The organism is Bradyrhizobium sp. WSM4872 (genome assembly GCF_055811715.1).
Map to the genome: position 1 here is coordinate 166518 of NZ_JBVVPT010000001.1, position 56814 is coordinate 223331.

Annotated in this window: 53 protein-coding genes, 1 tRNA gene and 1 pseudogene (2 of these 55 running past the window's edge); 26 read left to right on the forward strand and 29 right to left on the reverse strand. The window is 63.5% G+C overall.

What is annotated here, in order from left to right; translation table 11 throughout:
* Nucleotides 1–2271: the 5' portion of an autotransporter outer membrane beta-barrel domain-containing protein gene (locus AC0L3C_RS00815; protein WP_473406905.1), read on the reverse strand. 1140 nt of this gene lie to the left of the window's left edge; only the first 2271 of its 3411 coding nucleotides appear in the window; it begins with the start codon at nucleotides 2269–2271; its stop codon lies beyond the left edge, outside the window.
* Nucleotides 2272–2801: 530 nt separating this feature from the next.
* Between AC0L3C_RS00815 and AC0L3C_RS00820 the strand changes: the two genes are divergently transcribed.
* Together AC0L3C_RS00820 and AC0L3C_RS00825 are read left to right on the forward strand one after the other, a co-directional pair.
* Nucleotides 2802–3128: a hypothetical protein gene (locus tag AC0L3C_RS00820; RefSeq protein WP_275172536.1), complete on the forward strand. Its 327-nt coding sequence runs from the start codon at nucleotides 2802–2804 to the stop codon at nucleotides 3126–3128.
* 281 nt (nucleotides 3129–3409) lie between these two features.
* Nucleotides 3410–3499 (forward strand) — tRNA-Ser (locus tag AC0L3C_RS00825).
* Between the two features lie 454 nt (nucleotides 3500–3953).
* On the opposite strand, the gene AC0L3C_RS00830 is transcribed toward AC0L3C_RS00825, so the two are convergent.
* Nucleotides 3954–4964, reverse strand: a complete 1011-nt coding sequence (locus AC0L3C_RS00830; protein WP_473406906.1) for an acyltransferase family protein — start codon at nucleotides 4962–4964, stop codon at nucleotides 3954–3956.
* Between the two features lie 784 nt (nucleotides 4965–5748).
* Here AC0L3C_RS00830 and AC0L3C_RS00835 point away from each other — a divergent pair.
* On the forward strand, nucleotides 5749–6084 hold the full coding sequence (locus tag AC0L3C_RS00835; RefSeq protein WP_473406908.1) for a hypothetical protein: 336 nt from the start codon (nucleotides 5749–5751) through the stop codon (nucleotides 6082–6084).
* 569 nt (nucleotides 6085–6653) lie between these two features.
* Here AC0L3C_RS00835 and AC0L3C_RS00840 read toward each other — a convergent pair.
* Complete coding sequence (locus AC0L3C_RS00840) at nucleotides 6654–6902, reverse strand: hypothetical protein (RefSeq protein WP_473406909.1); 249 nt, start codon at nucleotides 6900–6902, stop codon at nucleotides 6654–6656.
* Nucleotides 6903–6916: 14 nt separating this feature from the next.
* Nucleotides 6917–7096, reverse strand: a complete 180-nt coding sequence (locus AC0L3C_RS00845) for a hypothetical protein (protein ID WP_456764339.1) — start codon at nucleotides 7094–7096, stop codon at nucleotides 6917–6919.
* A 525-nt stretch (nucleotides 7097–7621) separates the two neighbouring features.
* On the opposite strand from AC0L3C_RS00845, the gene AC0L3C_RS00850 reads away from it, so the two are divergent.
* A complete protein-coding gene (locus tag AC0L3C_RS00850) occupies nucleotides 7622–8365 on the forward strand; it encodes a DUF7168 domain-containing protein (RefSeq protein WP_473406910.1) in 744 nt (247 codons plus the stop codon).
* Nucleotides 8366–8406: 41 nt separating this feature from the next.
* Here the strand turns inward: AC0L3C_RS00850 and AC0L3C_RS00855 are convergent, their stop codons facing one another.
* Complete coding sequence (locus tag AC0L3C_RS00855; RefSeq protein WP_473261216.1) at nucleotides 8407–8613, reverse strand: hypothetical protein; 207 nt, start codon at nucleotides 8611–8613, stop codon at nucleotides 8407–8409.
* A 327-nt stretch (nucleotides 8614–8940) separates the two neighbouring features.
* Here AC0L3C_RS00855 and AC0L3C_RS00860 point away from each other — a divergent pair, with 327 nt between their 5' ends.
* From AC0L3C_RS00860 to AC0L3C_RS00875, 4 genes are all read left to right on the forward strand, one after another.
* Entirely contained in the window at nucleotides 8941–9237 is a 297-nt protein-coding gene (locus tag AC0L3C_RS00860) for a hypothetical protein (protein ID WP_473406911.1), read from the forward strand.
* Nucleotides 9238–9323: 86 nt separating this feature from the next.
* Complete coding sequence (locus AC0L3C_RS00865) at nucleotides 9324–11459, forward strand: VTT domain-containing protein (protein WP_473406912.1); 2136 nt, start codon at nucleotides 9324–9326, stop codon at nucleotides 11457–11459.
* Entirely contained in the window at nucleotides 11459–12154 is a 696-nt protein-coding gene (locus AC0L3C_RS00870; protein WP_473261224.1) for an endonuclease/exonuclease/phosphatase family protein, read from the forward strand. Before AC0L3C_RS00865 ends, AC0L3C_RS00870 begins: the two co-directional genes overlap by 1 nt.
* 129 nt (nucleotides 12155–12283) lie before the next feature.
* Complete coding sequence (locus tag AC0L3C_RS00875) at nucleotides 12284–12475, forward strand: hypothetical protein (protein ID WP_007591059.1); 192 nt, start codon at nucleotides 12284–12286, stop codon at nucleotides 12473–12475.
* A 50-nt stretch (nucleotides 12476–12525) separates the two neighbouring features.
* Here AC0L3C_RS00875 and AC0L3C_RS00880 read toward each other — a convergent pair whose 3' ends face one another.
* The gene (locus AC0L3C_RS00880) at nucleotides 12526–12750 is read right to left on the reverse strand and encodes a hypothetical protein (protein WP_473261226.1); all 225 of its coding nucleotides are present in this window, start codon (nucleotides 12748–12750) and stop codon (nucleotides 12526–12528) included.
* 249 nt (nucleotides 12751–12999) lie between these two features.
* On the opposite strand from AC0L3C_RS00880, the gene AC0L3C_RS00885 reads away from it, so the two are divergent.
* The 3 genes from AC0L3C_RS00885 (at nucleotide 13000) to AC0L3C_RS00895 (ending at nucleotide 15297) form a co-directional block, all read left to right on the forward strand.
* Nucleotides 13000–13317, forward strand: a complete 318-nt coding sequence (locus AC0L3C_RS00885) for a DUF1476 domain-containing protein (RefSeq protein ID WP_473283075.1) — start codon at nucleotides 13000–13002, stop codon at nucleotides 13315–13317.
* Between the two features lie 41 nt (nucleotides 13318–13358).
* Nucleotides 13359–13673, forward strand: a complete 315-nt coding sequence (locus tag AC0L3C_RS00890) for a hypothetical protein (RefSeq protein WP_473406914.1) — start codon at nucleotides 13359–13361, stop codon at nucleotides 13671–13673.
* A 688-nt stretch (nucleotides 13674–14361) separates the two neighbouring features.
* Entirely contained in the window at nucleotides 14362–15297 is a 936-nt protein-coding gene (locus AC0L3C_RS00895) for a septal ring lytic transglycosylase RlpA family protein (protein ID WP_473261233.1), read from the forward strand.
* Here the strand turns inward: AC0L3C_RS00895 and AC0L3C_RS00900 are convergent.
* Complete coding sequence (locus AC0L3C_RS00900) at nucleotides 15291–16247, reverse strand: alpha/beta fold hydrolase (protein ID WP_473261235.1); 957 nt, start codon at nucleotides 16245–16247, stop codon at nucleotides 15291–15293. The two genes, AC0L3C_RS00895 and AC0L3C_RS00900, sit on opposite strands and share 7 nt — an antisense overlap.
* A gap of 151 nt (nucleotides 16248–16398) precedes the next feature.
* Between AC0L3C_RS00900 and AC0L3C_RS00905 the strand changes: the two genes are divergently transcribed.
* From AC0L3C_RS00905 to AC0L3C_RS00945, 9 genes are all read left to right on the forward strand, one after another.
* On the forward strand, nucleotides 16399–17661 hold the full coding sequence (locus tag AC0L3C_RS00905) for a D-alanyl-D-alanine carboxypeptidase family protein (protein WP_473283079.1): 1263 nt from the start codon (nucleotides 16399–16401) through the stop codon (nucleotides 17659–17661).
* A 2-nt stretch (nucleotides 17662–17663) separates the two neighbouring features.
* Complete coding sequence (gene tmk, locus AC0L3C_RS00910) at nucleotides 17664–18350, forward strand: dTMP kinase (protein WP_473261239.1); 687 nt, start codon at nucleotides 17664–17666, stop codon at nucleotides 18348–18350.
* The gene (locus AC0L3C_RS00915; protein WP_473406915.1) at nucleotides 18347–19393 is read left to right on the forward strand and encodes a DNA polymerase III subunit delta'; all 1047 of its coding nucleotides are present in this window, start codon (nucleotides 18347–18349) and stop codon (nucleotides 19391–19393) included. Before tmk ends, AC0L3C_RS00915 begins: the two co-directional genes overlap by 4 nt.
* A gap of 110 nt (nucleotides 19394–19503) precedes the next feature.
* On the forward strand, nucleotides 19504–21549 hold the full coding sequence (gene metG / locus AC0L3C_RS00920) for a methionine--tRNA ligase (protein ID WP_473406916.1): 2046 nt from the start codon (nucleotides 19504–19506) through the stop codon (nucleotides 21547–21549).
* 12 nt (nucleotides 21550–21561) lie between these two features.
* Entirely contained in the window at nucleotides 21562–22338 is a 777-nt protein-coding gene (locus AC0L3C_RS00925) for a TatD family hydrolase (protein WP_473261245.1), read from the forward strand.
* Nucleotides 22339–22351: 13 nt separating this feature from the next.
* Nucleotides 22352–23149, forward strand: coding sequence for an MBL fold metallo-hydrolase (locus AC0L3C_RS00930; protein WP_473406917.1), 798 nt, complete (start codon nucleotides 22352–22354; stop codon nucleotides 23147–23149).
* A gap of 166 nt (nucleotides 23150–23315) precedes the next feature.
* Nucleotides 23316–23909: a TRAP transporter small permease gene (locus AC0L3C_RS00935; RefSeq protein WP_473261247.1), complete on the forward strand. Its 594-nt coding sequence runs from the start codon at nucleotides 23316–23318 to the stop codon at nucleotides 23907–23909.
* Nucleotides 23910–23911: 2 nt separating this feature from the next.
* Nucleotides 23912–25225, forward strand: a complete 1314-nt coding sequence (locus AC0L3C_RS00940) for a TRAP transporter large permease (RefSeq protein WP_473406918.1) — start codon at nucleotides 23912–23914, stop codon at nucleotides 25223–25225.
* Nucleotides 25226–25262: 37 nt separating this feature from the next.
* The gene (locus tag AC0L3C_RS00945) at nucleotides 25263–26240 is read left to right on the forward strand and encodes a TRAP transporter substrate-binding protein (protein ID WP_473406919.1); all 978 of its coding nucleotides are present in this window, start codon (nucleotides 25263–25265) and stop codon (nucleotides 26238–26240) included.
* A gap of 193 nt (nucleotides 26241–26433) precedes the next feature.
* Here the strand turns inward: AC0L3C_RS00945 and AC0L3C_RS00950 are convergent, their stop codons facing one another.
* A complete protein-coding gene (locus AC0L3C_RS00950; RefSeq protein WP_473283089.1) occupies nucleotides 26434–27339 on the reverse strand; it encodes an AraC family transcriptional regulator in 906 nt (301 codons plus the stop codon).
* A gap of 138 nt (nucleotides 27340–27477) precedes the next feature.
* Between AC0L3C_RS00950 and AC0L3C_RS00955 the strand changes: the two genes are divergently transcribed.
* Complete coding sequence (locus AC0L3C_RS00955) at nucleotides 27478–28044, forward strand: hypothetical protein (protein ID WP_473261255.1); 567 nt, start codon at nucleotides 27478–27480, stop codon at nucleotides 28042–28044.
* Nucleotides 28045–28165: 121 nt separating this feature from the next.
* On the opposite strand, the gene AC0L3C_RS00960 is transcribed toward AC0L3C_RS00955, so the two are convergent.
* The 5 genes from AC0L3C_RS00960 to AC0L3C_RS00980 all read right to left on the reverse strand — a co-directional run bounded on the left by AC0L3C_RS00960 (nucleotide 28166) and on the right by AC0L3C_RS00980 (nucleotide 35418).
* Nucleotides 28166–29647, reverse strand: a complete 1482-nt coding sequence (locus tag AC0L3C_RS00960) for an NCS1 family nucleobase:cation symporter-1 (RefSeq protein ID WP_473283091.1) — start codon at nucleotides 29645–29647, stop codon at nucleotides 28166–28168.
* A 316-nt stretch (nucleotides 29648–29963) separates the two neighbouring features.
* Entirely contained in the window at nucleotides 29964–30656 is a 693-nt protein-coding gene (locus tag AC0L3C_RS00965) for a TetR family transcriptional regulator C-terminal domain-containing protein (protein WP_473406920.1), read from the reverse strand.
* A 164-nt stretch (nucleotides 30657–30820) separates the two neighbouring features.
* A complete protein-coding gene (locus AC0L3C_RS00970) occupies nucleotides 30821–32470 on the reverse strand; it encodes an acyl-CoA synthetase (protein ID WP_473406921.1) in 1650 nt (549 codons plus the stop codon).
* 23 nt (nucleotides 32471–32493) lie between these two features.
* Nucleotides 32494–34383: a TRAP transporter large permease gene (locus AC0L3C_RS00975; protein ID WP_473406922.1), complete on the reverse strand. Its 1890-nt coding sequence runs from the start codon at nucleotides 34381–34383 to the stop codon at nucleotides 32494–32496.
* A 15-nt stretch (nucleotides 34384–34398) separates the two neighbouring features.
* Nucleotides 34399–35418, reverse strand: a complete 1020-nt coding sequence (locus AC0L3C_RS00980) for a TRAP transporter substrate-binding protein (RefSeq protein WP_473261265.1) — start codon at nucleotides 35416–35418, stop codon at nucleotides 34399–34401.
* 455 nt (nucleotides 35419–35873) lie between these two features.
* On the opposite strand from AC0L3C_RS00980, the gene AC0L3C_RS00985 reads away from it, so the two are divergent.
* On the forward strand, nucleotides 35874–37070 hold the full coding sequence (locus AC0L3C_RS00985; RefSeq protein WP_473406923.1) for a M24 family metallopeptidase: 1197 nt from the start codon (nucleotides 35874–35876) through the stop codon (nucleotides 37068–37070).
* Between the two features lie 89 nt (nucleotides 37071–37159).
* On the opposite strand, the gene mdoH is transcribed toward AC0L3C_RS00985, so the two are convergent.
* From mdoH to AC0L3C_RS01040, 11 genes and pseudogenes are all read right to left on the reverse strand, one after another.
* The gene (gene mdoH, locus AC0L3C_RS00990; RefSeq protein WP_473406924.1) at nucleotides 37160–39304 is read right to left on the reverse strand and encodes a glucans biosynthesis glucosyltransferase MdoH; all 2145 of its coding nucleotides are present in this window, start codon (nucleotides 39302–39304) and stop codon (nucleotides 37160–37162) included.
* Nucleotides 39292–40800, reverse strand: coding sequence for a glucan biosynthesis protein G (locus tag AC0L3C_RS00995; RefSeq protein WP_473261644.1), 1509 nt, complete (start codon nucleotides 40798–40800; stop codon nucleotides 39292–39294). The genes mdoH and AC0L3C_RS00995 overlap by 13 nt, the downstream gene beginning before the upstream one ends.
* Before the next feature lie 238 nt (nucleotides 40801–41038).
* Nucleotides 41039–41866: a hypothetical protein gene (locus AC0L3C_RS01000; protein WP_473261271.1), complete on the reverse strand. Its 828-nt coding sequence runs from the start codon at nucleotides 41864–41866 to the stop codon at nucleotides 41039–41041.
* Nucleotides 41867–41927: 61 nt separating this feature from the next.
* Nucleotides 41928–43241: a siderophore utilization protein FsrB gene (fsrB, locus tag AC0L3C_RS01005; RefSeq protein ID WP_473261273.1), complete on the reverse strand. Its 1314-nt coding sequence runs from the start codon at nucleotides 43239–43241 to the stop codon at nucleotides 41928–41930.
* Between the two features lie 3 nt (nucleotides 43242–43244).
* Entirely contained in the window at nucleotides 43245–43379 is a 135-nt protein-coding gene (locus AC0L3C_RS01010) for a hypothetical protein (protein ID WP_473261275.1), read from the reverse strand.
* A 38-nt stretch (nucleotides 43380–43417) separates the two neighbouring features.
* Nucleotides 43418–43888, reverse strand: a pseudogene (locus tag AC0L3C_RS01015) (TonB-dependent siderophore receptor); the annotation flags it as partial.
* A 360-nt stretch (nucleotides 43889–44248) separates the two neighbouring features.
* Nucleotides 44249–44914: a methionine ABC transporter permease gene (locus AC0L3C_RS01020; protein WP_106943594.1), complete on the reverse strand. Its 666-nt coding sequence runs from the start codon at nucleotides 44912–44914 to the stop codon at nucleotides 44249–44251.
* Nucleotides 44904–46085: a methionine ABC transporter ATP-binding protein gene (locus AC0L3C_RS01025; protein ID WP_473406925.1), complete on the reverse strand. Its 1182-nt coding sequence runs from the start codon at nucleotides 46083–46085 to the stop codon at nucleotides 44904–44906. The genes AC0L3C_RS01020 and AC0L3C_RS01025 overlap by 11 nt, the downstream gene beginning before the upstream one ends.
* 232 nt (nucleotides 46086–46317) lie before the next feature.
* Nucleotides 46318–47790 carry a DASS family sodium-coupled anion symporter gene (locus AC0L3C_RS01030; RefSeq protein WP_473406926.1) on the reverse strand — a complete coding sequence of 491 codons (1473 nt, stop codon included), beginning with the start codon at nucleotides 47788–47790 and terminating at the stop codon, nucleotides 46318–46320.
* Nucleotides 47791–47904: 114 nt separating this feature from the next.
* Nucleotides 47905–48711 (reverse strand): enoyl-CoA hydratase/isomerase family protein, encoded by an 807-nt coding sequence (locus AC0L3C_RS01035; RefSeq protein ID WP_473261281.1) that lies wholly within the window; start codon nucleotides 48709–48711, stop codon nucleotides 47905–47907.
* A 33-nt stretch (nucleotides 48712–48744) separates the two neighbouring features.
* Nucleotides 48745–49503, reverse strand: coding sequence for a hypothetical protein (locus AC0L3C_RS01040; protein ID WP_473406927.1), 759 nt, complete (start codon nucleotides 49501–49503; stop codon nucleotides 48745–48747).
* 62 nt (nucleotides 49504–49565) lie between these two features.
* Between AC0L3C_RS01040 and nthA the strand changes: the two genes are divergently transcribed.
* The 3 genes from nthA to AC0L3C_RS01055 are packed head-to-tail and all read left to right on the forward strand — an operon-like array spanning nucleotide 49566 to nucleotide 51225.
* Entirely contained in the window at nucleotides 49566–50192 is a 627-nt protein-coding gene (gene nthA / locus AC0L3C_RS01045) for a nitrile hydratase subunit alpha (RefSeq protein ID WP_473261285.1), read from the forward strand.
* Nucleotides 50189–50848: a nitrile hydratase subunit beta gene (gene nthB / locus AC0L3C_RS01050; protein WP_473261287.1), complete on the forward strand. Its 660-nt coding sequence runs from the start codon at nucleotides 50189–50191 to the stop codon at nucleotides 50846–50848. The genes nthA and nthB overlap by 4 nt, the downstream gene beginning before the upstream one ends.
* Nucleotides 50848–51225 (forward strand): nitrile hydratase accessory protein, encoded by a 378-nt coding sequence (locus tag AC0L3C_RS01055; protein WP_473406928.1) that lies wholly within the window; start codon nucleotides 50848–50850, stop codon nucleotides 51223–51225. Before nthB ends, AC0L3C_RS01055 begins: the two co-directional genes overlap by 1 nt.
* A gap of 149 nt (nucleotides 51226–51374) precedes the next feature.
* Here AC0L3C_RS01055 and queC read toward each other — a convergent pair whose 3' ends face one another.
* Nucleotides 51375–52088: a 7-cyano-7-deazaguanine synthase QueC gene (gene queC, locus AC0L3C_RS01060; RefSeq protein WP_473284328.1), complete on the reverse strand. Its 714-nt coding sequence runs from the start codon at nucleotides 52086–52088 to the stop codon at nucleotides 51375–51377.
* A gap of 139 nt (nucleotides 52089–52227) precedes the next feature.
* Between queC and mazG the strand changes: the two genes are divergently transcribed.
* Nucleotides 52228–53088 (forward strand): nucleoside triphosphate pyrophosphohydrolase, encoded by an 861-nt coding sequence (gene mazG / locus AC0L3C_RS01065; protein WP_473406930.1) that lies wholly within the window; start codon nucleotides 52228–52230, stop codon nucleotides 53086–53088.
* A 190-nt stretch (nucleotides 53089–53278) separates the two neighbouring features.
* Here the strand turns inward: mazG and hflX are convergent, their stop codons facing one another.
* The 4 genes from hflX to AC0L3C_RS01085 form a co-directional block, all read right to left on the reverse strand.
* A complete protein-coding gene (gene hflX / locus AC0L3C_RS01070) occupies nucleotides 53279–54661 on the reverse strand; it encodes a GTPase HflX (protein ID WP_473406931.1) in 1383 nt (460 codons plus the stop codon).
* Between the two features lie 11 nt (nucleotides 54662–54672).
* Entirely contained in the window at nucleotides 54673–54921 is a 249-nt protein-coding gene (hfq, locus tag AC0L3C_RS01075; RefSeq protein WP_007591126.1) for an RNA chaperone Hfq, read from the reverse strand.
* Between the two features lie 237 nt (nucleotides 54922–55158).
* Complete coding sequence (gene ntrX / locus AC0L3C_RS01080) at nucleotides 55159–56529, reverse strand: nitrogen assimilation response regulator NtrX (protein WP_007591127.1); 1371 nt, start codon at nucleotides 56527–56529, stop codon at nucleotides 55159–55161.
* Nucleotides 56530–56546: 17 nt separating this feature from the next.
* A protein-coding gene (locus tag AC0L3C_RS01085) for a sensor histidine kinase (protein ID WP_473406932.1) crosses the window boundary here: on the reverse strand, nucleotides 56547–56814 show its end. The gene runs 2126 nt beyond the window's last position; only the last 268 of its 2394 coding nucleotides appear in the window; its start codon lies off the right edge, out of view — the gene reads right to left on this strand; it ends in the stop codon at nucleotides 56547–56549.

Consider the following 56814-nt stretch of genomic DNA (forward strand, 5'->3'; position numbering starts at 1 on the left):
GAAAGCGGAATCGACCGCTCCCGCCGTCGCGACCTGGTTGCGGGTGCCGTTGATCAGGAACGGCGAGACGAGCGCCTGATCAAGCACGAGATAGACGTTGTTGGCGTCGTATTCGACGTGCGGCCGCGTGACGCCGAAATTGCCCGAGATCGCCAGCGCGCCGAAGCTGCCGCTGAGCGTGCCTGCTGCGTTCAGGACGGTGTAGTGCGTGCCCGGCGTGTAGGTCCCGCCGGTGCCGATGGCGCGGAGCGTGCCGGCGAGCGTCGCGTTACCGGTCACGTTGGTGCGATCCGCCGTGGCCGGCGAGACCTCGACCACGTAATTGCCGCCGCCGGCGAAGGTCAGATTACCGCTCACCGTGAGCGTGCCGATCGAGTTGCCGGGCGCGAGCGAGCCGCCGGCATTGATGATGGTGGACGACACCGTGCCGATGCCGCCCAGCGTGCCGCCGGCATTCACCGTGACGCCGCCGGTCGAGCTGATGTCGCCGTTGACCGACAAGGTGCCGCCGTTGACCGTCACGAATGCGGTTGTCGTCGACGTTCCGGTCAGCGCCCAATTCGAGGAGCCTGTCTTGTCGATCAGCCCCCAGCCGGCGTCGATCTGGCTCGCATCGAATGTGTTGGAGCCGGTGCCGGAGAAACGGATCGTATCGGAGCCGCTGCCGACGACTTGGCCGGTGAGAGTGGCGTTGGGTCCTTGCATCTCCAACGTGCTGCCGGCGCTATCGAACCGGACCCCCTCGGAAAAACTCGCGATCGTGCCGGCATTGACGATCGTGGTCGCGCCGGTGGCACGGACACCGCCGAATCCGCTGATGGTGCCGAAATTGTTGATCAAGTTGTTCGTGCCGCTGACCGTGATGCCCTCGAACTGAGACCCGGCGACGGTCGCGCCCGCCGCGATGTTGATGGTGGCGCCGCCGCTGCCGGATGCGGTCGCCGCGATGCCTGGGGCGAGAAAGCCGGCGGCGCTGCCGCGGACGGTGCCGGCGTTCACGTTCACGGTGATGCGGCCGTCTACCGCGTTTGCGACAATGCCGCCGCCGAAGGGGCCGTTGATCGTGCTTGAGGCCGTGATGTTGATGTTGCCGGTTCCCGCGGTGACGGCGTTGATGCCTGTGAATGTAGCATCGACCGTGCCGCTGCTCGTGACGGTGATGTCGCGAGAATTGGCGGCGTTGAAGATCACGGCATTGATGCCGAGGGCGCCGCCCGTGATCGCGCCAGCCTGGTGCACGGTCACGGCACCGGTGCCGTTCGTGCTGGCGTCGATGCCGCTCGCCGCCGGATCGGTGAGTGTGATCGCGCTGCCGGACGCCGTGTTGACGATGACGGAGCCCGATCCCGTGGCGCCGCTGCTCGCGTTGATACCGAAGTTTGTCGCGAAGATCGTGCCACCGGTCTGGTTGACTGTGACGTCGCCGCTGCCGGCGGTCGCTATCGCGAGGATGCCGGTGCCGAACGACGTGGCGGCGCTGGCGCCGCCGATGGTCGCATTCGACGTCACGGTCATGGTCCCGGTGCCGAAGACGTCGAGACCTCTGGCCGCGGTGGCGCCGCTGGCGTTGACGATGGCGCCGTTGCCGGTCAGTGCGACGGAGACGTCCCCGCCGCTGATCAGGGCGCCATCGCCGAAGGACGACAGCGTCGTCAGCGAGCCTCCGTTCAGGGTCATGTTTATCGAGCTGGCAGCAATGAGCTGCATGGCCGTCGATCCCTGGAAGTTCGGGGTGACGGGGGTTCCGCTCGTCCCCATCGTGATGGTGCCGGGCCCGTTGGTGTTCATGTTGAGGCCGATGCCGGAGCCGGCCGTATTGCTGGCGCTGCCGTTGCCCGAATAGACGATGTTCCCGGTGCTGGTGCTGATGTCGAGCGCGTGCACCGCCTGGGTGGTGGTCACCGCGCCGTTGTTGACGACGTTGATGCCGGCACCGTTCGCGCTGATCGCAAGGCCATAACCGCTGACCGTCTGGCCCGTATTGATCGTGGCGCTCACGGCCCCCGCGCTGAAGGCCTGCGAGCGATCGACTGACGACGCCGTTGCGGCGTCGGTATTCGTGGTGTTGGTGGTGACGGTGCTGTTGCAGGTGACCGTGTTGGGACCAGCGGTGACGGCGCAGGCGGCGAGCGCGCTGCCGGGATGCCCGGCAATGACGGCAATGAATGCGCCCGTGAAGGCCGTGCTGGCGAGCAGGGCGCGCCTGTGGCCGAGGGCGAGCTTCCCGCTCAAGGCGCGCTGGTGGCGCCGTGACACTGGTCGATGATGCATCCTTCCATCCCCTGCCGGCGGGTTCGCTTAGGTCACGGGCAGTGATTCCCAACCATGAATTATGGCAAATCCGGCTGCGGGCGTCAGCAGGACGCGATGCAATCAGCGCGCGAGAAATGCACAAGATGCGGTCACACCCCGGGCCTGTTGGCGGATTTTCCGGAGAGTGTGATCCGGCGGCAACGCCAACCCGCACCGACAGCGGCGGGCCGCGCCAGCGGCCGGGCGCGAGCGGCACCGGAAGGCGCCTGGTCGAGCGTTGGGGATCCGCCGGGCGCCATGATCGTCGATCGCGAGCCGCGACCATTGGTCGATGGATCGACAGGCGCGCCCGAATGGTCAACGAGTCCTTAGCAGCGGGCGCAAGCCGGCCGTTTGCATTAAGGATGCCCCGACGAACTTCGGCAGCTCAGAATTTTGCGGCGTATACTGCCAGCTACCTTCGCAAATCCGTTTCGGGCAATTGGGGCACCACAACAATGTCTCGCACTCTCGCTGTCGTTTTCTCAACAGTCGTCGCTGCGATTTCAATGACCGGTGCGGCTTCCGCCGGCTGCTACAATTGCTACACGCCGCCGCCGTGCACGACCTGCTACCAGCAGCAATACGTGCAGCCGCAATACCGAACTGTCGACGAGACTGTGATGGTGTCGCCGGGCTCCGTCGTGGCGCACCGCGCGCCGGCGCAGTACCGCACCGTGATGGTGCCGCAGACCGTGATGGTGGCGCCGCCGAGCGTCCAGTACGAGCGCATTCCGCCCCAATACGCCACGCGCCAGCGCGTCGAGATGGTCCAGCCGGGGTATTCGTATTACGCCCCGGTGCAGATGGGGTGTGCGTCCTGCGGCGGCTACTGAGCTAGAGCAACAACGCAGAATTCAAGCGGCGCTCCCTCGGGGGCGCCGCTTTTCTTTGCAGCCGGCAAATGATGCCCGGAAACGGAAGCGACTCCAAACCGGGCCTCGCAACCGGCGACGCCTTGGGAGATGTCGCCAGTGTCCGGGATTGCCGAGAGGGCATAGGGCAAGGGAACAGGCTGACGCTCGCCTGACAGATCCGATGCCGGAGAAGGGGACGGGCGCCAACTTCGCGTTGCCATGCGCCGTCGACTACGTTAAGCGACAGCCACTCCGGGTTTGGAAGGGTGGCCGAGTGGTTTAAGGCACCGGTCTTGAAAACCGGCGTGCCCGCAAGGGTACCGTGGGTTCGAATCCCACCCCTTCCGCCAGTACATTGTTTCCCTCTGTATCCCGCTGGCGCCCGGCCTTCAGAAGCCGGTTCAAACCGCGAGCACCACTACCATCTCCAACATCATCGCACTTCCCACGCGCACCGTGGTTCGCCCGGCCTTGCCTCCTGAGAACGTGGCCGAGGTGAAGGCGCTTCCGTACAGCGTCACCCGCGGGGCCCACTCCAGGAAGCCCCGCCGCTCCAAGAACGGCACTCCGGAGGAGCGAGCGGGGAAGCAGCCGGTCCAAGTGCTCTATGCCGGCCGGATGTACCTCACGCCCGCGCGGGGCGGGGACCCGACGTTCGTCCGTATCGTCGAGCATCGCGACGCTGTGAGACGATATGACCGCGCCGTCAGTAAGTCCTCCGCAAATAATCGATTTAGTAGGTCGAGGCGGTCGCGAGCCACTGCGCGTAGTGGGTGTCGAAAGCGAGGCAACGCGCCAACCAAACTACGCAAGCTGCTCGGTCAAAACCCGCGGTTTGCTCAACCGCTCGCTCAGACGGATCATCGGGCGCTCGATTGCTATCCATGTGAAATATGAAAGAAGGCAGCAGGCGAGCAGAGTCGCGAAGCGCCAGATTTCGCAGCTCCACGCCGGCAAAGCGAAAGGTAACCACTGGCCGCCGACTATGGAGGCCGTCAGGAACACGATGTAGTGCAACAGGTAGATCGAGTAGGACGCGTCGCCTGCAGCAACTAGCCAGCTGAGCGGGCGTCGGCGCCAGGGCAGTTCGAGGGTGGCCAAACCGGCAAGGATCAGCGCCATCGAGAGCGGCACCGAAAATATGAAATCGTGACTGCGCGTCCAGATCAGCAGAGCAACGCCTGCGATCAGCGGCAGCGTGCTTCCGGCGCGGACGACCACGCCGCGGGCGAGGAAAACGACGACACCGGCTAGGAAGTCCGCCTGCGTCGTCGAGACCAAATGAAACGACCACGGATTGCCAAGGTACCAGCCTGTCGCGGCGAGCGTTGCGAGCGCGGCCGCCAGTCCGCCGACGCCCGCAATTGGGACGACTGCAGCAGCCAGCGCATAGAACACGATCTCGCGCTCGAGTGTCCAGCTCGGGTCGTAGGCCGATGCGCCGGCCTGTGGCAGCAGCGTCATCGAATACAGAACGTGCGATGCGGCTTGGGGCGCGTATTTGCCCCAGGCAATCAACCCCAGCACGGCCGCAATGGCGATCCAGTACATCGGATAGAGACGGAAGGCGCGCTTCAGTGCGAAGCTCGCGACCGTGAACGAGGGTTTTGCGACGACTAGGCAAATCACGTAGCCAGAGATCGCGAAGAACAGGTTCACCCCGAGGAAGCCCCACTGCTTGAGCCATGGGATGGGCATCCACGCGGTTTCCGGAAACGCTCCGCGCACCGCGACGTAGGAATGGAAATAAGCCACGGACAGCGCGGCGAGCGCCCGAGCGGCCTGTAGTCCCTCAAGCTTGTGCTCTTTCCCCATGATGACTGGCTACAGATGTCGGTGCGATCGATCAAGCCTCCTACGTCTTTCCAGGGCTTCGCTCCTTCTTGACGAACCGAGCTTGAACGCGGCGCGTGACAAGGCGTTGAGATAGCGCCGCCCACTTGCAAACAGGAACCGGCCGAAGTCTGATCGGCCGCATGGGTCGCCATCAGCACGACGTCGACGAGCTCGCGTACATGGAGCGTCTGCGTCGCGACCTGGCGGAGGAGAGCAGGGTGCCCGGCGAGGCCGATGCACTGCTTGAGATGGCCGAAAACTACGGTCGTGAGGCTGCGAAATTCGCCGTGGATAGGACCGTAGATCGCTCGCGACGCGCTCGAAACAGTCGAGCAATTTCAAGACGATTGATCGGGCGCCCCTTCCGCCACCTCCTCGTCCGACGGTGTCCTGATACGTCTTTTTGTGTCGAAGAAGCGCTTGATCTAAAACGGCTGGGTTCGTTGCTTGCGCTTGGTGGCAGCGCGGGCTCCGGGCAGCGTGCCCACGTGGTCTGGTGCCGCTCTCGGCGCCAGAACGGGCGGCCACTCCATTCCCATGTTCGCAAGCGGCACCAGTTCGGCGCCGAGTGGACATGCCATGGTCGGCGAGAAAGGTCCCGAGCTGGTCAACCTTCCGTGCGGCGCGCGCGCAGGTTTTCAACGCCGGTCAAACGCGGGGAATGCGAGGGGATCAGAGCGGCCCTGCAGTGTTCATGCAGGACGTGAGCTGGGAGTAGCTGCCGAACTTGTGGACTGGCCGCCCCGCCGCTACGATTTGCAGCATGGGAAGGACCAAAAAGCTGATCGATTGCTGCGACTGCGACCACCCGGTGTCAGCGAGTGCGTCGGCCTGTCCAAATTGCGGCTCGAAGGTGCCGTTCGGCCCTCCCATTCTTCACCGCAAAAGGCCCCCGATCTATAACGTCGAGGCGCGCAACGACCGCAACATGGTCGTCTTTGCCGGGACGCTGGGAGGCTTAGGCGCAGCCTATGGATTTGCGACAAGTGCGGGGCCGCTTGGTGCTGCGCTGCTGGTCACGTCGTACGGCATGCTGGGTGTCTTGGTGGGCGTCCCGCTTGCGGCGTTGTTCTACATCACGCGCCGGCTGTGGCGGTAGGGGACCCTGGAATATGGGAAGTCTACGTACCGCCTAGCGTCGCTCCCGGCGCTCTGATCCGCAGCCGGGAGCATGGGGCTGGTAAGGAACCGGTGCCATTTCCTCTTCCGGGTGACAATCCGGGCCGCTTGGAATTCCGGTAGTCTTACGGAATCCTTATTCGGAACACGGTGTTCTACTGTGAGAACACCGGCGAGATTTAAGTACCAGTTTCTAATTTGCCCGGGATGGCCGCAGTGGGGGCTGGAACCACCCTGCGGCCTTTCGCTTTAGCGAAACCCATTTTTAAGTTGAGCCGTACCGTCTCTGGGGCGAAGCCGGCGGAGAATTTGTGAGCATTCAAATCATTATAGCCGCCATGTTGGAGCGCGAGCTAGCGGCGCGCGGCGTGCAATCGTTGGGACTTTCCGATTGCATGGAGATCGTCGAGAACCTGCTCCGGCGCCTGAAAGATTTGGACCGGGAGTTAGCTGCGCGAGGCGCCAACCCAGCGGTAGTCTCATGGAGAGACGGCCCCGGCTCAGAGGGGCCGGGGACTGGTTAGACCGAGGCCGCTAGGCGAGAGCCTTTTAGATCGTCTTCCGGTGTCCAATGGTCGGCGCGTATTTGTCCGCTCCAGGCTCAAGATGCTGAGGCCAGTCAATTGCCGTGCTAAACAAATCGCGCCGCTCGATTTCGCGTGCAAGAGCCTCCGCGCGCAGCCTCGCTGGCAATCCGACAAAACGCGTGCCGGCTAGCCTATCTGCTTGCACCTCTTGACGGATGAACTCGTGCATCCGCAGAATGAACTGGTCAGATAGGCCTTCGAACTCGCTCATGCCAGCCAATCGCGTCAGCCAAAGATATAGGCAACCAAAAAGGTGGCTGGCTGCCAAGCGATGAACCCAATCGCCTCCAGCGAAACAGCTGTGGCCAGGACGGCTACAGCGCTGAAGGTGAGGGGAATGGCGATATCGAAAAAGTTGTGGGGCTCGTCTGCATCTGCAGTCTGAAATGCGGTCCTAGTGGACATTCGAATATTCCTCTGCTCGAGGTCATATCGAATTGGACGCTCTCAGCAAAACGTTCGCCGGAGTTAACCTGACCGCTAAACCTTAACAGCGAAGGCTAGTCCCTTCAGGAATGTGTCGCGGCACAAAACCCATCGACGGCCTTGATCACTGCGTCTTTCAATGCACCAGTCTGCCGCGACTAACCTCAGCAAGCGCAGGGATCAAAGCCCGCTGACTGCAAGCTCGAAATACTGTGAACACGACGCAGCCGCCAAAGCCAAGGCGCAACCTCGTTCGGCTTGTGGTGGTCTGCTTCCGAACGGTGATCTGTCAGTTGCGGTAGAATTTGAGCGAGAGCGTCGATTGGAGTGAAGCCTCGTCTCTGCATGTTACGATCAAGTGCGGCGAGGTCGTGCACCGCACGGTAGAAGGAGAGCGAGGTCCGTTCGAAAAAGCGTCGAAGATCAATACAGTTGACAAGACACCCCTTCCGCCAGTCTATCCGACCGGGTTCTATACGTCGGGTTTACCCGGACAGGTAATCAGTGCATCAGACCTCCAATCCAGCCGCACTCGACAAGCTGAAACTCCGCATTCAGGCGTTGCGGGCCAAGACGATCGCCAATGGCTGCACCGAGGACGAGGCGCTGTCTGCCGCCGCCAAGGTTGCCGAGCTGCTGGATCGCCACGATTTGTCGCTCTCGGACGTGGAACTGCGGGCTTCGCCATGCGAACGGAGGGTCTACGAGACTTTTCGCAAGAAGCGCATTCCGCTGGACGACTGCATCGGCGCGATCGCTCGTTTCTGCGATTGTCGGGTCTGGCGCGAGAAGAGCCCGGCCGGCGAAAACCGCTATGTGTTCTTCGGTCTCGGCGCGGATATCGAGGTCGCGCATTATCTGGCCGAATTGATCGACGGCGCCGTGCGCACTGAGCTCGGCCGCTTCAAGACCTCGGTCGACTACTCTGGGTTCCGGCACCAGGAGCGGCACCTGGCCAATGCCTCCTTCGCGCTCGGCATGGTGGCGTCGATCGCGGACAGGCTGGTGGCGATCAAGGCCAGTCGCGATCAGGTCAACGAAAGCTCCGGTCGCGGGCTCGTGGTTCTCAAGACCTCGGTGGTCGATGCAGAATTTGACAAGCTCGACCTGAAGATGCGGACCCAGCGCAGCGCCAGCCGGATGGTGTCGATGACGGCCTATGAAGCCGGCGGCGCCGCCGGAGCGTCGCTCGCCATCAATCCCGGGCTTGGCGAGTCGCAGGCGGGGACAGCTTGCAAACGGAGTTGAACGCGTCGGGCGAGGCCGTGCAGCGTCACCGTCATCGCAGTTCAGTCGATGGACTTCTCGAGCTTCTGGGCTGCCCGGAAGTCGTCCATATGCTGCAGGTTCGGCCCGTACGCAGCCTCCTTGGTCAGCAAATGGTAGATCCGGGCCACGATGGTTTGCAGATGTTTCATGCGTCCGCGCGGCATCGCCCGGGCCTTGCAAAGGGCCCGGACCGCGTGCGCTCGGAAATAATCAAAAGCGTCTGACATCGCGGACTCAACGTCGCGCGCAATGATTGGTTCTTGGATTGGTCCTTGGATTGATTCTTGGATTAGTTCTTGTTCGCGTGTCCCAAAACGCCGCCAGGAACGCTGTCGAATGGGAGAACTTAGCCCGGCACGAAGCTATGGGATGGGCAACGCATGTTCTTCTTTTTCTCGAACCGGCTGGGATGCCTCGGCTCGCTGCTGGTCTCCGGATTGATCACTCTCGCGCTGCTTTTTATGTTGGGGATCGTTCGGTTTTAAACGCTCGCGCGTTCAGGAACCTCGCCCTCGCTGGCCTGTTGTTCGCTGGTCCAGCAACGGAGGGCGCCCTTGGAAAGCACGATCATCGGAGAATTCGACACGCGGCGCGGCGCCGAGCTTGCGGTTGAGCATGTCGTGCAGGAATGCGGCGTGCCGCGAAGCGACGTCTTCGTCCAGGCCGTCGGTGGCGCGAACACATCGGGGACACGCCCGGCCGGTCCTGACGCCAAGGCCGCGCCTGCGCCGGAGGGGCATCAGAAGCTGGAAGGCCCGATCGAGGTCTCCGTGGATTTCCACGGCGACGCGCCCGAGAAGATCGCGGACGCCTTGAAAGGCGCAGGTGCAAAGGCGGTCCGAACCAAGTAGCGGCGAGGGGAGACTGTGGGCGCCGGAATCCGCACACGCTGAACAGTGACTCCCGGGGCTGAGTTGGGGAACCCCTTGCGCGTTCAATGCGTTTCAACGCGAACGCAATTTGCGAGGTCTCCCTGCTTCAGAGCTCATCGACCCTGATCCCCGGCGACACCGTCTGGCGGCGCTGCGAGGCGCGGCGCGTGGCGGTTCTGAACGATGCCGCCGCTTATTTCGCGGCCCTGCGGCAGGCCCTGCTGCAGGCGCAGGATCTCGTTTATATCGTCGGGTGGGATATCCATAGCGAGACCAGGCTGGTCGGCGAGTCCGGACGAGCGGAGGATGGCTTGCCGGAACAGCTCGGCCCATTGCTGCGCGCGCTGGTCCAACGACGTCCCACCTTGCGGATCAACATTCTCGTCTGGGACTTCGTCTCGTTCTACGCCTCCGAGAGGGAATGGAATTCCGCGGCCAAGTTTACCGCCGACACAGATGGCCGCGTCCGGTTTCACCTGGATGCCACGCTTCCATTCGGGTCCGCCCAACACCAGAAGATCGTCTGTGTCGACGGCTCACTGGCGTTCGTCGGCGGGCTCGATCTGACGATCAGGCGCTGGGACACCAGTGATCATCGCGCCGCTCACGCCTCGCGCTGTGATCCCCAGGGCAAGCCATATCTGCCGTTTCATGATGTTCAATGCCTGGTCGACGGCGACGCGGCGGCGTGGCTGTTCGACCTCGTGGAGCAACGCTGGCGCGCGGCAGGCCGACAGCCTGATGATCGGCGCGTACGGAAGGGCATTCGGTGGCCGGAGACGGTGCCGGTGCAGGCCGAGCACTTGCCCGTGGGTATCGCCAGGACCGAGGTCGTCTTTCCCGCAGGTGCTGGCACTCATGAGGTCGAACGCTCGTTGATCGCAGCAATCCGGTCCGCGACGAGCTTCGTGTACATCGAGAACCAGTTCACCAGCGCCACCAAGATCGCGCGCGAATTGGCGGAGCAGATGCTGCGCGTGCCTTCGCTTCGGGTTGTGGTCGTCACGCCGAAACTGCATTCCTCGTGGCTGGAATCCCAGGCCATGCAGAACGGCCGGGGCGCTTTCATCGACTGCTTCAGTTCGGCCGGCGTCGCCGATCGCATTCGCTTCGTCTACCCGGTGTCGCGGACGGGGGATACGGAATCGGCCGTGATGGTGCACAGCAAGCTCATGGTCGTCGACGATCGGATCTTGCGGATCGGTTCGGCCAATCTGAACAATCGATCGATGGGCGCCGACAGCGAGTGTGACCTGATCTTTGAAGCCGCCTCAGACGAGCATCGAAATTTCATCGCCTCGGTCCGCCGTCGCCTCATCGGCCATTTCTGCGGTCTCGATGAACAGGCCGTCGCGCAAAACGAGGATCGTCTTTTTGCGCTCCTGGACGACGTCTCTAAGGCCAGGGGGACGAAGGCCCTGCGGGACGTGGAATCCTCGGTGCTGACCAGCACTCTGGCCACAATGGTTCAGCCCGTGGCGGATCCTGAGCGGCCTCTTCATCTGGAGCGGGCGGCATCTCGCATGTGGAACACGAAGACGATCATCGGGATGGTATCGATAGCCGTGGCGCTTTTTGGACTGGCGATGGCCTGGTCATACACGTCCTTGAGCGATTTTGCCGACGCGGGCCGAATGTCGACGTTGCTGTCTGCCTACTCGCAGTCCGTCTGGGGGCCGCCATTCGCGATTGCAGCTTTCGTCGTCGGCGGGTTGGTCGTGTTTCCGGTTCTCGTGCTCATTGCGGCAACTGCTGCCGCACTGGGGCCGTGGCTGGGCTTCGTCACCGCCATGACGGGCGTCGTGCTCAGCGCCTTTGTCCTCTTTGCAATTGGTCGGGCACTCGGCCGCGAACGCCTCCAGCGTTTGCTCGGACGACGTATCGCGCGCATCCAGGAGCGTGTTGTCGGCAAGGGCATTCTGGCTGTCGTCATCATCCGGATGATTCCGATCGCGCCGTTCTCGGTGGTGAATGTCGTGGCTGGCGCGAGCACGCTGCCGCTGCGTGACTTCCTGGTCGGAACGCTGCTCGGCATGACGCCCGGCATTCTCGCCATGGCCGTTTTGGGTGCTCAGATCGCAGATCTCGCCAGGAATGCGTCTTGGCTCAACATATTGCTGCTCGCACTGGCGTTCCTGGGCTGGCTCGCGATCTGCGCAGGCGCGCAATTCGTCGCGACGTGGCTCGCCGGGAGGCGCTGATGCGCTTCATGACATGGAATGTGCATGGCACCTTCAATCTCAATCCGAAATTCGATCTCGAGGGTATCTGTTCCATCATTCGCAAATGGGCTCCCGATGTCGTCGCGCTTCAGGAGGTGGATTCGCGATCCCGATCGGACGATCCGTTTGCGAAGCTGGCGAGTGTCGTCGGCGATCACCGTGTTCACGCCAAGTCGATCGTCACGGCCGATGGTGAATACGGCCAGACGCTCCTGAGCCGCTTCCCATTCTCCGGCCCCCCCGAGATCGTCGACGTATCGTATCGTGAGCGCGAGCCGCGCCGAGCGATCGCCGCGGGACTGCTGACGCCGGTCGGCGATGTCCGTGTGGTGGCCACGCATCTCGGCTTGAGCATCCACGAGCGTCACGCGCAAGCTCGGGCGCTGGTGAGCCTGGTGAAACCTGCAAGGACCGTCGTCCTCGGGGATTTCAACGACTGGTTCTGGATCAAATCGGTGCGGCGCGTGCTCGCGCAGGTCTGCCCGAACCGTACGCGGCTGCGAACTTTCCCGTCGCATCTGCCGCTGCTGCGGCTTGACCGGATTTATGCGACGTCCGACAGCCCGATCGGGAAGGTTTGGACCGACGAAGGGGCGAGGGCCTATTCAGACCATTTACCTGTTATTGCCGACATCGAGATCCCAGCCGAGTCGAACGCACCGTCAGCGCGATGAAAAAGTGCTATCTGCAGAAGCACTTGGCTACTGTGCATGGGGTTGTTTTCGCACATTTGTACAGTCGGCCCAACGTGCCGCCCGGCGGGACCAAGGGGAACCCTTTCCTGACCTCCGCGTTGTCTGGCCATGACGGAAGACATTTCCTACCGGCGCAAGCCCTTGACCCCCGAACAGCGGCAGGCGCGCGATGCGACACGCCGTATCGAAGCCGAAAAAGCCATGCGCGATCATGAGGCGGCGCAGAAGGCGTTTTATGCCAATAAGGAACGGCTGAGGGCCGAACGGTTGGCACGTGAACAGACGGAAGCGAAGGGCTGACCGCACGCGGTCGCCCCCCTCAAAGATGTCCTTGCCCGCGAGCGCTGTCCTTAGTGCCGGTGAGGGACGCGCGTCACGCTCAACGCCTGCTTCAGCGCCTGAACGGCAGTTGCGAAAGGTCTGCGAGGCGATTGCGCCTCAATCGCTTCGGCTGCGACGCGACAATCGTCAGCGACCTTGAGCAACCCGCTTCGCGCGAGGTCCATGGTGGAGAGGGCTGCCTGCTCCAGGCAGACCCGTTCAAGCCGTCGAAACTCCCGCAGTTCTTTGTTCATGCGTCAGCTCTCGATGTCCCCCGGCCATGCGGCGCTGAGTCTGCTTAATGAACGGTAAACATCCCTGCCTAGCAGAACTGGCTGGCGTGGAGCTGGTCTGTGTCCTGCGCACGCCCGGTCGGCACGCCCAGCGGGCTTGACGGCATTTGGCTTCCGCCGGAAGCTTCACATGATCCTGATTTGAACCGCGGAGACGTTCGCTTCCAGCCAGTCCGATCCCGATCAGCGAAAACGACAATGGAGCTGACCATGACCACGTTCGACAAGCGCGAGCAGGGCTTCGAGGCCAAATTCGTCCACGACGAGGAGCTCATGTTCAAGGCCACGGCCCGGTCCAACAAACTGCTCGGGCTCTGGGCCGCAACCCAGCTCGGCCTCAGCGGCGATGCCGCAGCCGGCTACGCGACGGCGCTGGTGACGGACCATCTCGAGAATCAGTCGATGGACGAGATCCTCGACAAGGTGGCAGGCGATCTTGCCGCCAAAGGCGTCGCGCGCGACCAGGTCGCAGCCAAGCTTCAGGAATGCATGCACCACGTGTTACAGCAGCTCGAAGCGGATAAGTGAAACAAAGCCGGCCCTCGACGGCTGGGATCGGGAGGCGGGTGGTGGCTTGCGGACTATCCTGCGGAGTATCTTGCAGCAGCCTCGGCAAATGGCCCGGCGTGATCGCGCTCGCTGCTGCGATCCTGGTCGGCTGCAGCGCCGCTGAGGTATCGGCCACGCCGCTGACGCCATTTCGCTACGAGGCGCAGGCGCAGCGTCATTGCCCGCACGACCGGGTGGTCTGGCTCGATTTCAGAAAAGGCATCTACTACGGCAAAGGCCAGAAACGGTACGGCCAGAGTTTTGACGGCAGCTTCGTCTGCCTGAGCGAAGCCCGTGACAGCCTCTATCGGCGCTCGCTGCTTGGACTGCGGTAAGCGTATTTGTCGGGAAGTGCCGGCTGCTCAGGCGAAGGCCAATGCCACGAGGCTGGAGCACAGCAGGACCAAACCGCCGGCGGTCAATGCCAGGAAGCCGCCGGATACGAGGTCATGGGATACGAGGTCATGGTTGCGCATGGGACACCTGCCGCTCTCGTCTTCGATGCTCGATCGGATCGATTAAAAATGTCCGAACGCGCCGTCTTGAAAGGGTGATGCTTGCCGTCCGCGCGAGTGCCTCAGGCCCTCGTGCGGTAACCTTCAAACGCATGGGCCAGGAAGATCCCCGCGCTTACCAAACCCATCAGTGCCGAAACCGTCTCGATCATCGTCTCATTCCATTCCGCCCTGCACGCGAGAAAACGCGGGCGGCCTTGCACAGTCAAAAGAATTCCAGTGAGCGGCGCGACAATGGGGGTGGAGTGAGGATTTGGCGCAACAGAATGTCCGGCCGTGGCACGGAGCAGGGCGCCCGCGCCCCGTAGTTCAACGGGGCGAACGCATACGCCCCGTTTACCATCCCGGCGTGAACGCTGTGCGCTCCCCATTTCCGCCGTGTTCGGGTTGCGTTATCGTTACCACTTCCGATGCGGTGGTGGGCCGCCTCGGAGCAAAGGACCGGATAGCGCTGCCCCGTAGCCAAAGCGGGTTAGGTACGCCTCCGGCAAAGTGGTATTTGGGGCGAATGGGGATCCGACGTTCAGATTCGGTTTTGCGGGCCGCGCGCGCTGCTGCGGCGGTCGCGACCTGCCTTGCGCTCGCCAATTGCGCGTCCTCCAACAAATTCGCCAGCCGGGTCGATCCGAAATACGGCGTGTCCTCGAGCCCCCGGGTCGTGGCTTTGGGTGATCCGGTCCCGAAGGGCGGCGGCGCCTACCGCGTCGGCAAGCCCTATGTGGTAGGTGGCCGGACCTATGTGCCCGAAGAGGACGTCAACTACCGTGCCGAGGGCATGGCGTCCTGGTACGGCGACGACTTCCACGGCCGCTTGACCGCCAATGGCGAAGTGTTCGACATGGGCTCGCTGACCGCGGCGCATCCGACCCTGCCGATGCCGTCCTATGCGCGGGTGACCAACGTCTCGAACGGCAAGTCGCTGATCGTCCGCGTTAATGACCGCGGGCCCTATCATGGCAACCGGCTCATCGACGTCTCGAACAAGGCCGCCGAACTGCTGGAATTCAAAGGCAATGGCATCGCCAAGGTTCGTGTCGAATATGTCGGCCGGGCGCCGCTGGAAGGCTCCGACGACCGCCAGTTGATGGCCACCTTGCGCACCGGGACCCCGGCGCCGTCACCCTCGATGGTCCGGGTCGCCTCCGCGAGACCCTTCGTGCCGGAGCTGCCGTCGTCGAACCGCGGCGCCATGCGCGGCGAAGTTCCGACGCCGGAGGGACGGCCCTATAATCTCGGCAACACCTCCGCCGACATGGCTTCACTCAGTGCGACCTCGGAAATGTCGGCCTCGAGCCGCAACCGGGGCCGGGCGCTTCAGAACGCCCACGCCGTGTCCTATGACGGGGACGGCCGCTATGCGACCGAGAGCGCACCGTCCGGCGCCTACGCCTCGGACGGCGCTGCCGAGGCCCGGGGCATCCTGAGCGGCCGCGGCCTCTACTGAGCCGCGCTTTCCTTCAGGAAGGTCACCAGCGCCGCATTCACCTCGTCCGGCCGCTCCTGCTGGACCCAATGGCCGGCGCTCTCGATGATCAGCTTTCGCTTCAAATTGGGCAGCACGCGCACGAGCTCGTTGACGCGCTTGGCTCCGATCAGGCCGGTGATGACGGCGTCTTTCGAACCGGCAATGAAGAGCGAGGGCTGGTGGATTTGCGCGTCCTGCCACGGCGCCGTCAGCTCCCAATTGCGATCGAGGTTGCGATACCAGTTCAGCCCGCCGCGAAAACCGGATTTGCGGAAGGTTTCGGTGAAGTAGGCAAGGTCAGTCTCGGTGAGCCAGGCCGGCAAAGGCTCCTCCGGGTTGCCGTGGCCGAGGAATCCCTTGCCCTCCTGCACGAACATGGCCGCAGAGGGATCGGCAAGGCCGCGCCCGCCGAGCACGATGCGCATGGTGCGCGCGACGTCACGCTCGAACTCGGCTTCGGCAACGCCGGGCGCCTGGAAATACTGCCAATAGAAATTGGTGATGCCGCCCTGGCGCAGAAGGTCGAGCGGCTTGCCGCGACCGCGGAACGGCGGCGGCACGCTTAGGCCGGCGACCGCCGTGAAGATGTCAGGCCGGAACAGCGCCGCGTGCCAGGCCACCGGTGCACCCCAGTCGTGGCCGACCACCATGGCCTTGGTCTCGCCAAGCGCCTGCACGAGGCCGACGATATCGCCGACTGTGTCGAAGATCGAATAGGCCGTCGCTTCGGGCGGCGCTGAACTCTGGCCATAGCCGCGCATGTCGGGGGCGACGACGCGAAACCCGGCCTGCGCCAGCGCCGGGATCTGGTGGCGCCAGGAGTAGGAGAGTTCCGGCCAGCCGTGGCACAGCACCACCAGCGGCCCCTGACCGGCTTCGCGGATGAACAGGTCGATCCCGTTGGCCTTGATCACGCGGGTGGAGGACATCGCTTTTCCGCCTTGTTTCAGGGGTTTGGTCAGAAAATCTGAGGTGCCACGATAGGGGCCGGACGAGAATCGTGCAATCTCGGGACAAGCGGCCACCCCGTGTTGTTCGCACCGGCTCCAACTGTTAGAACGCCGCTCTCAGGGCTTGGCCATGGAATTTCATCTTTCCTCGTTTGGGCGCACCCGGCTCACCGCCGGAGCGCTGGCGCGCGGGCTGATCGCGACGGCTCTGGTGGCGACCATCGGCTGGGGCGGAGCGCTCTACGCGGCCAACCAGAGCGTCCAGGGCGCCAAGAAAACAGATGATTCCGGCTTCGACGGCGACGCCCCGACCGCGATCCTGATCGAGGCCTCCAGCGGCAGCGTGCTGTTCGAGAAGAACGCCGACGAGCTGCGCGCGCCCTCCAGCATGATGAAGCTGATGACTGCGGAGGTCGTCTTCAACGCCATCAAGAAGGGCGACATCAAGCTGACCGACGAATACCGGATCAGCGAGAACGCCTGGCGCAGGGGCGGCGCGCCCTCCGGCGGCTCAACCATGTTCGCCGCGATTAACAGCAAGGTCACAGTCGACGACCTCCTGCACGGGGCGATCATCCAGAGCGGCAACGACGCCTGCATTGCGCTCGCCGAAGCCATGGCGGGCAACGAGCGGATTTTCGCCGCCGACTTCATGACCAAGCGCGCCCGTGAGCTTGGCCTGACGAAATCGACCTTCGGCAATTCCAACGGTCTGCCCGACCCCGCCAACAAGATGACGGTGCGCGAGCTCGGCATCCTTGCCCGGCACATCATTCTCGACTTCCCCGAATTCTACAAACTGTTCGGCGAGAAGGAATACACCTGGAACAAGATCCGCCAGCCCAACCGGAATCCGCTGCTCAATTCCATGGAAGGCGCCGACGGTCTGAAGACCGGCTACACCAAGGAAGGTGGCTACGGCATGGTCGGCTCAGCGGTGCAGAACGGCACGCGGCTGATCGTCGTCATCAACGGGCTGGAAGACCCCGAAGATCGCGCGACCGAAGCCAAGAAGATGCTGGAATGGGGTTTTCGCAATTTCGAGACCCGCACGCTGATCGCGGCCGATCAGCCCGTCGGCTACGCCAAGGTGTTCGGCGGCGAGAGCCGCTCGGTGAAACTGGTGGCCAAGACGCCCGTGAAAGTGATGGTGCACAAGAACGGCAGCGACAAGCTGATCGCGCGCGTCGTCTATAGCGGTCCGGTGCGCGCGCCGGTCGAGGCCGGCCAGAAGGTCGGGCTGGTCAGGGTCTGGCGCAGCGGCAACATCGCGGTGGAGACGCCGGTCTATGCCGCTGACGCGATCGGCACCGGCTCGACCGTGCGCCGTGCGATCGACGGCGCCAGCGAGCTCGTGATCGGCATGTTCCGTGCGGGCGCCGAGAAGCTCTGATCATGAGTGAAAGTGCGGTCAAGTGGCCGTCCGGACGCGGGCGTTTCGTCACCTTTGAAGGCGGCGAGGGCACGGGCAAGTCGACCCAGATCAAGAAGCTCGCTGATCGCCTCAAGGCGGCGAGGATGCGTATCCTCGTCACGCGCGAACCGGGCGGCTCGCCGGGCGCCGAGATCATGCGGCATCTGGTGCTGTCAGGCATGGGCAAGCTGCTCGGACCCGAAGCCGAGACGCTGCTGTTCGCGGCGGCCCGCGATGACCATGTCCGCACCCTGATCCAGCCCGCGCTCAACCAGGGCACCTGGGTGCTGTGCGACCGCTTCGCCGACTCGACGCGGGCCTATCAGGGCAGCCTCGGCCAGGTGCCGGCGGCGCTGATCAACGCGATGCAGCGGGTCACGATCGGCGATCTCAAGCCGGACCTCACCATCATCCTCGACCTGCCGGTCGAGATCGGCTTGCAGCGCGCGGCCGCACGCCGCGGCAGCGGCACGCCAGACAGGTTCGAGGCCGAGAAGCTCGGTTTCCACCAGGGCCTGCGCGAGGCCTATCGCAAGATCGCGGCGGACGATCCTGCGCGTTGCGTGCTGATCGACGCCAATTCCGATCCCGACACGGTTGCCGGACGCATCTGGACCGCGCTGCGTGATCGCCTGCTTCCGACGCCGGCATCGGTGGTGTCCATATGAGCCCGCGTCAGACCGAGCGCGAAACCGCCATGTCTCATCCGCGCGAGACGGGCGTTCTGTTCGGCCATCGCGAGGCCGAGACCGCGCTGCTCGCCGCCTATCGCAGTGGGCGCATCCCGCATGCCTGGCTGATTGGCGGGCCGCAAGGCATCGGCAAGGCGACGCTGGCATATCGGATGGCGCGCTTCGTGCTCGCTCACAGCCAGCCGCTGGCACCCTCGGTGCAGCGCGCCGAAGACCTCGCCATCAATCCTGATGACACCGTGGCGCGGCAGGTTGCGGCGAGCTCGCATGGTGGCCTGCTGACGCTGGAGCGCACCGCCAACGACCGCGGCGTCATGCGCACCGTCATCACCGTGGACGAGACGCGCGAGACGATCGGCTTCTTCGGCTCGACCGCAGCGGCCGAAGGCTGGCGCGTCTGCATCGTCGACACTGTCGACGAGCTCAATCCGAATGCCGCCAACGCGCTGCTGAAAATTCTCGAGGAACCACCGCAGCAATCGCTGTTCCTGCTGGTGAGCCACGCGCCGGCGCGCGTGCTCGCCACGATTCAGTCGCGCTGCCGCAAGCTGCGCCTGCGCGCGCTCGCAACCGACGACGTGATTGCTGCAGCCGCAACCGCCGCCGATCTCGACCCGAATGATCCGGCGTTGCGCGAGGCGGCGGAGGCGTCCGAGGGCAGCGTCGCGCGGGCGCTGACGCTGCTCGGCGGTGACGCCCTGAAGCTCCAGCAGCGCACGGCCGCGCTGCTGGCGCGACTGCCGCAGGTCGATCCGCGCGAATTGCACACGCTCGGCGAATCGCTCGGCACCAGTGACCGCGTTGCCCTTGCCGCCTTCATCGACGGCATCGATCGCTGGATCGCGGAACGCCTGCACACCGACGAGGCCGACGCCAACCAGAACCTGCCGCGCCTTGCGCGCCTAGCTGAGGTATGGGAAAAGATCGTCCGCGCCGCGCGCGACACCGAAACCTACAATCTGGAGCGAAAGCCCTTGGTTTTCTCGGTGTTCGGCTGGCTGGCGGACGCAACACGCTAGAGCATGATCCGGAAAAGTGTGCAGCGGTTTTCCCGATGGGATCATGCTCAAGACAATAAACTAACGCAAGTTCGTTTCCAAATTTCGAGAAGCCGGTAAAGGAATTCGTCGTGGCAGCGCGAGCTAAGAAAACCGCCAAGGGCAAGAGCAGCAAGAAGAAGGCTGCCACAAAAGCCGTCAAGAAAGCCACGAAGAAGGCCGTGAAGGCGCGCGCGCGCAAAGCTCCCAAGAGCGTCAAGAAAGCCACCAAGACCAAAAAGACGGCTGCCAAAAAAAACGGGAAGAAGAGCACCGCGAAGACGGCAAAGAAGGCAGCGAAGAAGCAGGTCGTTGCCAAGAAGACGGTGAAGACAGCGACCAAAAAGCCAGCCAAGGCTTCGGCGAAGAACGAGACTTCGGCAAAAAACAAGGCTACGGCGAAGAACAAGACCCCGGCGAAGAAGATAGCCAAGACGGCGAGGGTGGCTGCGCCTGCCGTGACCACCACATTAGCTCCTGTCGCCACGCCGCCGAAGGCTGTGAAGCCCAATGCATCGAAGCCCAAGGCCCCGCCCGCACCGAAGTCCGTCGCAGCGCCGCAGGCCACCACGCCCGTGGCCGTGGCCGTGCCCGCGCGGGACAACGTCTTCTACATCACGACCGCGATCGCCTATCCCAATGGCAGTCCTCACATCGGCCACGCCTATGAGGCGATCGCGACCGATACGTTGGCGCGTTTCGCGCGACTCGACGGCAAGGATGTGTTCTTCCTGACCGGCACCGACGAGCACGGCCAGAAGATGGTTCAGACCGCGGCCAGCGAAAAAATGTCCGTCTCGGAGCTCGCGGCCCGCAATGCCGGCCGTTTCAAGCAAATGGACGAGCGCCTCAACGTGTCGTTCGACCGCTTCATCCGCACCACCGAGGAGCAGCATCATCGCTCCAGCCAGGAGATCTGGCGGCGCATGGAGGCGAACGGCGATATCTATGCCGACATCTATGCCGGCTGGTATTCCGTGCGCGACGAAGCCTATTACGCCGAGGACGAGACGCGCCTGAACGACGACGGCGTGCGGCTCGGACCGCAGGGCACGCCGGTCGAATGGGTCGAGGAGAAGAGCTACTTCTTCCGCCTGTCGGCCTATCAGGACAGGCTGCTCAAGCTCTACGAGACGCAGCCCAATTTCATCGGCCCCGACTCCCGCAAGAACGAGGTGGTGAGCTTCGTCCGAGGCGGCCTGCGCGATCTTTCGATTTCGCGCACGACGTTCGACTGGGGCGTCAAGGTGCCCGGGGACGAAGAGCACGTGATGTATGTCTGGGTCGACGCGCTCACCAACTACATCACCGGCGTCGGCTTCCCCGACGAGAGCGACAACAACTGGCGTTATTGGCCTGCCGACGTGCACATCATCGGCAAGGACATCATCCGCTTCCATGCGGTGTACTGGCCGGCTTTCCTGCTGTCGGCCGGGATCCCGCTACCGAAGCGGGTCTATGCCCATGGCTTCCTGTTCAGCAGGGGCGAGAAGATGTCGAAGTCGGTCGGCAACGTGGTCGATCCCTTCAACCTCGCCGACCAATACGGCGTCGACCAGATGCGCTATTTCTTTCTGCGCGAGGTCCCGTTCGGCCAGGACGGCAACTATAATCACGAGGCCATCGTCGCGCGCATCAATGCCGATCTCGCCAACGATCTCGGCAATCTCGCGCAACGCTCGCTGTCGATGATCGCCAAGCAGCTCGGCGGCGTGCTCCCGGAGCCCGGCGAATTCAGCGACAACGACAAGGCGATCCTGTCGCAAGCTGACGGCATGCTCGCGGCGTCTCGCGAAGCGATGGCGACGCAGCAAATCCATCACTGGCTCAACGCCGTGTGGGCTGTGGTCGCGGAAGCCAACCGTTATTTCGCGGGCGAAGCGCCGTGGGCGCTCGCCAAGACCGATCCTGTCAGGCAGAGGACGGTGCTCTACGTCACCGCCGAAGTCGTGCGCCAGATCGCGATCCTGGCCCAGCCTGCGATGCCGACGGCCTCGGGATTGCTGCTGGACAGCCTCGGGATCCCCGAAGGGGAGCGCAGCTTCGCCGCGCTCGGCGGCGCAACGCGCATCGCGCCCGGTACGACGCTGCCGGCGCCGACGCCCGCTTTCCCGCGCTACATCGAGCCGGCGGCGTAAGGCGCTCGCACCATGCTGGTCGACAGCCACTGCCACCTGGATTTTCCGGACTTTGCGGAGGATCTCGACGGGATCGTGTCGCGGGCGCGAGCGGCCGGCATCGGCCGCATGGTCACGATTTCGACGCGGGTGAAAAGGCTGAACCAGCTCTTGGCCATCGCCGAGCGCTACGACGACGTCTATTGCTCGGTCGGCACCCATCCGCATAACGCGGATGAGGAAGACGGCATCGCACCGGACGAGCTGATCGCGCTGACGCAGCATCCCAAGGTCGTCGCGCTCGGCGAAGCCGGGCTCGATTATTTCTACGACAACGGCTCGCCGGAGGCGCAGGCGAGGGGCTTTCGCGCCCACATCGCCGCCGCCCGCCTCACCGGCTTGCCGCTGGTGATCCACACCCGCGAGGCGGACCAGGATTGCGGCCGCATCCTTGAAGAGGAAGCCGCCAAAGGATCGTTTCGCGCCGTGTTGCATTGTTACACCGGCGGGCGCGAGCTGGCGCTGAAGGCGGTCTCGCTCGGGCTCTATATCGGCTTCACGGGCATCCTGACCTTCAAGAAGTCCGAGGCCCTGCGCGCGCTTGCGGCCGAACTGCCGTCCGACCGTATTTTGGTTGAAACAGACTCGCCCTACCTTGCGCCGGGCAAGTTCCGGGGCAAGCGCAACGAACCGGCCTATGTGGTCGAGGTCGCAAAAGTGCTCGCCGAAACACGCGGCGTGTCGTTTGACGAGATCTCGCGCCAGACAAGCGAAAACTTCTTTCGCCTGTTCTCCAGGGTGAAAGCTTAGAACTGGGAGCCGCATGACGCTGACGCTGACGATCCTGGGCTGCGGCTCCTCCGCCGGCGTGCCGCGCCCGGCACTCGGCTGGGGTGCCTGCGATCCCAACAATCCCAAGAACCGCCGTCGCCGCTGTTCGCTGCTGGTCGAGCAGACATCGGGCGAGGGCACCACGCGTATCGTGATCGACACCTCGCCGGACCTGCGCGAGCAATTGCTCTCGACCAATGTCGACCACATCGATGCAGTATTCCTGACCCACGAGCACGCCGATCAGACCCACGGCATGGACGATCTGCGTTCGGTCGTGATGCACATGCGCCGGCGGATTCCGACCTATCTCAATCAGTCGACTGCGAACGACATCATGTCGCGGTTTTCCTATTGCTTCGTCTCGCCGGCGGGCAGCGACTACCCGCCGATCCTGTCGGCGCAGTCGATCGAGGCCGGTGAAAGCCAGACCATCCAGGGAAAGGGCGGCGCGGTGACGATGACCGCCTTCCTGGTGCAGCACGGCAACATTCCCGCGCTAGGCTATCGCATCGGCGATGCCGCCTACACACCCGATCTCAACGACATCCCGCGCGAGAGCTGGGGCGCCTTGGAAAATCTGGATCTCTGGATCGTCGATGGCCTGCGCTACACCAGCCATGTCAGCCATTTCAGCATCAACGACGCGTTGTCCTGGATCGAGCGCTTCAAGCCGAAGCGCGCCGTCATCACCAACATGACGGCCGACGTCGATTATGAGGTGATCCGGCAGTCGCTGCCGGCGGGCGTGGTGCCCGCGTATGACGGGCTGCGGCTGGAGACCCGCTGAACCTGCGGTGGAAATTCCGGCGAGAGCCGGCATACTCCTTGCTTGCGCTGGGCCCATCATGTTGATCTAACGTCTGAAAGACAGGCGCTGGGGCAGGGGCGATATTCATGCAGGACCGGCGCGCGACGTGCGATCGCCGGGACCGTCTGAATCGCCTCATGTGAGGATGGGGATCGCGTTGGCAGGGGACGATGTCACGAGCCGGGGACCGGTGCGACGCGCGCTGGATCTCCTTTATCTCGGTGCGGGTTACGCCGCCGGGGCCTTCATGGTTGCGATCTTTGCAATCATGATGATCATGTCGATCGGGCGCCAGTTTGCGGTCAACATTCCCGCCGGCGATGATTTCGCCTCCTGGTGCATGGCCGCGATGGCATTCCTCGGCCTCGCTCACACCTTTAAGCGCGGCGAGATGATCCGCGTCGGCCTGCTGCTGGAGCGTCTGCATGGGCGCTCCAAACAGGTTGCGGAGGTCGTGGCCCTCGGTATTGCCGCCGCTTTCATCCTCTATTTCACCCGGCATGCCGTGCAGATGACCTACGATTCCTGGCGCTTCAACGACGTGGCGCAGGGCGTCGTCGCGCTTCCGCTCTGGATTCCGCAGCTCGGGTTTTCCGGCGGACTCGTGATCCTGTCGATCGCGCTCATTGATGAAATGGTCAGTGTCATCAGCGGCAACCGGCCGAGCTACGAGAAGGGCTCGCCGAACGAGACCCCGGACGAATTCATCGAGCGGATCTCACAAGGCGGCGGAGGTTGACGATGGCCAATCTCGGCATGATCGAACTGTCGTTTATTCTGCTCGGCGTCATGATCGTGCTGCTGGGAAGTGGCATCTGGATCGCGGTGTCGCTGGGGCTCGTCGGCTTCGTGGCGATGGCGCTGACCACCAGCCTGCCGCTCGGCTCGGTGCTTGCGACCACGACATGGAGCGCAAGCTCGTCATGGACGCTGGCGGCGCTGCCGCTCTTCATCTGGATGGGCGAGATTCTCTTCCGCACCAAATTGTCCGAGGAAATGTTCCGGGGCCTGTCGCCCTGGGTGCAGTGGCTCCCGGGGCGTCTCACTCATGTCAACGTGATCGGCTGCGGCATCTTCGCGGCGGTGTCGGGCTCGTCGGCGGCGACCTGTGCGACGATCGGCAAGATCGCGCTGCCTGAACTGGACAAGCGGGGCTACGATAAGGTCTTGAGCCTGGGCTCGCTCGCGGGCTCCGGCACGCTCGGACTGCTGATCCCTCCGTCGATCCCGATGGTGGTCTATGCGGTCACCGCGAACGTCTCCGTGCTTCAGGTGTTCCTCGGCGGCTTCCTGCCCGGCGTGCTCGTGATGGTGCTCTATTCCGGCTACATCATCATCTGGTCGCTGCTCAATCCGAAGAAGATTCCGCCGCGCGATCCTCCGATGCCGTTTCGCCGGAAGCTGCAAGAATCCGCCAAGCTCGCCCCATGCCTGCTTCTGATCCTGGCGGTCTTCCTCTCGCTCGTGCTCGGGTTTGCGACCGCAACCGAATGCGCAGCCTGGGGCGTTTCGGGCGCGCTGCTGCTGGCGTGGTGGAGCCGCACGCTCACACGCAAGAACTTCCTCGAAAGCATCATGAGCGCGACGCGCCTGACCTGCATGATCATGCTGATCCTGGCAGGCGCTGCCTACACGACCGCAGCGATGGCCTATACGGGAATTCCGGCGGCACTCGCCACCTGGGTCCAGGGCCAGCAGCTCACCCCGGGCATGCTCGCGCTGTATCTGAGCATCATGTATATCATCCTGGGATGCCTGATCGACGGCATCTCGATGATCGTCCTGACCGCCGTGATCGTGCTGCCGATGGTCAAGCAGGCCGGCCTGGACCTGGTCTGGTTCGGCGTCTATCTCATCATCCACGTCGAGATGGCGCAGATCACGCCGCCGGTCGGTTTCAATCTGTTCGTGCTCCAGAACATGAGCGGCCGCGATACCTTGACCGTCGCGCGGGCGGCGTTCCCGTTCTTCGTCCTGCTGCTCGCGGCCGTGTTCATCATCACGGAATATCCGCAGATCGTGATGTTCTTGCCCAAGCTCGCTTTCCCGGACTGAGCGTACCGTTTTGAAATTGACTGTGAGGAGAAGCCCCATGATCTCTCGTTTAATCCGCGCATCCCTGATCGCCGGCGCCGTGCTGGCTGCGACACCCGCTTTGGCTCAGACCAAATGGAATCTGCCGGCGGCATATCCGGCCGACAATCCGCACTCCGAGAATCTCGTCGCGTTCGCCATGGACGTCGAAGCCGCGACATCAGGCAAGCTTCAGATCACGGTTCATCCCGGCGCCTCGCTGTTCAAGGCGCCCGACATCAAGCGCGCGGTGATGACCGGGCAGGCGCAGATGGGCGAAGTCTTGCTGTCGATCCACGAGAACGAGGATCCGGTATTCGGGGTCGACGTCGTGCCGTTTCTGGCGACCAGCTTTCCGGACGCCATGAAGCTGTATCAGGCGTCGAAGCCGTTGATTGCCAAGAAGCTCGATGCGCAGGGGCTCAAGCTGCTGTTCGTCGTGCCGTGGGCACCGCAGGGCGTCTATGTCAATAAGCCGCTTGCAACGATCGAAGACATGAAGGGCCTGAAATGGCGGGCCTATAATGTTGGTACTGCGCGCATCGGCGAACTGGTCGGCGCGCAGTCGGTCACCATCCAGGCCGCCGAGTTGCCGCAGGCGCTTGCCACCGGCGTCGTGAACTCCTTCATGTCGTCAGGCGGCACGGGCTACGATGCGAAGGCATGGGAGTCGCTGAAGTACTTCTATGACGTGCAAGCCTGGATCCCGAAGGACTACACCTTCGTCAACAAGGCGGCGTTCGAGGCGCTCGACAAGCCGACCCAGGAGGCCATCCTCAAAGCCGCCGCGACCGCGGAAACCCGCGGCTGGAAGGCCTGGCAGGACAAAAGCACCTGGTACATCGATCAGCTCAAGGCCAAAGGCATGACGGTCGAGCCGCCGAGCCCGGCCCTAAAGGCGGGCTTCCAGAAGATCGGCGAACAGCTCACCGCCGACTGGCTCAAGAAGGCGGGAGCCGACGGCCAGGCTCTGGTTGACGCCTATAAGAAGATGTGAGGGCGGCAATACCTTCCGTTCGCCTTCGCGAGGCGGGCGGAAGGTCTCTCCCGTATCAGCGGCAATTGACCACCAGGCAGGATCACGAGGCGTAACGCAGCACGGCCTTGCCGGTGGGAGCGCACGGAGCGCCGAGCCGAAAGCCTCGCGCCGGCGACACGGCTGCTGCGTTTCAGAACATGGTCATCCGGGATTAAGCTTTGCGGACCAGTCGCCAGCGTCCTGGCGTGGCACCCGTTGCCGCCGAGAACACTCTGGTAAAATGACTTTGGTCCGCGAAGCCGCATTTGACGGCAATTTCCGTGAGCGACAGCGGCGAGCTTGCCAGCAGGCTCTTGCTTTGCTCGATCCGCTGATTGATCAACCATCGATGCGGCGGTGTTCCTGTGCTGACTCTGAAAGCGCGGGCGAAGTGGGCGGCTGACACGCCACACTCAGCGGCAATTCGGGCCAACGCGATCTCGCCATCGAGATTTGCGCGAAGGAGCGCCTTCGCCGTCCGCAGTTGCCATGGCGCCAATCCGCTGCGGTGAGAGCGATTGCGAGGTTGGCCGATGGCATAGGTCTTGAGAAAATGAGTGTTGATCGCCATCGCGACGTGGCCCACGAAAAGCTCGTTGGCCTCATGCGGTCTTTCGAGCGCCGGCAGAAGGCAAGCACCCAGATGAGCCATGACTGGATCCATGAAGTTCGCGCCCGCGCCAACGTCATATTCAACGCGACCAAGATCAAGCTGGTTCGCCAATTCATTTAGCGTGCCGTGCGGCAGATACAGGTAGAGAAAGTCAAAGGGATCGCGGAAGTGAACGACCGTTTCACATCGCAGATCGTAGATGCTGGTCTCGTCCTTCAAGGCGCCCTTGGGTGCGTATCGACCATCCAGCCACGACTCGGCTCTCTGATGCTGCAGCCGAAGGCAGAGTGCGAAGGCCTCGTCCGGAGGCGACGGCAGCGTCGGATCGCCGACCGGTCCGGAATATGCCATCCGCACCGCGGCGAACGTTCCCTTTTGGAGCGACTTGACGAGGCTCGAGCTCGGCTCGCTGATCATTGGAAATAGCTGCGCAAGCCGGTCGCCGTAGAGGCCATCATCGCTCATGATGTGTCTCCACTGCGCGGCCGATCACGACCGACCCACTCTGCGTTCGGTTTTGAGGCCCTTGCCTGATTCCTTCCAGGCCGGTTTCGATCAATCGCGGCTCAGGACGTTCAAGCACCTTGGGTCGGATGACCTTAGATGGAGGCAACACTTCAGCTTTCACGTTGGTTGCCTCCGGGAGCATTGATGTATTTTAAGACGATCAAACCGCACGTCATGTCAGGGTCAGCACAGACCAATCTGTCTTTCCTGGAAGATATCGTCCGCGCGGCCCGTTCTCGGTTCGCTGCGCTTGTGGACAAACTCGCCGGATTGCAGGCCAGGCAATCATCGAAGCCCTCGATCGAGCGGAGTTCACATGACGACAATCCGGGCAGCCGCGCGCTCGGTCTGGCGACCGTGACCGATGATCTGCTCGCGATCGTCACCGTGATGGATCGGATGGCAGGCGAGCTCCTGCTGGAATCCGAGCAATTATGGGCCTCGGTCGGATTTGTTTCCGGGAACGTCCACAAGATCGCCTTTGGACGATGGCGTTTGCTCGGTAGCCGGAAGCGGAACGACCTGTTCGCCGCCGCGGTCGACGACAGGCTCAGGCGCACGCCGCGCTTGGTGATCTCGCTGCTGGAGGTTGCTACCATCCTGGAGGAAGCGGTTGCAGACCTGCATCCAGTCCAGACCGGGGAAGGGGCTCGCAGCAGGTAACGATATCGCCACCGATCATCGCGACGTCGTATCTGGCTAGCATGCGCGTTCGACCGAACGCGCATGCCAACAATATTGCGCGGCCGCCGCCCACATGGCGGTGGACCCGCAACTTCGAACGTCATTCGCCCGCCCCGACAATGACGGAAACCGGCCTTTGCTCCTTCGAGAGGGCTCGGTAGATCAATCCGCCGGCAGTGGCCCCGATGAGCCATCCCCAGTCGCCGACGTTGAAGATCAGCCCATAAGCACCTGCCAGCGAGAGTCCGATCGACAGAGTGCCGGATACCGCAAGTGCAATCAGCGCCTTGTAGTTCCAGCCGCCGTCGTAATGAAATTCACCGGCTGGTGACATCGTATAGAGGTCCTCCAGCACGACGATCTGCTTTTTCACGAGATAGTAGTCGGCGATCATGATGCCGAACATGGGCCCGAGCGCGGAGCCGAAGATGCTGACGAACAGCGTGATGGCCGATGGGCTGGCCACGAACAGCCAGGGGCAGACGAGGACCGACAGGATCGACGTGATCAGGCCTCCCAGCCTGAAATTGATGCGCTGCGGATTCAGGTTGGAGATATCGTAAGCCGGCGATACGAAGTTCGCGACGATGTTGATGCCCATCGTCGCGACGATGAACGTGATCGATCCGATAATGACGACGAACGGATTGCCGATCTTCTCCACGATCAGCACTGGATCCATGATCGCCTCCCCAAACACCTTCAGCGTACCGGCCGTCACGATCACCGTAATGATCGAGAAGACCAGGAAGTTGACGGGAAGCCCGAGCAGATTGCCCGTTTTCATGGCTCGCTCATCCTTGCCGAACCGGGCGAAGTCGCCAAAATTGAGCAGGAGCGCCGAGAAGTAGGCCACGATCAGCATCGCGGCATTCGCCATCACGCCGATCGTCGCCGCGGTTGTGGCGGCCGGCGGGCTGAGTTGAAGAGACAGGCTCGAGAAACCGGCCTGCCATAACATCCAGATCGCCAACGCGAACATGACGACGTAGACTACGGGTCCGCAGAAATCGATGAAGCGGCGGATGCGCTCCATCCCGCTCAGGAAGATGAGAAGTTGGAACAGCCACATGAAAAGGAAGCTGAACCATGCGAGCGTCGACAGGCCGGCGATGCTGTTGTGGGTGAGATCGGCGGCCGAGGGCATCAGAGTCACGATCAGGACTTGCACCGCCTTCGAGGCGAAGTAGGTCTGCACGCCGTACCAGACAATGCCGACGACGCCCCGCACCATGGCGGCGAGATTGGCGCCCATCACCCCGAACGAGATGCGGGCCACCACCGGGAACGGAATGCCGTAGCGTAGCGAGGGCCGTCCGATCAGGTTCATCAGGAAGTAGACCGCCGTGATACCAACCAACATGGAGATCAGCACCTGCCAGCCTGTCAGGCCGAGAAAGAACAGGCTCGCCGCGAAGGTGTAGCCGCCCACGGAATGGACGTCCGACATCCACATCGCAAACAGGCTGAAGACACCCCAGGTTCGGCCCTCAGGCGCGGTTGGAGCAAGGTCGTGATTGTAAAGCTTTGGGTGGGCGCCGGTGATGATCAGCGTGGGAACGTCGCCGCTGTTGGATGACATGTCCTCTACCTCGGATTTGCTGGCGCAGGGCAACGGCGTTGGAGGCCGCGGTCCCTGCGATTGGTGCTCGCACTTTGCGGTAGGTCGGGTCGAAGCAAGCGACATGCCATTTTATAACGATCGATAAAATGATTTTACGATCGATAAAATCATTTTACAAACACGCATTTTCGATCCGGCGTCCACTATCGGCGCAAAGTGCATCGCTGCGACCGGACATCAGTGCAGTTCTGGCTAGGATGTCCCGCGCGTGAGCGAAATGGCGGAGATGGGGAAAATAGGTGCGCTGGCTAAAAACGAGCCGCCGAACAACAGGCTAGGCGCCAGCTTCGGCAGGGCCTGAAAGGCCAAGTCCGCCGAGAACGAGCTGGACGATCGTCGCCTTGGCCGCAGTGTAGTCGGCCTCTTCGAGCTGTCTCTTGCCCTTCATGATGGTCATCTGGCTGGAATAATCCGCATAGGCCTGGGTCATCGCCCAGATGCAGAAGAAAAGATCGACAGCGCTGATCGGCCGAATCGCCCCGCTCGCGGTCCATTGGTCGAGCGTCTTGACCTTGTCGAGCAGCAACGGGGTCGAGACTTTTTCGATGAAGCTGCCGATGAATTGAGCGCCGCTGATGATTTCGTTGGCATAGATGCGCGACAGATGCGGGTGATCTCGCGAGAAGTCGATCTTCCTGCTGATGTAGCGCACCAGGATGATCTCGACATCGGACGTCATGTCGAGACTGTCCATGTCTCGTGCCCACATGTTCATCGCACGTTCCAGCACCGCGCGATACAGATCCTCCTTGTCTTCGAAATAATAGTAAATGTGGGGTTTCGCGATCGATGCCTTTTTAGCGATCAGTGCCGTCGTCGCTCCGCGAAAGCCGAAATGCCCAAAGACGAACTCTGCCGCATCGAGGATTTTTCCTTCGACGTCCGGGCCCGGCGCTGCCTTGCGGCCGCCTTTTGGCGCCCGGCGGATGCGAAAGTGCTTCAACTTGTCGGCGGGCATGGCTGCCATAGAGCCTCGATAGGGAGCTTGCCTTCACCAGCGAAGGCTGAGCGGGATGGGTCGCCGGATTGCTGTCGGCGATTCCGGCTGGACGTTGCCTTGCCCGTCCAGCTTTATCAAGCAATTAGGAAGGCAGGGACGTCTTAATGCGTTGGCAGACCCAAGGCATCGGCTCAGGCCGAGATCGCCTTCGCCGATCCCGCTTCGTTGCGCAGCAGGAATTTCTGGATCTTTCCCGTCGACGTTTTCGGGATCGGCCCGAACACGACGGCCTTCGGCGTCTTGAAGCCGCTCATGTGCGAGCGGCAGAAGGCGATGATGTCGGCTTCGCTCGCGCTCGCGCCGTCCTTCAGCTCAACGAAGGCGCAGGGCACTTCGCCCCATTTCGGATCGGGCTTTGCGACCACGGCGGCGAACAGCACGGCCGGGTGCTTGTAGAGGACGTCCTCGACCTCGACCGAGGAAATGTTCTCGCCACCGGAGATGATGATGTCCTTGGAGCGATCCTTGATGATGACGTAACCATGCGCGTCGAGCACGCCGAGATCGCCGGTGTGAAACCAGCCGCCTTCGAAGGCTTCCTTCGTCGCCTTGTCGTTCTTGAGATAGCCCTTCATCACGATGTTGCCGCGGAACATGACCTCGCCGATGGTCTCGCCGTCGCGCGGCACCTGCCTCATGGTCTGCGGATCGATGACGGTGACGCCTTCCTCGAGCGGGTAGGGCACGCCCTGCCGCCGCTTCAAGCTGGCGCGCTCGGCTGCGGGCAGATCGTCCCAGCCTGGCTGCTCAGCGCAGACGGAGGCGGGGCCGTAGACCTCGGTCAGGCCGTAGACATGCGTCAGCTTGATCCCGATGCTCTCGGCGCCCTCGAGCACCGCGACCGGCGGCGCGGCACCGGCGATCAGCCCGACGACCCGGCGCGCGGCACCACCCTTCGGTGCATCGGGTGCGTTGATCAGCGTGTTGTAGACGATCGGCGCGCCGCACATGTGGGTGACGCCGTGCTGCTTGATCAGCTCGAAGATCTTGGTCGGCTCGACCTTGCGCAGGCAGACATTGATGCCGGCGGCCGCCGCAATGGTCCAGGGAAAGCACCAGCCGTTGCAGTGGAACATCGGCAGCGTCCAGAGATAGACCGGATGCTGGCCGAGTTGGCCCGCGAGGATGTTGCTGACGGCATTCAGATAGGCGCCGCGATGATGGGTGACGACGCCCTTGGGATTTCCCGTGGTGCCCGAGGTGTAGCTCAGCGCGATCGCGTCCCATTCGTCGCCCGGCAGGATCGCCGCGAAATCAGGATCGCCTTGCGCGAGCGCGGTCTCGTACTCGATCTCGCCGATGCGCCGGCCGCCCTTGAAGGCGTCGTCGTCGACGTCGATCACGAACGGTTTTGGGCCACTCATCTGCGCGAGCGCGTCGGTGATGACGCCGGAAAACTCGGGATCGACCAGAATGATCTTCGCGCCGCCATGGTCGAGCTGAAATGCGATCGAAGGCGCATCGAGCCGGATGTTCAGTGCATTGAGCACGGCGCCGGTCATGGGGACGGCGAAATGCACCTCGTTCATCGCCGGAATGTTCGGCAGCATCGCCGCGACGGTGTCGCCGATGCCGATGCCCTTGCCGGCAAGATATGAGGCAAAGCGCTTGCAGCGCTCATGCGTCTCGCGCCAGGTGAAGCTGCGCCCCTCGTAGACCGTGCTGACGTGATCGGGATAGACCGCGGCGCTGCGTGCGAGGAAGCTCAACGGGCTCAGCGGCACGTAGTTGGCGGGCGTCTTCTCGAGGCCGATATTGTATTGGTTCTGCCGCTCGCTCATCGACACCTCCCTTACGCGCCGGCCTACAGGAATCCGATCGAGATCCACGGAAAGACGGCGACGACGATCAATCCTACCAGCAGCGCCAGCAGATAGCCCCAGATCGGCCTGATGCCTTCGGCCGGATCGACGCGTCCGATGGCGCAGGCGGCATAATAGCCGACCCCGAAGGGTGGGGCGAATAGCCCGATACCCATCGCGAGAATGATCACCATGGCATAGTGCACCTCGTGCACGCCGACCGCACGCGCGATCGGAAACAACAGCGGACCGAACAGCACGATCGCCGGAATGCCCTCCAGCACGCTGCCGAGGACGGTGAAGGCCAGGATCGAGACGGCGATGAAGGTCGCCGCGCCGCCCGGCAATCCGGTCATGGCGGACGCCAGTGAGCGCGAGAAGCCTGATTGCGTCAGGCCCCAGGCCATGCCGGTGGCCGTGCCGATGATCAGCAGGATCGCGCCCGACAGCGCAGCGGTCTCGACCAGCATCGGGAACAGCCGCCGCCAGTCGAAGCGGCGGTAGACGAGGAGGCCGACCAGGGCGCCATAGACGATGCCGATGGTGGAGACTTCGGTGGCGGTCGCGATGCCTTCGACCACGGCGTAGCGAATCACGAAGGGCAGCGCGAGCGCGGGCAGGGCGATGACGAAGGTCTTGCCGATCTCGCCGCCTGTGGCGCGTCGGACATGGCTCATGTCCTCGTGGCGGTAGCGCCACCACACCAGCATGCACAGCGTGATCGCGAGCACCACGCCGGGCAGGAGGCCGCCGGTGAACAGCGCGGCGATCGAGACGCCGGTGACCGATCCGATCGTGATCAGCACGAGGCTCGGCGGAATGGTTTCGGTCTGCGCGCCGGTGGCCGCAAGAAGCGCGACGAGATCGCCGGGCTTGGCGCCGCGCTGCTTCATCTCCGGGAACAGCACGGGCGCGACCGCCGCCATGTCGGCCGCCTTGGCGCCTGAGATGCCGGAGACCAGGTACATGGCGCCGACAAGGACGTAATGCAGCCCGCCGCGGACATGGCCGAGCAGGCTCGCCAGGAACGCCACCATGGCCCGTGCCATGCCGGTCATTTCAATCAGGAGCCCCAAAAATACGAACAGCGGCACCGAGAGCAAAATGAGATGGCTCATGCCCTCGTCCATCCGTCCGACCAGCACCATGACCGGCGTGCGCGTGGTCAGTGCCAGATAGCCGAAGATGGCGAGCCCGAAGCCGAACGCGATGGGAACGCCGGCAAAGACGCAGAAGCCGGCGACGCCCACGAAGAAGATGACGAGGTTGAGGTTGCCAAGCGGCCGCAGATATGGCTGCGCCAGCCAGAACAAGCCGACGACGACGGCGACCGACACCACGGCCGTCAGCACCATGCGGTAATCGGCTGCGCGCAGCAGCCGCAACAGCGCGAACACCGCCATCAGGCAGATGCCGGCCGGCAGCGCCGCGGCGCGCCACATATTGGAGATCTGCAGCGCCGGCGTGGTGATGAAGCTTTCCTCGTAGGCGTAGTCCCAGGACGGCCAGACGATCAGCGCCAGGAAGGCCAGCGCCGCGCAGGTCGCGACGAGATCGAGCCAGGCCCGCGTGGCCGGCTTGGCGCTGCCGACGACCGCAGTCATGCGCATGTGCTCGGAGCGGCGGAACGCGACCGCCGCGCCGAGCATGGCAAGCCACAGGAACAGGATCGAGGCGAGCTCGTCCGACCAGATCAACGGCCGGTGCAGGCCGTAGCGCGCGACCACGCCGGCAAACAGGATCGCGATCTCGGCGACCACCAAAATGGCCGCCGGGATTTCGACGAGGAGGCCGAGTGCGTGCTCCGTCGAGGCCAGCAACGAAGGTCGGCGAGGGGACTGCACAGCCGCCTCGCCCGCCACTCCGCTCACGTCGACCTCGATATGAGCCATGACGGCTCCAACGCGTTACGACAGCTTGCCGACGGCTTTTTCGAGCAGGTCCCAGGCCTGGTCGCCATATTTGCCCTTCCACTCGGCATAGAAGCCGGCGGACCGCAGCTTGTCGCGGAACGGCGCGACGGTTGGCTGGTTGAAGGTCAGGCCCTTGCCCGCGAGTTCCTGCTGGAGATTGGCATTGAGCTTGGCGGTGTCCTCGCGTTCCTTGATCGCTGCGGCATTGATGTTCTTGGCGACGATGGTGCGCACATCCTCGGGCAGGCTGCTCCACGCTTTGCGGTTGGCCAGGAACCAGAAGCCGTCCCACATGTGGTTGGTCAGCGAGCAGTATTTCTGCACCTCGTAGAGCTTGGCGGTCGAGATGATCGCCAGCGGGTTTTCCTGGCCCTCGACGATCCTGGTCTGCAGCGCGGAATAGACCTCGGCGAAATTGATCGAGGCGGGCGCCGCATCGAACGCCTTGAACATCGAGGTCCACAGCGGCGACACCGGCACGCGGATCTTGAAGCCCTTGAGATCGTCCGGGCCGGTGATCGGCTTGCTCGACGACGTGGTCTGGCGGAAGCCGTTGTCCCAGATCTTGTCCATGACCTCGAGCCCGGCCTTCTTGATCTCGCCGCGGACAAAGGCGCCGAGATCGCCGTCCATGGCCTTCCAGACCGTGCCGTAGTCCGGGAACGCGAAGCCGATGCCGTTGATGGACGCCGCCGGTACCAGGGTCGACAGGATCAGGCCGGACAGCGTGAAGAACTCGACGCCGCCGGACCGGATCTGGCTCAGCATGTCTGTGTCAGACCCGAGCTGGTTATTCGGGAAGATCTGGAGGTCGAACTTGCCACCGGTCTCGGCCTTGATCGCCGCCGCCATCTCCTTGGCGCGCACGTTCAGCGGATGGGTGTCCGGCAGGTTGTTGGCGTATTTGTAGGTGAACTCGGCGCTCTGGGCGCGGGCCACATGGGGCGCACTGAGGCCGCCCAGGACCGCGGTCGCGGCGGAGGCCTTGAGAAGCGTGCGGCGGGAAAAGCTCATGGGTCTGCTTCCTCGGAAAGTTTGTTGTTGTTCTGAGATGCAGACCTATACGGACGGAAAGTCAGAAGGTCATCTGCGATCTCGCGAAGCTTCGCTTATTGCAGCCGGACATCGTCGCGGCAATATCGGCTTTCGGAGGCATGGGTCGGATTCAAAAACGCGAAAACAACCCCATGCACAGTAGCCGTCAAAAGTTGGGCGACGTGCCACGGCCGGGCCGAGAAAGAACTGGGAACGAAGGTACAGTGAGAGGAATTCCAGCTAAATATTTGATCTGATTGTATATAAATATATTCCATAATATACCTTATGCGAATTATGGATATGGCTTTGCAGATCAGGCCAGATCATTCCGCAGCTACCCAGAACCCCTCTCTCGGCTCACACTTGGTGCCAAGCAAGCCCGGGCAAACCGACGCAGCGGTTGATGCTCACGTCACCATGGGAGGTTCGTCATGCAGGAGAACGTCGCCCGCGCAGACCGCTCGCACGCCATTCCATTCGATGCCGCCAAGCTCGACCGCCTGATGGAGGCTGCCGGCCTCGACGTCCTGGTCGCGACCTCCAAGCACAATGTGCAGTACCTGCTCGGTGCCGAGCGCGCGATCTTCTTCGATTACATGGATGCGCTGGGCGTCAGCCGCTATCTGCCCGTTCTGGTCTATCCCAAGGGCGCACCGGAGCACGCGGTCTATGTCGGGCACCGGCTGGAGACCCACCAGCGCGCTGTTGCGCCGCCATGGGTAGCGCAGGTCCGGACCGAGTCCAACGGCTCGGTCGACGCCATCACGCGGGCCGTAAGCCTGATCCGCGGCGCCGGCGTGCCCCTGAAGCGGGTCGGGGTCGAGATGGCGTTCCTGCCGATGGATGCGGGTCGGGCGCTCAGTGACGCCCTGCCCGGTGCCGAGCTCAAGGACGCGCTGCTGGTGCTGGAACGGCTGCGGGCGGTGAAGTCGGTGGACGAGCTGGCGAAACTCAAGACGGCGTCCGAACTGGTGATCGCCTCGATGCTGGCGGTGATCGCCGGGCACGGGCCGGGCACGACCAAGCAGCAATTGTCGGACGCCTTGCGGATCGCCGAAGCCAATCGCGGGCTGACCTTCGAATACTGCCTGCTGGCCTGCGGCAGCAGCCACAACCGGGCGCCGTCGGCGCAGCGCTGGGAGCAAGGTGAGGTGCTGTCGCTCGACTCCGGCGGCAATTATCACGGCTATATCGGCGACCTCGCGCGCATGGCCGTGCTCGGCGATCCCGATGCCGAGCTGAAGGACTGTCTGGCCGAGATCGAGGCGGTCCAGCGCGCTGCCTTCGCCGCGGTCCGGCCCGGCGCCATGGGCGGCGACATCTACGTCGCGGCCGAGCGGCAGCTCGCAAAGATCAGCCAGCGCGACTGCACGGAGTTTTTGGCCCATGGCATGGGCCTCGTCAGCCACGAGGCCCCTCGCCTGACCGCCAAGGGCCCGATCCCCTACGACGACACCGACGCCCGCCTGCCGCTCGAAACAGGCATGGTGGTGTCGATCGAGACCACGATGAAGCATCCGAAACGCGGATTCATCAAGCTCGAGGATACGGTCGCGGTGACGGCGACGGGGTATGAGATCTTTGGCGAGGGTGGTCGCGGGTGGAATTTGGGGGGCAGTGCGCTGTAGGCCGGCACCACCCGTGGCGCTTAAAGCAACATTCGCCCTCTGCCCGAGCACCACCGGATCGTCAACGCCCTCACCTACACCGCCATGACCTAGGCTTCCGCGGAAGCGGTAGCTCGCGGCATTCGCATGACTTGCTCGAGGGCGTGTCGGTGCTTCAGCACGGCAAGGGTCTCGCGCGCGCTGAGGCTGGAGACGACTTCCTCGAAATCGTCGCTCTGCTCGATCTTGGCCCGGCCGATCGCGAGATCTATGTCGATCTGGCCCGATTTGCGAGGCGGCGTTTCGAGGGACTGCATGTGCGGTCCCAGCAACGCGGGGTTCTGTCTCAATTCGATCAGAGCCGCGCGTGACTCGATCCGATCCAGGCTGGCAAGCTCTCTCGCCCTCTGCAGCAGTGCCGGCGCGCGATTGTCCTCCGGGGTCGCAAACAGGCGCGCCATTCGCGGTGCCGTCGATGTGATGAGACCGATCGGAATGGCGCAAACCAAGCCGATGATCACCGGCGACATCCAGAGCAGCAGCGGAAGCGACACGGCATAGGCGCTTGCCGCCATGGCCAGCCCGCAGAGGGTCGGCACCGTGAATTTGCGATAGACTTCATCGCGCGTGATCCTGCCATCGCTTCGCCGTTGCACTTGCCAGCCCGCATCACGCCCCAGCAGGATCTCCGCCACGGCGGTGGATTGAAAGATCATCATGGATGGGGCGATCAAGGCGGCAAGCAGGCTCTCGGCGACCACCGCCAGCAGCACGCGAAATCCGCCGCCGAATGCCTGCCGTTCCGCACGCCTGGTGAGCAGAACGAGGTAGGCCAGCAATTTGGGCACGATGAGCAGCCCCATTGTCGCGGCAAAGACCCAGGCCGCGAGCACGGGGTCCTGTGCGGGCCACGTTGGAAACAACGAGAAGCCCTTGGGAAAGTACTCCGGCTTGACGAAATAGGCCTGCAAGGAGATCAGGATTCCGAACAATAGAAACAGCAGCCACAGGGGCGCGGTGAGATAGGAGCCGATCCCAGTCAACAGGTGAAGCCTGGAGACCCAATGCAGACCTCGCGCCGGCAAAACGGCAAGATGCTGGAGATTGCCCTGACACCAGCGACGGTCACGCGCCGCGAAATCCAGCAGCGACGGTGGCACCTCCTCGAAACTCCCGCCGAGACCTGGAGCCATGAAAATCCCCCACCCCGCCCGCCGCATCAGAGCGGCTTCGACAAAATCGTGGCTGAGGATATGGCCACCAAAAGGCTTTCTCCCGCGCAATTCGGGCAAGCCCGCCTCTTGCGCAAAAGCCTGTACCCGGATGATGGCATTATGTCCCCAGTAGTTGCCCTCAGAGGCGTGCCACCAGGCGTTCCCGGCCGCGATCAGCGGGCCGTACAAACGACCCGAGAACTGCTGAAGCCGGCTGATCAGGGTTCGCGCATTGACGACGATCGGAAGCGTCTGAATCAGGGCGGCCTGCGGATTCGTCTCCATCGCGCCCACCAGCCGAACGATGGTCTCTCCGCTCATCAGACTGTCCGCGTCGAGGATGATCATGTAGTCGTAGGCGCCACCGAACCGCCTCACCCATTCGGCGATGTTGCCGGACTTTCGGGCGGTGTTGTCGGATCGGTGACGATAGTAGAGATGGCCCGAACCGCAGTTGCGCTGCAGGTCCAGAAACGCAAGCTCCTCGGCAATCCAGATGTCCGGATCTGTCGTGTCACTGAGCAGAAACCAATCGAACAACGCGGCCTGTCCGGTTTCGCCGACCGACTCGTACATGGCGCGGAGTCGCGCCATGAGATGGTGTTGATCCTCGTTATAGGTCGGCAACAGCATCGCCGTTCGGCCGGTGATCCCTGGCAGCGGACCGTGGCTGTCAATTGGCAGCACATCCGGTCGGCCCCGCAGGAGCACAAGAAAACCGGCGACTGAAGACACGAACGAAAACGCGATCCAGGCGAGCAGCACGAGAAACAGCCCGAACACCATGCCTTCAAGGACCGTGACGCCACCAACCTTGAGAACATCGTACATCTCAACAGCGCCCGCAGCGGTAATCGCGGCCGTTCCGGCGAGAATGAACAGGCGCCGCGCTGCAACGGCAGGGGTGGTCCGCAGTCGCGCCGGATAGGCACGATTTGTCCCGTCCAATCGACAGGGCAGCATCGGGAGAGGCGTTTCGTCGGGAAGATACCGAAAGCCGAGCTCAGGCGAAAGCGCAGGCGACGACGTCAGGGCGCCCATCGGTAAACCCAGACTTCGGAGATGGGTTGATCGCCCTGCATCAAGACCGCCCTCAACTCGATAGGCGCATCCTTCACGGCGCATTGAAAACTCAGGCGCCAGCCGCCGGTTTCCGGGTTCGGCTGTGTGACGACGTTCTTGATCTCGGATTTGTCGGCGCTGACGGCGCCCCTCACCTTGTCAGGATCGACCTCCTTCAGCTTGTCACCTAGGAGCTCGAGCACGAACAATTTGCTGTCGTCGCCCCGCGCGCCAACGCCTGTGCGGGTGAACCGGGCCAGTGAATTGGGCTTCGGCGCGTCCGGACCCCAGTGCAGACGATAGGTGTAGTTGTTTTCGCTCTTGGCCTGGAGAGCTGTTTTCGAGCGCCAGAAGGCGGCGATGTTGTCGTGAACTTCCTCCTTGGTCGGGATCTCAAAGAGGACCACACTGCCCTCTCCCCAATCTCCGATCGGTTCGACCCAGAGGCTCGGGCGACGCTCAAAGCGCGATTCAATGTCCTCGTAGGCAAAGAAGTTTCGTTCCCGCTGCATCAGGCCGAAGCCGCGAGGATTGAGATCATTGAATGTGCTGGCCTGCAGATCGTGTGGATTGTTGAGAGGACGCCAGAGTTGCTCGCCCTTTCCATTGAACATTGCGAGCCCATCGGAGTCGTGCACGGCAGGGCGGAAATCGTCGACATCGTGTCGGTCGTTCGGACCGAAAAAGAACATGCTCGTCATGGGCGCCAAGCCGGCATGTTGCAGCTCGATCCGCGGATAGAGCGACATCTCCACGTCGAAGACCGTCGAAGCGCCCGGCCTGATCGTGAAGCGATAGCTTGCCGTAGCGCTCTTGCTGTCAAGCAGCGCATGGACCACGACAGATGTGGCCCCCGGCGCGGGCTTCTCCAGCCAGAAGGCCTTGAAGAACGGAAATTCCTCCCCCTTGCTCTCACCGGTATCGATCGACAGACCGCGCGCGGACAGGCCATAGGTCTCGCCTTTGGCGACCGCACGGAAGTAGCTGGCGCCGAGAAACGCGCAAACCTCGTCGTAATAGTCGGGGCGATTGATCGGGGCGTGAATGCGAAAGCCGGCAAATCCGAGATCGGCGTCCGGTACCTGGCCGATATTGTCGCCGAACGCAAAATCGTCGCGCCGGTACCTGATCGGTACGGCTCGTCCGCCGGAGACCTCGTAGATGTCGACCCTGTTCTTATAGAAAAAGCCGCGGTGGAAAAACTGGACCTCGAAGGGCAGCTTCTCGTTGCGCCAAATTGCGCGCTCCGGCAGAAAGCGAATTGACCGGTACTGATCGTAGGTGAGATCACTAAGCGCGTCCGGGACCTTTTCCTCTGGCGGCGCAAAGGGCTTACTCGCCAAATTGCGGGCAAGGTCGCGGACATAAGAGGGACCAAACGGCAACTCCGCCGCTGATCCCGCAGAGACTGCGCCAGGTAGCAATGTCGCCAATGGCGTCAATGCCGAGGCTTCCAGGAATTGCCGGCGATTCAACTGTGCTACCCGCTTGGTTTCAACCGCAATGCAACCCCCTCGTCGCGGACGAGTTCCACGGACCTCGCCAAATCCGAGGATGATGTTGCCGACGATCTCGTCGATGCGGCTTGGGGCGATTTCGCACTGCTCGGGCCTCGGTTGCATCTGCAGGACGAGCTGCAATTTCCGATTGCGCATTCTCGAGCGATGGCGCCCCGCGCCACGCTGCGGCCCCGAAGGCAACTGGATAATCGCTCTAGCGCAGCGGCAGCAGCTCCAGCTGGCTCTGCGCCTTCTTGACGGCTGCCGCGAACCAACTCTGGCTTGGCGCTTCCTTGGCGAAGCACTTGGTGTAGGCGTCCATCGCGTTGTCTTCGCGCGTGATGTCGCCGCGGGGGTCCTTCTTATCGATGGGTTTGGCCATCATCTGCTTCCAGACCTTCTCGCAAGCCGGGATCTCACCCGTCTTCACCGCATCGCTTGCGGCGAGAAAGAAGACCTTCTCGCCCTGGATCGCGACGACGTCGATTTCATGCGGAGGCCCCTTCAGGTCACCGTTGCCGCGCACGCCCAGTACAGCAACCGCCGCGCTCGCTCCCGCGGGCTTCGTGATCGGCAGCTCGGCGTATTTGGCGAAGGCGGAGTCCTGGATCGCTTGATAGTAGAAGCGGTCCGACTTGAATGCCGCGCCGATCTCCTGCGGCATGCCGTCCTCGCGGTGCTCGCGGAGCCAGTGCTTGAGCAACGCGGTGGTGGTCACGATGGCCTGCATCTTGTCGCCTTCGGACGCGAAGCCGAGGCCGTCGAGATGGCCGAAGCCGGAGTCGCCCTTGAACAGCGTGTCCGCGTTCGAGTTGCCGTCTGAGGACAGTCCCTTGATCGCGACGGGGCCCACCAGACCGCGCAACACAGTCGTCAGCTCCTTGAGCGCCGCATCGTGCTGCTTGCTGGTCTCGTCGTTTTCCGGAGCCTTCGCGAACTTTGCGATGTAGCGATCGCGCAGGTCGAGATAGTGCTGCTCGAGCGTCGCCGCATAAGCGGGCGTAGCCAAGGCGAGCAGGCAGAGCAAGGCGAGCGATCTCATGTGATTTCCGACAGGGCTGGGTCTGATCTCCAGTCTTTGTGCCGGTGCCGGCCGGGAAGGTTCATCCGCGAGGGGCCGCGCCCTGCTTCGCCGGCGTCAGTTGCTGCCGGTTCAGCCGCATCGCCGCCGTCTCCCGCACGCGGACACGGGCCCGGCGCTTGCGCCACCAGATCACGATTCCGGTGACCGAGAGTGCCGCCACCACCAGCCCCATGATCGAGATCAGGATGCGGCCGAACAGTCCCACGATGCGGCCCGAATGCAATGGGAATTGCGCCTGCACGAAGATATCGGCGGCGGTGCCGACCCAGGGCAACCGTTCGCCGATCGGACGGCCGTCCTCGCTGTCGTAATAGAGCTGCGCCGGGCCGACCCCGCCGGCGCCGTGATCATCGCCGGGATGGAAGAACGCGGCGGCATAGACACCATGGGCCGGGCCGTAATTGACCGAGCCGACCGGGACAGGCCACCCTCGCCCCTTGCCGTCGGCCGCCGCGCGCGCGGCGATGTCGGCGAAGCTGACCTTGGGCTCGATGGGGTCGTCGAGATCGCGATACGGCCGTTGCTCATAGGGTGTCGGCGTGTAGTTCGACACCACCTTCATCAGCGGCGAGAACACCTCGAAATAGAGATTCAGCGAGAACGCCGTGAAGGCGATGATGAATAGCACAGCCCAGGTCCACAGGCTGAAAGCGCGATGGATGTCGAAATTGATCCGGTAGGCGCTGCCCGAGGTCTTGATGGTCCACGCCGGCGCCCAGCGCGCCCAGAAGCCGCGTTCGAGCTGGCGCGTGACTTGGGGCGCCCGCGCCGCCTTGGCACGCCGGCGCGAGGGCAGCGTCAGGTAGAAGCCGACGAAGCAATCGACGGTCCAGATGATCGCGATGATTCCGAGCAGGCGCATGCCCCAGCGGTCGCTGCCCCAGAATTCCGGGATGTGCATGGTGTAGTGCAGCTTGTAGAGGAACGAGACGAAGTTTTCGCGCGTCACCGGCCACACCGCGCCCCAATAACGGCGGCCGAGCTCGGCGCCGGTGTTGGGATCGAGGAAGATCTGATTGTAGTCGAGCGCGTAGCGCTTGCCGGTCGCGGGATCGATCCTGGGCATGACGAAGAACCACAGCGAGTGGCCCGCCTCCGGCGTCATGAAGAGGTAGACCACGCGCGCGCGGGGATCGCGCTGCTCGATCATCTTGGCGAGATCGATCGAGGGAATGGCCGGGCCCTTGCTGCTGACGTCGAACAGATGGCTGTTCAGGACCTCGTCGATCTCGTGGTCCCAGGAGATGATCGCCCCGGTGATGCCGGAGAAGAACAGGAATCCCGCCGTCAGCAGTCCCGCCCAGCGATGCAGCTTGCCGAATATCGCTCTCATCGTTCAGATCTCGCCAAGTACACGAGCAAAGTGTGTGAGTGCCGAAGCTTCCGCAACGTCATGCCCGGGCTTGTCCCGGGCATCCACGTTCTTAGTGCCGCGTGAAAGATCGTAGATGGCCGGGACAAGCCCGGCCATGACGACCTCTCGTGGACCCTCATCGTCGTCATTCCAACTCACCACCGATACGTCAGCTTGCCGATGGCCTTGCGTCCCTCCGCGTAGAAGCAGCCCGACAGGCTGTAGCAGGCGGCGACATAGCGGGTGTCGGCGAGGTTGGTGACGTTCAGCGACAGGCGCCAATTGTCCCTGGTGTAGGCGAGCAGCGCGTCCAGCACGGTCGACGATCCCACCTTGAACGTGTTGGCGTCATCGCCCCAGGTCGCGCCGACATAGCGGAGACCGCCACCGAACTGCAGGCCGGCGAGCGGCCCGGTCTGAAGCGTGTAATCGTTCCACAGCGAGGCGCGGTTGAGCGGCACCGTGACCGGCGCCTTGCCGACATTCACCGGATCCTGCGTGACCACAGCATCGACATAGGCATAGGCCGCGCGCAGGTTCCAGCCATCGGCGAGCGACATCGAGCCTTCGAGTTCGAGGCCACGCGATTTCACCTGAGCGGTCTGTTCGGCAATGTTGAGCCGGGGCTTCGACGGTGACGGCGGGGATCTGTGTCTGCGCCTCCACGGCACCGAAGGGAGTGGAGAGAGCAAATGTGCTAGCCGCTCCGAGGAAAAGCACCTGCATCTGTCGACGACGCGTGTCGGCACGCGAAGCAAGTTGGAAGTCGGTCACGTTTGTCGAGGCCCCACGCACTGCCGGCTTCGCCGGTACCGTTTTTGATGCCTCGCCCTAACGCAGGCGATTTCGGAGTGCGATAGGAACTGCGTTAGAATTTCTCCAGACGCGTGCGCAACGCGTGCGACGAATGCGCTCAGTCGTGTTTGGAAGTTTGGAATGTTTCCAGACCGACAAGAACCTGCTTGTTCGAAATGTCTAAAACCGCGTCAGCGATGTCGCAGCCGGCGATTGACCCGGCGCGCGAGATAATCGCCGGCGCTCTGCACGAGCTGCACCAGGGCGATCAGCACGACGACGACGGCCAGCATCATCTCCGGCATGAAGCGTTGATAGCCGTAGCGGATGCCGAGATCGCCCAGGCCCCCGCCTCCGACGGCACCGACCATGGCGGAATAGCCGAGCAGGCTGACAACCGCGAGCGTCAGCGCCAGCAGAAGACCCGGCAGCGCTTCGGGGATCAGCACCTTGAGCACGATCTGCATCGGCGAGGCTCCGAACGAGGACGCCGTCTCGATCAGGCCGCCGTCGACCTCGCGGATCGCGGCCTCGACCAGGCGTGCGATGAAAGGAGCCGATGCGATCGTCAACGGCACGATCGCCGCCGTCGAGCCGATCGAGGTGCCGGCCACCAGCCGCGTGAACGGGATGATGGCGACGACGAGGATGATGAAAGGCGTGGACCGCGTCGCGTTGACGACGATGCCGAGTACACGATTGACGACGGGCGCCGCGAACAGCTCGCCCTTCCGGCTGGTCGCGAGAAAGACGCCGAGCGGCAGGCCGAAGGCGGTGCCGATCAGCGCCGCGAGCCCGACCATGTACAGGCTCTCGCCGGTCGCCTGGACGATCAGGTTGATGAGTTCAGGCGACATAGCCGAGACGCTCCGCGGGACATTGATATTGTGAGAGCCAGGCCAGCGTGCGCGTCGTCGCGTCTTCGCCGCCATGCATGCCGAGAGGGATACCAAGCGTCAGCGAGCCGACGTGCTGGCCGCCGATCTCGTCGATGCGGGCCGACAGCAGCGACACGTCGAGGCCGAGTTCGCGCGCCAGCCGCGCCACCAGCGTGTCGCCGGCCCCTGCCCCGCGCACATGGACGCGGATCACCGCCTGTCCACCCGCAGGCGGCTCCGAAACGATCCGGCTCGCCAGCGACACCGGCAGGCTGTCGCCGATCACTTCGGCCAGGAAGGACTGCGTGATCGGATGCTTGGGGTGGGTGAAGATGTCGGAGACATGGCCGCTCTCGACGACGTGGCCGGCATCGAGCACCACGACGTCCTTGGCGAGCTGGCGCACCACGGACATCTCGTGGGTGATCAGCACGATGGTCACGCCGAGCTCGCGGTTGATGTTCGCGAGCAGATCGAGGATCGCCCGCGTGGTCTGCGGATCGAGCGCCGAAGTCGCCTCGTCCGACAGCAGCACGCTCGGCCGCGTCGCCAAGGCCCGCGCGATGCCGACGCGCTGCTTCTGGCCGCCGGAGAGTTCGGACGGGTAGCGGTCGTGCTTGTCGGCGATGCCCACCAGCGCTAGCAGCTCGGCCACGCGGGCTTTGATGTCCGCCTTGGCCCAGCCGGCGATCTCCAGCGGCAGCGCGATGTTGGCGGCTGCGGTGCGCGAGGACAGCAGGTTGAAGTGCTGGAAGATCATGCCGATCGAGCGCTGCGCCAGCCGCAAGTCGCGCCCTGCGAGCGCCGAGATGTCTCTGTTATCGACGACGACACGGCCCGTGGTCGGCCTCTCGAGGCCGTTGATGAGCCGGACCAGGCTCGATTTGCCGGCACCGGAGCGACCGATGATGCCGGTGATCGAACCGCGTGGGATCGCGAAGTCGATGTCTTGCAGGGCATTGACGCCGGGCTTGCCGCGATAGGCCGGATAGGTTTTCGAGATGCCTTCGAAGCGGACCATCGCGTCAGGCGCAGTCGCGGCAAGTGAAATCGCGGGACGTGAGATCGCGCGACCTGAGATCGCGTCGAGCTTTTCGATCGACTGTCCGATCGCGAGCGACGGGTGGACGTTCATGGAGGCGGCCTTCATGCACAATAGTTCCGCTTGCCCCCTGGGGGCATCCGGGAACCGGTCGCATCAAGCGACGGAGAGTGAAACTGCGAGGAGGACTCGGCTGGAGCGCGCTGCACCGCAGCGGGCACCATCGCCCTTTCAGGTCTCTCTGGCAATGTCAGATATCTGCGGTGAGTTGGACGAAGTTTTCCAAATGTCTCCCCGCTGAAGAAAATTCATCTGCCGCGGTGTTGGCCTCCCGCCCGGCTCAGGTGACCCGCAACCAGGGCCACACGATCAGCAGAAGCCCCGCGAAATAGAGCCCCCCGAAGATCAGCCCAAAACCCCAGAACTGACCCTTGCCGATATAGCCGCTGCCGAAATACATCGGCGCCGGCCCCGTGGCGTAAGGCGAGATCACGCCCATCAGGCCGAGCGAATACATGCAGAGCATGGCGAGCGTCGTGACCGGCAGGTCGGGGATGCCGGATCCGACCGCGAGCACCACGGGCAGCACGGCGGCGGCATGCGAGGTGATGCTCGAGAAGAAATAGTGGATCCAGAAGAACAGCGCGACCAGCAGGAGCATCGCGGTCGACGGCGACAGCCCGGCGAGCGGCTTTGCATATTCGGTGGCGAACCATTTGATGAAGCCGATCTCGTTAAGACCCGAGGCCAGCGTCAGCAGCGAGGTGAAATAGAAGAACACCTCCCAGGCGCCCTTCTCGGCGACGATGTCGGCAAACTCGATCACGCCCGTCACCAGCATCAGCGAGATCACGATGAACACGACGGTGGTGGCGTTGACGAAATTCGAGCCCAGAAGCGGCACGCGGATGTCCGGGCTCGAGCCCGCGATCCACAGAAACATCGCAAGCAGGATCAGCGCCAGCATGATCCACTCATTGCGCGACATCGGGCCCATCTCCGCGAGCTCCTTCGATGCCCATTCGGAAATCTCCGGGCTGCTCTTCACCTCGGGGCGGCAGACCGCGTAGCTGAGCAGCGGGACCAGCACCATCAGGAGAAGGCCGAGCGGCGCAAAGCCCAAGAACCACTGCGCCCAGCTGACGTCGATTCCGACGGTCTTCTTGGCGATGGCCAGCGCCGCCGCATTGGGCGCGAGCGCGGTGAAAAACAATGAGCTGGTGACGGCGGTCGACGCGAACGCGGTCCACATCACATAGGTGCCGATCTTGCCGGCGGTCGGTCCCGGCTCGGAGCCGTAGATGCGCGGGATGTTGCTGATGATGGGATAGACGATGCCGCCGCTGCGCGCGGTGTTGGACGGTGTCGCCGGCGCCAGCAAGAAGTCCGACATCGCCACCGCATAGCCGAGGCCGAGCGTGTTGGTGCCGAGCTTTTGCACCAGCACGAGCGCAATGCGGCGGCCCAGCTGGCTCTTGCGATAGCCGATCGAGAACACGAAGGCGCCGACGATCAGCCAGACCGTGCTCTCGGCAAAGCCCGCCAGCATCCAGCGCAGCGACTTGGTCGGATCGGGATCGATATAGCCGCCGACGCCGGCAACCGTCAGCCCGATCAGGCCGACCGCGCCGACCGGCATCGATTCCAGGATGAGACCGGTGATGACGGCCGCGAAGACGGCAAAATAGTGCCACTGATTGACATTGAGCCCCGCCGGCACCGGCCACAGATAGATCACCAGCCACACCGCGAGCGGCGCGATCAGCTTCCAGCGAAACCCTTTCGCCTCAGGCGCCTGCGAGCTACCGGCCATGGGCCCTCCCCCTCGATCGTCATTGTCGTCTGCCGGCCCGTTGATCGGGCCTATTTTGTCCCAGCGCCGCGTATACGGATAGTCCGCGGCGCAATCAATGGCCCGAGCCTGCTTCTACCGCCCTCTGAACTTCGGTTTGCGTCGCGTCAGGAACGCCTCGACGCCCTCCTTGTGGTCCTCGCTAAGGCTTGCCAGGGCGAATTGGTCGACGTCCATGTGGCTGGCGAGATTATCCAGCGCATGCGCCAGCCGGTTGACCGTGAGTTTCGTCATGGCAACGGAGAGCGGCGGCTGCGCTGCCACCTTGCGCGCAAGCTCCATCGCGGCATCGAACGCATGGCCGGGATCGACCACCTGCTCGACCAGGCCCCACTCATAGGCTTCATCCGCGCTGATGCGCTGATCGGCCAGGATCACCGCCTGCTTGGTCCGAGCCGGGCCGATCAAATGCAGCATGCGCGGAATGCTTTGCCAGCTCATGTTCATGCCGAGCCCGATCTCGGGCACCCGCAGATGGGCATCGCGTCCCATGACGCGGAAGTCGAGCGCGACGGCCAGCGCCACGCCGCCGCCGACGCAAAAGCCCTCGATGGCGCCGATCGTGATCTGCTCCATCTCCTGCCAGGCGTGGGTCAGGCGCGGTCCGAGCTTGAGATGCCGCCGCAGCGTGCCGAGGTCCATGTCCTTGCGCGCGCGCCCTTCGGCATCCTTGAGGTCGAAGCCGGCGCTGAACGCAGCCGCGCTGCCTGTCAGCACCACGACAGAGGTTGCGGAATCATCCTCAAAACTGCGCGCGGCCGCGGTGAGCTGGCGCAGCGCCTCGGGCGACAGCGCGTTGATGCCGTCGCCGCGGTCGAACCGCACCACCGCAATCCGCCCCTCCGGTCCGAGGCCCTTCTCGATCTTCACATAGTCAGGCAACGCAAACTCCCCTGGTCTTGGTCTTCCTGGCGCTCACAGATGCCCGGTACGCCGATGTTCGGGTTCGCTTCCATGGACCGGAAACCGGACCGTAGTCCCGATGGTGATCCAGTTGGCATTTTCGCCGGTGATGTTGCGGCCGTAGATCACATCGACGGAGAAGATCTCGTTCGGCCGGTAGCGGACGCCGGTCTGGAAACGCGGCTGCACGGCGCTCGCGATCTCGGAGGCGCCGGCCTGCCCGTATGCCTCGATCGTCCATTGCAGGGTGTCGGTGAATTTCCAATCGAAGCCGATGCCGTAGGTCAGGTAATGGCGATCCACCGTGCGATCCCAGAGCCAGCCGCCGTTGACGTTGATGCGCATGGTCTCGGACAGGCGGAAGGTCGCGGGGATGACGGCAAAGGCGGACAGGGCATCACCGGTCGCCGCGTCGAACGATCCGCCGCCATAGGCCGACAATCCCCACCGGCCGATCCCGGTCGGGATGAAATTCGTCTTGGCTTTCGGAGCAATTGTCGTGCTCCAGTCGCCGTCGCTGCGGGCCCGGATGCTCTGCAGGCTCAGCTCGATGGGCCTGAAGGGGTCGACCACACAGGAGGGATTGGCGACCGCCGAAAAATCCGTGTTGGAAGCCGTCGACAGCCAGCTCTCCACCTTGCAGGAGCCGACCTCGGAAATGTCGGCGGCATCGACCGCATAGGCGCCATTCGCTGCGCGCGCATCCTGCGCCGCGAATGCGCCAAGAGCGGCGATTGCGGCGGCTATTCCGGTTCTTGCAGCCCAGCCCATCGTGCGATGTTAGCAGAGTCTTCGCCTCGACAACGCCCGGATTCTGGGACTATCTTCGCCCCATGAGCGACCATCATCATCAGCACGATCACGACCATTCCGAGCTGTCGGAGACCGAGCTGCGCGTGCGCGCGCTCGAGACGATCCTGACCGAAAAAGGCTATGTCGAGCCGGCCGCGCTCGACGCCATCATTCAGGCCTATGAGACCCGGATCGGCCCCCATAACGGCGCGCGCGTCGTCGCCAAGGCCTGGAGCGATCCGGCATTCAAGACGGCACTGCTGGAGGACGGCTCGAAGGCGATCGGCACGCTCGGCCATGTCAGCCGCGTCGGCGACCACCTCGTCGTGGTCGAGAACACGCCGCAGCGTCACAACATGGTCGTGTGCACGCTGTGCTCCTGCTACCCCTGGGAAATGCTGGGGCTGCCGCCGGTCTGGTACAAGGCCGCGCCCTATCGCTCCCGCGCGGTGAAGGACCCGCGCGGCGTGCTCGCCGATTTCGGCGTGCAAGTCGCCAAGGACGTTGAAATCCGGGTCTGGGATTCGACCGCCGAAACGCGCTTTCTTGTGCTGCCGATGCGCCCCGCGGGGACCGAAGGCTGGAGCGAGGAGCAGCTCACCGAGCTGGTCACGCGCGATTCCATGATCGGCACCGGCTTTCCCAAGGCGCCCGGGGCGCCATCATGAACGGCGTGCACGACATGGGCGGCATGGACGGCTTCGGCAAGGTCGAGCCCGAGCCGAACGAGCCGGTGTTCCACGAGGAATGGGAGTCGCGTGTTCTCGCCATGGTGCGCGCGATGGGCGCGGCCGGCGCCTTCAACATCGACACCTCGCGCTTCTATCGCGAGACGATCCCGCCGCACGTCTATCTCTCGAGCTCCTATTACAAGAAATGGTTTCTCGGGCTCGAGGAGATGCTGATCGAGAAAGGCTATCTCACCCGGGAGGAAGTCGCCGCCGGCCACGCGATGCAGCCGGCCAAGGCGCTCAAGCACGGCAAGTTCGATCTCGGCCAGGTCGAGCGCATCATGGTGCGCGGCAAGTTCGCCCGTCCTGCCCCGGCACCGGCGAAATTCAAGATCGGTGACAAGGTCCGCGCGAAGAACATTCATCCGGCCACCCACACCCGCCTGCCACGCTACGTGCGCGGCCATGTCGGCATCGTCGAGCTGAACCATGGCTGCCACGTATTTCCGGACTCGGCGGCGATGGAGCTCGGCGAGAATCCGCAATGGCTCTACACGGTCGTGTTCGAGGGCCGCGATCTCTGGGGCGCGGACGGCGATCCGACCTCGAAAGTCTCGATCGATGCCTTCGAGCCGTATCTGGACCCGGCGTGATGAGCAGCACGGCTGCTGCTGCCGCGACGGCAGCGATCCCGAGCATTCCCCGTGATGATGACGGCCCCGTGTTCCGCGCGCCCTGGGAAGCGCACGCCTTCGCGATGGCGCTCACGCTGCACGAGCGCGGCGTGTTCAGCTGGCCCGAATGGGCGGCAGCCCTGGCCTCCGAGATCAAGCGCGCGCAGGCGGCAGGCGATCCCGATACGGGCGAGACCTACTATCTCCATTGGCTCGCCACGCTGGAAGGGCTGGTCGCGCGCAAGGGCGTTGCGTCTGCGGAGACGCTGCATCGCTACCGCGACGCCTGGGACCACGCGGCAGATCGCACCCCGCACGGCAAACCGATCGAGCTGAAGTCGGAGGATTTTCGGTAGCTCGGTAAGAGGCACGGTCGTGCCAAGCCCTACGCTGTCATTCCCCGCGAAGGCGGGGAATCCAGTACGCCGCGGCTTCTTGGCTCAAGCACGGTTTCTGGAATACTGGATCACCCGCTTTCGCGGGTGATGACACCGAGTCTGTGGTGTCACCGCCCCGCCACATACTCCCGCCACCCCTTCGCCCGCAGGCTGCAGGCCGGGCACTCGCCGCAGCCATAGCCCCAATCATGCTGAGCGCCGCGTTCGCCGAGATAGCAGGTGTGCGACTGCTCGCGGATGAGGTCGACCAGCCCGTCGCCGCCGAGGTCATGGGCGAGCTTCCACGTCGCAGCCTTGTCGATCCACATCAGCGGCGTATGCAGCTCGAACCTGCGGGCCATGCCGAGCGACAAGGCGGCCTGCATCGCACGAATGGTGTCGTCGCGGCAATCGGGATAACCGGAATAGTCGGTCTCGCACATGCCGCCGACGATATGACTGATGCCGCGCCGGTAGGCCAGCGCCGCGGCGAACGTCAAAAACACCAGGTTGCGGCCGGGCACGAACGTGTTCGGCAGGCCGTCGGCGCCCATCGCGATCGCGACGTCGCGCGTCAGCGCCGTCTCGGATACGGCCGCGAGCGTTGGGATCGACAGCGTGTGGCTCTCGCCAAGCCTGGAAGCCCAATCCGCGCGCAGATCCTTGATGCCCTCGAACAGCCGGTCGCGGCAGGCCAGCTCGATGGCGTGGCGCTGGCCGTAATCGAATCCCAACGTCTCCACGCGCGCAAACCGGTTCAGCGCCCAGGCAAGGCAGGTGGTGGAATCCTGGCCGCCGGAGAACAGCACCAATGCGGTTTCGGATGAAAATACGTCGCTCATGGCCCGCGCTTTAGCACTGCGCACGCGGCTCGCCAATCTGGCCCGCCGACCGGTGGAAATCACCCTGTTCCGCCGCGCTACGCTGGGAACGGGCGCTCGCTTTTGGCATAAGGCTTGGGAGCCAGGAGACCGCCCCGCAATGACCCCTTCCCGCGACATTTCCCGCCTGATCGAGATCATGGCGGCGCTGCGCACGCCGGTGACCGGCTGCCCCTGGGACCTCGAGCAGAATTTTGCGACCATCGCGCCCTATACGATCGAGGAAGCCTATGAGGTGGTCGACGCCATCAGCCGCGGCGACCTCGACGATCTCTGCGAGGAGCTCGGCGATCTGCTGTTGCAGGTCGTCTTCCACGCCCAGATGGCGTCGGAGCAGAACGCGTTCGCGTTTGGAGATGTCGTCGAGGCCATCACGCGAAAAATGATCCGGCGCCATCCTCACGTTTTCGCCGACAAGGAGGGCAACCTCGCCTCCTCCCACGTCAAGGAAGTCTGGGACCGCATCAAGGCCGAGGAGAAAGCCGAGCGCGCCGCGCGCCGGCCACCCCAGGAAGCGCCGTCCCACAAATCGCTGCTGTCGGGCGTGAAGGCCGGGCACCCCGCGCTGACGCGCGCCATGGAGCTGCAGCGCAAGGCCTCCACCGTCGGCTTCGACTGGAACGATCCGCGCGCGGTGCTGGCAAAAATCCGCGAGGAAGCCGACGAGATTGAGGCCGCCCTCGACCGCAACGACAGCGAGGGCCTGGCGGAAGAGACCGGCGACCTGATGTTCGCGCTGGTCAACCTCGCCCGCCATGTCGATGCCGACCCGGAAGCCGCGCTCCGCGCGACCAACGCGAAGTTCGAGCGGCGGTTTGCGTTTATCGAACGCGCGCTGGAAGCACAGGGGCGCACGCTGGAGCAGGCGTCGCTCGCCGAGATGGACGCGCTGTGGAACGCGGCGAAGGGAGACGAGCAAAGGGCTCCATCGACGGAGAGAAGCAACCAAGCGCGCTCCTAGCTCAAGCGTCGTCCTGGCGAAAGCCAGGACCCATTACCCCGAATGCACATTGTTGAACCACGCTGGAGCTACCAGCGTGCCAATTCCAGCCGCTTGTGGTTATGGGTCCCGGATCTGCGCTTACGCTTGTCCGGGACGACAGCGTTGATTGAGGCAGTAGTTAGCTCAACTCACTGGCGGGCGACGGCGTCTACGCGGACAGTCGCGGCACTGCGTCAAACCGGTTCACCACGATATCCCGCTTGGTCTCGTCCACCCGAACCGTCATATCGAAGCGGCCGTCGTGCAGCTCTTTCGCCAGCACCTCGGAATTCCGATGCAGCCAGCTGATGCCGGCGCCGTCGGAGGCATCGATGGAGAGGTCGAGCGTGATGCGTTTGGCAGCCAGGCGCTCCTCGATCGCGGCGAGCAGTGCGTCGACCCCCTCGCCCGACACGGCGGACACCAGCATTGCCGGATGATCTTCGGGGCGGCGCGCGGCGATGTTCAAAAGTTCTTCGCGCTGTTCGGGACCATAACGGTCGATCTTGTTCCAGACCTCGATGATGCGGCCTGAGTCATCGGGATTGATGCCGAGCTGGCGCAGCACGGCGTCGACGTCGCTCTGCTGCGCCTCGGCGTCGTCGTGCGAGATATCGCGCACATGCAGGATGACGTCGGCTTCCAGCACCTCCTCCAGCGTGGCGCGGAAGGCGGCGACGAGCTGCGTCGGTAGATTGGAGATGAAACCGACGGTGTCCGACAGCATCGCCTTGCCGCCGTGCGGCAGGGTGAGCGCGCGCAGGGTCGGATCCAGCGTGGCGAACAGCATGTCGGCGGCCTGCACGTCGGCGCGGGTCAGGCGGTTGAACAGCGTCGACTTGCCGGCGTTGGTGTAGCCGACCAGCGCAACGACGCGGTACGGCACGCGCTGGCGGCCTGCGCGATGCAGGCGGCGCGTCGCCTGCACCTTCTTCAGTTCGCCCTCGAGCTTGGAGATGCGCTCCTGGATCAGGCGGCGGTCGGCTTCGATCTGCGTCTCGCCGGGACCGCCCATGAATCCAAAGCCGCCGCGCTGGCGTTCGAGATGGGTCCATGAGCGCACCAGGCGCGAACGTTGGTAGTTGAGATGCGCGAGCTCGACCTGGAGCGAGCCTTCCTTGGTCTTGGCGCGACGTCCGAAGATTTCCAAAATGAGGCCGGTGCGGTCGAGCACCTTTGCCTGCAACTCCTTCTCGAGATTGCGCTGCTGGATCGGCGCAAGCGCGCAATCCATCACCACGAGCTCGACATCGAGGCTCTTGGCGAGCCCGGCGATTTCCTCGACCTTGCCCTTGCCGATATAGGTCGCGGGGCGGATCTGGTTGATCGGCGCGATGATGGCGTCGGCGACGACGAGATCGATCGCGCGCGCGAGGCCGGCAGCTTCGTCGAGCCGGGCCTCCGCGTCGCGCAGGACATGAGCTTCCGATTGCGCGTCGGCACTGCCTGCGCGCACCCGCAAATAGGGACCGATGACAAGCACCCGCCCCGTCTGCTTACCCCCTGCCGACCGCGGACGGTCGGCATCCCCGTCGAAATTCCGGGGTTCCAATCAGATCACTCTCAAGCCGGCTGGTCCTCGCCGCCTTCGAACAGCTGGATCGGAGCGCCCGGCATGATGGTCGAAATCGCATGCTTGTAGACGAGCTGCGAGTGACCGTCGCGCCGAAGCAGCAAACAGAAATTGTCGAACCAGGTCACGATGCCCTGGAGCTTCACTCCGTTGACCAGAAAGATCGTCAGTGGCGTTTTGGTTTTGCGAACGTGATTAAGGAAGGTGTCCTGCAGGTTTTGTGCGCGGTCTGCCGCCATTGTTTTTTTCTCGCTTTGAGTTTCTTTTTATTGCGCCGGTTTCGGCCCTCTTTTGAAATTCGGGGTCCTCGTCCGGTTGCCGTCCCTCATGAGATCCCCCTCGGAGGGACAGCGGTTCAATTAGAGGACAGGTAGGCTTATTAGGCAAGCCGCTTCACGCGGCAGGCCACGCCGTACTGCCCCGAAAAACTACGGAAATCGATGATTTTCCTCGCCTATTCCAACGACGTCGCAGCGTTAGCCGACGCCGAGCGCCTTCAACTTCCGGTGCAGTGCCGAGCGTTCCATGCCAACAAACTCGGCCGTGCGAGAAATATTTCCTGAAAAACGGCTGATCTGTGCAATCAAATAGTCGCGCTCGAACACTTCGCGCGCTTCGCGCAGCGGCAGGCCCATGATGTGCTCGCCATTGTTGCTGGTCGGCATCGCCGGCACCATGGAGCCGACGTCCTGCGGCAGCATGTCGGCAGTGATGATGACCTCCGGCCCGCCCGCGGCCAGAATCATGACTCTCTCAACGTTATTGCGGAGCTGGCGCACATTGCCCGGCCAGACATGGGATTGCAGCACCGCCATCGCGTCCTGACCGATCTGCCGCTTGGGCAGGCCGCTGCCCGCCGAGATCTGCTCCATGAAATAGTCGATCAATTCCGGAATGTCCTCGCGCCGCTCCGACAGCGCGGGCACGCGGATCGGCACCACCGAGAGACGGTGATAGAGGTCCTCGCGGAAATGGCCGGCCGCGATCTCCTCTTCCAGATTGCGCGCGGTGGATGAGATGATGCGGACGTCGACCTGCACCTTGCCGTTGCCGCCGACGCGCTGGAACGACTGCTCGACCAGCACGCGCAAGATCTTGTTCTGGGTCTCGCGCGGCATGTCCGCGATTTCGTCGATGAACAGCGTGCCGCCATGGGCCTCTTCGAGCGCGCCGGGCTTGCGCGCGTGCTCGCCGTTGGACTGCTCGATGCCGAACAGCTCGTGCTCCATCCGCTCGGGCGTGATCGCAGCGGCGTTGATGACGACGAAGGGACCGTCGGCGCGGCCCGAGGCCGTGTGCAACGTGCGGGCGGTCAGTTCCTTGCCGGCGCCTGCGGGGCCAACGATCAGGATGCGGCTGTTGGCCTTGGCCGCACGCTCGATGGTCTGGCGCAGCTGGTTCATGCTGGGCGAGCGGCCGACCAGCGAGCTTGCGCTCGGCGCGAGCTGCTTCAGCTCCTTGACCTCGCGTTTGAGCCGCGAGTTCTCCAGTGCACGGTTCGCGACCAGGATCAGCCGGTCGGTCTTGAACGGCTTCTCGATGAAGTCGTAGGCGCCACGCTTGATCGCGGCGACCGCGGTCTCGATGTTGCCGTGGCCGGAGATCATCACGACCGGCAGATCGGGATTGTCCTTCTTGACCTGCTCCAGCAGTTGCAAGCCGTCGAGCTTGGAGCCCTGCAGCCAAATGTCGAGGAACACCAGATGCGGCCTGCGGTTGGCGATCTCGGCAAGCGCCGTATCGCTGTCGCGCGCGGTCCGGGTCACGAAGCCCTCGTCTTCGAGGATGCCCGCAACGAGATCCCGAATATCGGCCTCATCATCGACAATCAGAATTTCACTTGCCATGGGTCGCGCCTGTTTTCTCAGCTGCCTGTTGAGGCTTTGATCTTCGTTGAATCATTGGTCTTTTCAGCCGCCTCTTTGGTTTCGGCGGCCGCCTCTTTTGTTTCCGGATCCTTGACGGATTGCGTGGCCGTTTCGCCGATGTCCGGCTTGGTCGTCGCCGCGGCCGACGGTTCGGCCCCCTCGGTTTTCGCGGGGGCGCCGGAGATCGCAAAACGCATCCGCATCCAGGCGCCACGCTGGCCCTCGCGGAAGTCCGAGGCATCCTTCAGTTCGATGCGCCCGCCA

Coding starts and splice junctions, on each gene's coding strand:
- AC0L3C_RS01010 (WP_473261275.1), bottom strand. CDS start 43,379: ATGGCCGGGCTTGTCCCGGCCATCTACGATCTTTCACGCGGCACTAAG.
- AC0L3C_RS00925 (WP_473261245.1), top strand. CDS start 21,562: ATGCTGGTCGACAGCCACTGCCACCTGGATTTTCCGGACTTTGCGGAG.
- AC0L3C_RS00885 (WP_473283075.1), top strand. CDS start 13,000: ATGACCACGTTCGACAAGCGCGAGCAGGGCTTCGAGGCCAAATTCGTC.
- AC0L3C_RS01025 (WP_473406925.1), bottom strand. CDS start 46,085: ATGAAGGCCGCCTCCATGAACGTCCACCCGTCGCTCGCGATCGGACAG.
- queC (WP_473284328.1), bottom strand. CDS start 52,088: ATGAGCGACGTATTTTCATCCGAAACCGCATTGGTGCTGTTCTCCGGC.
- AC0L3C_RS00880 (WP_473261226.1), bottom strand. CDS start 12,750: ATGAACAAAGAACTGCGGGAGTTTCGACGGCTTGAACGGGTCTGCCTG.
- AC0L3C_RS00935 (WP_473261247.1), top strand. CDS start 23,316: ATGGGGATCGCGTTGGCAGGGGACGATGTCACGAGCCGGGGACCGGTG.
- AC0L3C_RS00975 (WP_473406922.1), bottom strand. CDS start 34,383: ATGGCTCATATCGAGGTCGACGTGAGCGGAGTGGCGGGCGAGGCGGCT.
- AC0L3C_RS00840 (WP_473406909.1), bottom strand. CDS start 6,902: ATGAGCGAGTTCGAAGGCCTATCTGACCAGTTCATTCTGCGGATGCAC.
- AC0L3C_RS00900 (WP_473261235.1), bottom strand. CDS start 16,247: ATGTCCTCCACCCGCGTGATCAAGGCCAACGGGATCGACCTGTTCATC.
- AC0L3C_RS00980 (WP_473261265.1), bottom strand. CDS start 35,418: ATGAGCTTTTCCCGCCGCACGCTTCTCAAGGCCTCCGCCGCGACCGCG.
- AC0L3C_RS00955 (WP_473261255.1), top strand. CDS start 27,478: ATGGAGGCAACACTTCAGCTTTCACGTTGGTTGCCTCCGGGAGCATTG.
- AC0L3C_RS01040 (WP_473406927.1), bottom strand. CDS start 49,503: ATGGGCTGGGCTGCAAGAACCGGAATAGCCGCCGCAATCGCCGCTCTT.
- AC0L3C_RS01000 (WP_473261271.1), bottom strand. CDS start 41,866: ATGAGATCGCTCGCCTTGCTCTGCCTGCTCGCCTTGGCTACGCCCGCT.
- AC0L3C_RS00875 (WP_007591059.1), top strand. CDS start 12,284: ATGACGGAAGACATTTCCTACCGGCGCAAGCCCTTGACCCCCGAACAG.
- nthB (WP_473261287.1), top strand. CDS start 50,189: ATGAACGGCGTGCACGACATGGGCGGCATGGACGGCTTCGGCAAGGTC.
- AC0L3C_RS00895 (WP_473261233.1), top strand. CDS start 14,362: ATGGGGATCCGACGTTCAGATTCGGTTTTGCGGGCCGCGCGCGCTGCT.
- AC0L3C_RS00945 (WP_473406919.1), top strand. CDS start 25,263: ATGATCTCTCGTTTAATCCGCGCATCCCTGATCGCCGGCGCCGTGCTG.
- AC0L3C_RS01020 (WP_106943594.1), bottom strand. CDS start 44,914: ATGTCGCCTGAACTCATCAACCTGATCGTCCAGGCGACCGGCGAGAGC.
- AC0L3C_RS00835 (WP_473406908.1), top strand. CDS start 5,749: ATGGGAAGGACCAAAAAGCTGATCGATTGCTGCGACTGCGACCACCCG.
- AC0L3C_RS00845 (WP_456764339.1), bottom strand. CDS start 7,096: ATGTCCACTAGGACCGCATTTCAGACTGCAGATGCAGACGAGCCCCAC.
- AC0L3C_RS00870 (WP_473261224.1), top strand. CDS start 11,459: ATGCGCTTCATGACATGGAATGTGCATGGCACCTTCAATCTCAATCCG.
- AC0L3C_RS01030 (WP_473406926.1), bottom strand. CDS start 47,790: ATGGCCGGTAGCTCGCAGGCGCCTGAGGCGAAAGGGTTTCGCTGGAAG.
- mdoH (WP_473406924.1), bottom strand. CDS start 39,304: ATGGGCGCCCTGACGTCGTCGCCTGCGCTTTCGCCTGAGCTCGGCTTT.
- AC0L3C_RS00915 (WP_473406915.1), top strand. CDS start 18,347: ATGAGCCCGCGTCAGACCGAGCGCGAAACCGCCATGTCTCATCCGCGC.
- AC0L3C_RS00905 (WP_473283079.1), top strand. CDS start 16,399: ATGGAATTTCATCTTTCCTCGTTTGGGCGCACCCGGCTCACCGCCGGA.
- nthA (WP_473261285.1), top strand. CDS start 49,566: ATGAGCGACCATCATCATCAGCACGATCACGACCATTCCGAGCTGTCG.
- AC0L3C_RS00865 (WP_473406912.1), top strand. CDS start 9,324: ATGCGTTTCAACGCGAACGCAATTTGCGAGGTCTCCCTGCTTCAGAGC.
- ntrX (WP_007591127.1), bottom strand. CDS start 56,529: ATGGCAAGTGAAATTCTGATTGTCGATGATGAGGCCGATATTCGGGAT.
- fsrB (WP_473261273.1), bottom strand. CDS start 43,241: ATGAGAGCGATATTCGGCAAGCTGCATCGCTGGGCGGGACTGCTGACG.
- AC0L3C_RS01055 (WP_473406928.1), top strand. CDS start 50,848: ATGAGCAGCACGGCTGCTGCTGCCGCGACGGCAGCGATCCCGAGCATT.
- AC0L3C_RS00820 (WP_275172536.1), top strand. CDS start 2,802: ATGACCGGTGCGGCTTCCGCCGGCTGCTACAATTGCTACACGCCGCCG.
- AC0L3C_RS00930 (WP_473406917.1), top strand. CDS start 22,352: ATGACGCTGACGCTGACGATCCTGGGCTGCGGCTCCTCCGCCGGCGTG.
- AC0L3C_RS00970 (WP_473406921.1), bottom strand. CDS start 32,470: ATGAGCGAGCGGCAGAACCAATACAATATCGGCCTCGAGAAGACGCCC.
- AC0L3C_RS00855 (WP_473261216.1), bottom strand. CDS start 8,613: ATGTCAGACGCTTTTGATTATTTCCGAGCGCACGCGGTCCGGGCCCTT.
- AC0L3C_RS00940 (WP_473406918.1), top strand. CDS start 23,912: ATGGCCAATCTCGGCATGATCGAACTGTCGTTTATTCTGCTCGGCGTC.
- AC0L3C_RS00960 (WP_473283091.1), bottom strand. CDS start 29,647: ATGTCATCCAACAGCGGCGACGTTCCCACGCTGATCATCACCGGCGCC.
- AC0L3C_RS00950 (WP_473283089.1), bottom strand. CDS start 27,339: ATGAGCGATGATGGCCTCTACGGCGACCGGCTTGCGCAGCTATTTCCA.
- tmk (WP_473261239.1), top strand. CDS start 17,664: ATGAGTGAAAGTGCGGTCAAGTGGCCGTCCGGACGCGGGCGTTTCGTC.
- AC0L3C_RS00965 (WP_473406920.1), bottom strand. CDS start 30,656: ATGGCAGCCATGCCCGCCGACAAGTTGAAGCACTTTCGCATCCGCCGG.
- AC0L3C_RS00830 (WP_473406906.1), bottom strand. CDS start 4,964: ATGGGGAAAGAGCACAAGCTTGAGGGACTACAGGCCGCTCGGGCGCTC.
- AC0L3C_RS00985 (WP_473406923.1), top strand. CDS start 35,874: ATGCAGGAGAACGTCGCCCGCGCAGACCGCTCGCACGCCATTCCATTC.
- hfq (WP_007591126.1), bottom strand. CDS start 54,921: ATGGCGGCAGACCGCGCACAAAACCTGCAGGACACCTTCCTTAATCAC.
- mazG (WP_473406930.1), top strand. CDS start 52,228: ATGACCCCTTCCCGCGACATTTCCCGCCTGATCGAGATCATGGCGGCG.